The sequence below is a fragment of the Pantoea sp. GCM10028869 genome (assembly GCF_042666835.1).
In the GTDB taxonomy this organism is placed as follows: Bacteria; Pseudomonadota; Gammaproteobacteria; order Enterobacterales; family Enterobacteriaceae; genus Pantoea; species Pantoea leporis.
In genome coordinates, this window is sequence record NZ_JBHTGO010000001.1 from 340,986 (window position 1) to 396,785 (window position 55,800).

Sequence of the window (55,800 nt, forward strand, 5' to 3'; positions counted from 1 at the left end):
GTGTCGTCGCCGCCAGCCGTATTGTGCATCGCAAACGCGTGGCGCGGAAAAACGAGGAGATGGTGGCGTTACGTTCGTAACGCATGACTTCCAGGCAAGGATGCCGCGGAACTTAGTCGTACTGCACGTCGATGCTGATGGCTTCTTCCTGCACGTTCAGGTTTATCGCGCATTTACGCCACACCGGCAGACCGTTGGTCATATTGTTATCCACGAAGTACTGCTGAAAATCTTTCAGCGCCTCCGAGAGATCGCCTATCGCGCGCGCATCGGGTTCAAACCAATCCGGTTCACCGTTTTCATCGATGTAATCGAACTGAAACTGCCCGCCATCATCGTCCGCAAACAGTTCAGCCTGAACGATCAATTCCCGCGCACCTTGCGGGCCACAGCTAAAGATGATCTGGCCGATACGGCGATAAAGGTCTTCGTATTGCATAGGTTTTGGGTTCCTCAAATAAATTTACTGCGTGCAATTCATTGCGACGCTACAAAATCCCGTACTTATCAGTAGCGGCGCGATTCATCGTGCAAACCATGACACCATTATTGACTTTAGTTCGCATGATAAGAGAATGAGGCTCTTCGAACAGAAAGTTGCAAAAAAGGGAGTTTATCATAGCCTGTTCACATCGTTTTCCCTGGGTTAACACCTATAAAAAATCCGCTGCGCTGGTCGCCATTGCTGTCGCCCTCTCACTGGCCAGTTGCTCCTCGCCGCCACCGAAATCGCTGGTCACGCCGTTGCCGACGGTCACCAAACCGCCAATGCCGACTAAACCAGCGCTGAGCAAAGAACCGGTACGCGGCGTGTGGCTCACCACCGTTTCACGCCTCGACTGGCCGCCAATCAATTCCGTGAATGCCAGCCCGGCCAACCGCATCCACCAGCAGCAACAGGCGTTGACCGATAAGCTAGATAAACTGAAAAGCCTCGGCATCAATACGGTATTTTTCCAGGTAAAGCCGGATGGCACCGCGCTGTGGCGCTCCAGCATCTTGCCGTGGTCAGATATGCTCACCGGCAGGATTGGTGAAGATCCCGGCTACGATCCGCTGAAATTTATGCTGGATGAGGCGCACAAACGCGGCATGAAGGTGCACGCGTGGTTCAACCCATATCGCGTCTCGACCAACGTCAAACCTTCCACGGTTAACGCGCTGAATAATACGCTTGCGCTGCAACCGGCCAGCGTATTTGTGCTGCATCGCGACTGGATCCGCACCGCCAGCGACCGCTTCGTGCTCGATCCCGGCATCCCCGCCGCCCGCGACTGGATCACCAGCATCGTTGCGGAAGTGGTGTCGCACTATCCGATCGACGGCGTGCAGTTCGATGACTATTTCTATACCGAAACGCCCGGTTCAACCCTCAACGACAGCGCCACGTTCCGCCAGTATGGTCAGGGTTTTGCATCGAAAGCTGACTGGCGGCGCAACAACACGCTACTATTAATTGAGCAGGTGTCGCGCACCATCAAGCAACTGAACCCGAACGTAGAATTTGGCGTCAGCCCGGCAGGCGTGTGGCGCAATCTGTCGCATGATGCGGCGGGCTCCGACACGCGCGGCGCGGCCGCCTACGACGAAGCCTATGCCGATACGCGTCGCTGGGTGCAAATGGGACTGCTGGATTACATCGCGCCGCAGCTCTACTGGCCGTTTGCGCGCCAGGCCGCCCGTTACGACGTGTTAGCCCACTGGTGGGCGGACGTGGTGAAGCCAACGCATACGCGGCTCTATATCGGTGTGGCGCTGTACAAAATCGGCGAAGCGTCGAAAAGCGAACCTGACTGGACGGTGAATGGCGGCGTGCCGGAGTTGCAAAAGCAACTCGATCTCAACGAGTCGCTACCGCAAATTAACGGCACCATTTTGTTCCGCGAAAATTACCTTAATCAGCCACAAACCCAGGATGCGGTGAATTATTTGCGCAGCCGTTGGGGCGATTAACATTATCGTAAGGTCGCCATTCATGGCGTAATGCCGATCAGTTAAGCGCCGTATCATATAACCGCACCTTCTGTAGCGGCGCGATTTATCGCGCAATGAATTGCGCCGCTACAATGTGTGCATTCGATAATGAGGGGTTTTCATGCCTTAACTAACGAGCATTACGCCAGCAACTCTTCACTCTGCATCAGTGCAAAAAACGACTCCAGCTCGCGCAGCATCATCGAAGCGGCAATCGAAAGCTGGCGCTGCGGCGCAACACACAGCGACAAGGTAAATGGCTTCAGCACCGTATCGATCAGCGGGATAAACTTCAGTTCACCGCGCCGATACTCATCAACGATATCCAGCCAGCACATCAGGCTTATCCCCACATCATCGCGCACCAGTGAACGCAGCATATGAATGTTATTGGTGCGCGCCACTTCGTTGATCTTAATGCCCGAACTGTTGATCAGCGCCTCCAGCGGATCGGCCAGCATTAGCGGCGCGGCGGGCACGATAAATGGCCAGGATTCGCAGTGGCTGAAACGGATCGATTCCAGATTGGCCAGCGGATGTTGACTGCTCACCACAATACCCAGACGTAAATCGGCAAACGACTTCACCAGCAACTCGCGCGAACTTTGCGGATTAAGCATGATGCCGAAATCCGCATCGCCCGAGGTCAGCGCATTGGCGATGTGGATGTTGCTCATGGTGGTCAGCGTGAAGGAGATGCCGGGATAGTCACTGCGAATGCGCTGCAAAATCGATGAAAAAAAGCCGCGATTAATCGCATCAATGGTGGCGATATGCACATGGCCGTGACGTAATCCGCGCAAATCATCCAGCTGCGTGCAGACGCGACCAAAATCCCGCTGCCAATTTTTCGCCGCATTCAGCAGGATCTCACCCGCTGCGGTCATACGTAATCCTGATGGATGGCGCTCAAATAGCGGCATATCCAGCTGTTCCTCCACGCGCAGGATCTGCCGATCGATTGAGGATGCCGAGACGTGCAGCACCTCAGAAGCCTTGCGCAGCGAACCCTGGCGGGCCACCTCAGTGAAATAGAGCAGAAATCGGGAGAAGGCGAACATAAGGGGTGCTCTCTTTTTTGCAACGCATCATGCGAATTAAACAGATGGACGCTTACACATGGGCAAAATAATAATCGCTGCCATGATTAAAACAAGGGTTTGCGCGGCCTTCCAGCTGACGACATCCCTGCTCAGGCAGATAGATGATGAAATCCAATCCTCTCGTCGTCACCGTCATCGCAAAGCAGTTCAACGGTGCAGGCAATGTGTTACTGACGCTGGCGAATCGCAGCGGGCAGCCGCTGCCTGCTTTCACGCCCGGCGCGCACATCGATGTCATTATTCCTGACGGCGGTAAACGCCAGTATTCACTCTGCTCTGCGCCAGCCGAGTATTATGAAATCTGCGTACGTCTGGATGAGTGTTCAACCGGCGGATCGCGCTGGCTTCATCAGCAATTAACCACCGGCGATAAGCTAGAGATATCCGCGCCACGTAACCACTTTCCGCTGCCGCACGCGCCGCGCACGCTACTGTTTGCCGCCGGCATCGGCCTGACGCCGCTGTTGGTGATGGCCGAAGCACTGGCGGCGCGTCAGGCGAATTTCACCCTGCACCTTTACCTGAAACACGCCGACCAACTGGCTTTCAGCCAACGTCTGCGCAATCTCGGCGCGTGCGTGGTCATCCACTACAGCAGCGAAGGCGACAGCCTGCGCCAGCGCGTTCCCGAAGATCTCACCCAGCCAGACAACGCTGCGCTGGTGTTCTGCGGCCCGGCGGGTTTTATGCATCATCTGCAGCAGCTGGCGTTGCAACATGGCTGGGACGAAGCACAGCTGCACAGCGAGCGCTTCCAATCCACATCTTCGCTGATGGCTGGCGCTGCCTTCGAAGTGCAGCTCGCCTCCTCCGGCGCACGCTTTGCCGTGGGCGAGCAACAAACCATCGCTGAAGTACTTGAAGAAGCAGGGATTGAGATTGAACTCTCCTGCGAACAAGGCATGTGCGGCGCCTGCATCACCGGCGTGTTGGCGGGCGAGCCGGATCACCGTGATGATGTGCTGAGCCAGCAAGAGCGTGCGGCCAACGATTGCATCGTGCTGTGCTGTTCACGTGCGCGTTCACCTTTATTGGTACTGGATCTATGAGCGGCTATCCGGGTGCGACCGGCGCACGTTTACCCCGCTGGCTGCTGCCAGAAAACTGGCCTGAAGCCAACAATCAACCGCAGCTGGCGACCTTACATTTCCACGCCGCGGGCCTGCAATTCGAACCCGACCATGCAGCAGCACCCGCTGATTATCTGCCGCTTCACGGCGCGCTGGTGCTGCCCGCGTTTATCGAACCGCACGCGCATCTGGATAAAACCTTCACTATTCAACGCAGCCCGGCGCAACAGCCCGGTTTGCTGGCCGCGATTGCTGCCATGCATCAGGACCGCGTGCACTGGAACACAGCAGATCTGCAGCAGCGCGCTACGCAGGCGCTGCGCTGGGCGGTAGAAGCTGGCGTCGGTTTGCTGCGCACCCACATCGACTGGTTCTCCGTTGATGCACCATTAGCGTGGCAAGTGATTGGCGATCTGCACCATCCACTGTGCAGCATCGAGCGCGTGGCCCTCGCGCCACTCACCTTCTTTGCCGACGCCAGCGATGCGCAGCATATTGCTGCGCAGGTCGCAACCAGTGGTCCCGGCGCGCTATTGGGCGGCTTTATTCACAGCAGCAACTGGGATGCGCAGGCGTTTCAGCATCTGATGGAAGCCGCCGAATTGTGGCAGCTGGATATTGATCTGCATATTGATGAAGAACTTAACGTTGAGGCGCAGGGATTGCGCTGGCTGGCGCACTATTTGCAGCAGCATCCATTTAGCGGCGCGATCACCTGCAGCCACAGCTGTGCGCTGGCGCAGCAGGACGATGCGCAACAGATTCTTGCCTTACTGGCGCAACACAATGTGACGTTGATTGCGCTGCCGCTCACTAACCTGCTATTGCAGGACGCGGTGCCCGGCCGCACGCCGCGTCTGCGCGGTTTAACGCTGGTGAAAGAGGCGCAGGCGCTGGGCATTACGCTGCTGCTCGGCGCGGACAACGTGCAGGACGCGTTCTGTCCGTTTGGCAGTTACGACCCGCTCGATACGCTGTTCAGCGGTTTGCTGAGCCTGCAACTGGGCGCGGCCTTTGATCAGGCCTCCGCGCTGATCTGCCAACGCCACGCGCTGCAGGCCAATGATTTGGTGATTTTTCCGCATGTCGATGTGGCGAGCTGGCCATTGCGTCAACGTCAGCGCTATCGGCTGAAAAGGGGTGTGCGTTATGGATAAACAACAGATGGCGCTTGATGCAGGAGCGGGAAAACCGCTGGCGAAATATGCCGCGTGGCGACGCGCGGGTGACTTCATTTTCCTCTCCGGCATTATTCCGGTGAATCCGCAAACCGCCACCATTGTGCGCGGCTACGACGACATTCCCGCAGCGGCGCAACAGCTGCTTGGCCGCACCGGCGAGTTCTCTACCGACATTAAAGAGGGGCCGATTCTGGCGCAGAGTTGGTACGTGCTGGAGAGCATCCGCGCCACCATCGAAAGCGCCGGCGGCCAGATGAGCGATGTCTTCAAACTGGTGCAGTACTTCCGCAATCTCGACCATTTTCCCCACTACAGCCGGGTACGTAAGCAATTTTTTCCCGATGCGCCGCCGGTTTCTACCGTGGTGCAGGTGAGCGAGATGCTGCCGAGTCCGGACGTCTTAATTGAAGTTGAAGCCACGGCGTGGTTGCCGCAATAACACGAGGAGTTGAAATGTTGCATGGTTATATTCCGGCAAACCGCTTTTTGCCGTACCTGAGCTGGACCGACATCGCCACGCTGGAAAATAAAGCCAACACCGTGATCGTGTTGCCGACCGGCGCGATTGAGCAGCACGGCCCGCATTTGCCGTGCGCGGTGGATAGCGTGATCGCCTCCGGCGTGGTCGGCCATGCGCTGGCGCGTTTACCGGCGGAAATCCCGGCCTACGCCATTCCGCCGATCACCTACGGCAAATCGGATGAGCATCTGCATTTTCCTGGCACGCTGACACTGACCGGCGAAACCCTGCTGCACACCATTCTGGAGATTGGCGAATCACTCTATCGCGCCGGTTTCCGCAAGTTCCTGATGGTTAACGGCCACGGCGGCCAGCCACAGCCGTTACAGATGGCGGCGCGCGAACTGCGTCTGCGCCACGGCGACATGATCATCATCATGCAAGACACCTTTAAAGTGCCGAACTGCGCGGAAAGCTTTATGGACGACAAAGAGCGGCAGATGGCGATGCACGCGGGACATGCCGAAACCGCGCTGATGCTGGCGCTGGCACCCGATACCGTGCAGATGGATAAAGCGGTGGCTAATTATCCGCCGGCATTCCCCTGCCCGACGCTTTCGACCAACAAACCGATGGCGGCGTGGGCCTCCTACGATTTCGGCCCAAGCGGCGTGATTGGCGATCCTCTGCCCTCCACGCCCGAGCAAGGTGCAGCCATTCTCGATTCACTGGCAGAAAGCTGGGCGCAGGTGATTACCGAAGTGCACCAGATGACATGGGTAACCCGCGCCGAACCGGCGTGGGGCACCGGCCATTGGCAAGGCAAAGTATTAGATCACCACGACGCAGCCGCCTTTTTACCACCTCGCTAGGGAATAATGATGAAAAAGACATTGAGCACTGTTGCCGCGCTTGCGCTGGCACTCTCGGCCCCGAGCATGGCGGCGGAGAAATTCACCTTTATGACCAACTGGTATGCGCAGGCCGAACACGGCGGCTTCTATCAGGCGCAGGCGCAGAATCTGTATCGCGATGCCGGCCTTGATGTCACCATCAAGATGGGCGGTCCGCAGGTGCATACCATGCAGCTGATGGCGGCCGGTCAGGCCGACTGCATCATCAGCGATAACATGCAGGCGCTGGAAATCTGGCAGCAAGGCGTGCAGGCGATGCCGGTTGCCACCACCTTCCAGCACTCGGCAATTGCCTTTCTCACCCATCCGGATGTGAAAAACCAGGCCGATTTGCAGGGCAAAACCTTCCTGCTGGCGGCGGAAGCCTACACCTCATATTGGCCGTGGGCGCAGAGCGCGCTGAAGCTGAAAAATGCCCGCGTGCGTCCTTACACCTTCAGCATTCAGCCGTTCCTTGCCGATAAAAATCTGGTGCAGCAAGGCTATATAACCTCCGAACCGTTTGCAGTGCAAAAAGCCAATGCGCAGGCCAATGTTTACCCGATCAGCGATTGGGGTTATCCGCCGTACGGCAACAGCATCGTGTGCATGAAATCGACCATTGAGAAACGGCCGGCTGCGGTGGCGGCGTTTGTGAAGGCGTCGATGCAGGGCTGGAAAAACTATCTGCAGGATCCTGCCGCTGGCAACGTGCTGATCAAGAAAGAGAACCCGCAGATGAGCGATGAACAGATCGCTTTCGGCATTGCGCAGATGAAGAAATACCAGATGCTGACCGGCGGCGATGCGCAAACCGGTGGCATCGGCATCATGACCGAAGCGCGCCTCAAGCAAACCTGGCAGCTGCTGGTCGATACCAAGCTGATCGATGCGGCCAAAGTGCCGTTTGACGGCAGCTACACGCTGAAATTCATCCAAGACGTCAAGGTTCTGCCATGAATAGCGCCAGCCATTTGACGCTGCTGCATCCCGATGCGCAAGCGGTGCCGCGTTCTGCGGCGCCACCGGCGATTGAGGTGCTGTCAGCGGAGAAAATTTATCCCAACGGTACGCGCGCACTGCTGCCGGTCGATCTCACTATTCGTCAGGGCGAATTTGTCTCGCTGCTCGGCCCGTCCGGCTGCGGCAAAAGCACCTTGCTGAAAATGATCGCCGGGCTGATTGAGCCCACCGATGGCAAGTTAATGCTGTTTCGCCGCGATCGGCGCGAAAATCAGCGCGATCTGCCGCTGTCGTTTGTGTTTCAGGAAGCGACGCTGATGCCGTGGAGCAACGTGCACAAAAACGTGCGTCTGCCGCTCGATTTGGCAGGCGTGCCGCGTGCCGAAGCGGACACCCGCGTGCGCGAAATCCTCGAACTGGTCGGCCTCGGCCAGTTTGGTCACGTATTGCCGCGCGAACTTTCCGGCGGCATGCAGATGCGCGTGTCGATAGCGCGCGGCCTGGTCACGCGCCCGAAGGTGCTGCTGATGGATGAGCCGTTTGGCGCGCTGGACGAGATCACCCGCAACAAGCTGGACAGCGATCTACTGGATTTGTGGCAAGAGCAGAAGCTGACGGTGGTGTTTGTCACCCACTCAATTCAGGAAGCGGTATTTCTGTCGCAGCGGGTGATTATGATGGCGGCGCGCCCCGGACGCGTGGTAGATGACATCCGCATTGAAACCACGTTGCCGCGCGACGATGAGTTCCGCGTCAGCCAGGATTTCACGCATTATGCGCAACAGTTGCAACGCGGCCTGCTGGCGGCGAGCAAGGAGAGTCAATGATGAAACCGTTAGCAAGCCATCGGCAATTTCAGCAGTGGCTGTTTCCCGCCATCGTCGCGGTCGCCATGCTGCTGTTGTGGCAGTTTCTGGTCACCACCTTCAAAGTGCCGGTGTTTCTGGTGCCGTCGCCGCTAGTGGTGGCGCAAAGTCTGGTGCAGAACTTCCCGACGCTGTTTATGTCATTGCTCTACACCCTGAAAATCACCGTCATCTCCTTTGCGGTGGCGATTGTGATTGGTTCGATTGTGGCGTTTCTGCTGGTGCAAAATCGTTTTATTGAGACCGCCCTTTTTCCCTATATCGTGTTCTTGCAGGTGACGCCGATTGTCGCTATCGCGCCGCTGATCATCATCTGGGTGAAAGACACCACGCTATCGCTGGTGGTGTGCGCCACCTTAATGGCGGTGTTTCCAATAATCTCCAATACCACGCAAGGTCTGCGCAGCGTGTCGCCAGGATTGCTGAGCTATTTCCGCCTTAATCATGCGTCACGCATGCAGATTCTGCTGCGCCTGCGTATTCCTTCGGCGCTGCCGTACTTCTTTGGCGCGCTGCGCATCTCCAGCGGTTTGTCGCTGATTGGTGCGGTGGTGGCAGAGTTTGTCGCTGGCACCGGCGGCACCGATACCGGGCTGGCGTACCAGATTTTGCAGGCCGGTTATCAGCTCAATATCCCGCTGATGTTTGCCGCGCTGCTGCTGATTTCACTGGCAGGCTTCCTGCTGTTCGCGCTGATGTCGTGGCTAACGCGCCGCGTGCTGGCGGCATGGCATGAGAGTGAATTGAGCCCCAGTTAAGAAACACGCATGCGCCGTAGCGGCGCACTAACCCTTTTCACACAGGAAATAAACATGTCTGATTCCGATCGCCAGTCTGCACTGGCGGCGCTGGTCGCGGCGTTGCCTGAACTCGACTGGATCAAAGAAGCGCCGAAGGTCAAACGTCTGTCGCGCGATTTCCACTGGTTCAGCCCGGTCTTGAAACCGCAGCTGGAAGCGAAGTTTGCCGAACTGGCGGTACGTCCGCGTGATGAGCAGGAGCTGGCACTGATCGTGGCAGCCTGCGCCAAACAGCGCGTGCCGCTCAATCTGCGCGGCGGCGGCACCGGCAATTACGGTCAGTTGATTCCGCTGCACGGTGGCGTGATGGTTGATATGACGCGCCTCAACGCGGTGACCGCCGTCGGCCACGGCACGGTGCGTGCGCAGGCGGGCATTCGCCTTGGCGACCTCGAAGCGCATACGCGTCCACTTGGCTGGGAGCTGCGCTGCATGCCCTCCACCTGGAAACTGGCGACGCTCGGCGGCCTGTTTGGCGGCGGATTTGGCGGCGTAGGTTCGATTAATTACGGTCCGCTGGCCGCGCCAGGCAACGTGTTGTCGGTGCGCCTGATGACCATGGAAGAGACACCGCGCATTATCACCCTGCAAGCGCCGGATGCGCTGCTATTGCATCACGCGTACGGCAGCAATGGCATCGTGCTGGAGATTGAACTGGCGCTGGCACCGCGCCACGACTGGATCGAACGTCTCGACACTTTCAACGACTTCCCTACGGCGATGGCCTTTGCCGATGCGCTGGCCCGTTCGCCAGGCATGGTGAAGCGCCAAATCACCGTGTTCGCCGCGCCGGTGCTTGATTACTTCAGCGATCTGGCCGATGCCGATGTGGCGGGCAAACATGGGGTGATTTCAGTGGTGGGCAGCGAAAGCGACGGGCTGTTACCTGCGCTGCTGAGCCAACATGCGGGCCGCAATGCGCTGCATTTTGCCGCAGGGGAAAACAGCGGCCATTCGCTGATCGAATATTGCTGGAATCACACCACGCTGCAGGCGCTGAAAATCGATAAGACGCTAACTTACCTGCAAACTGCTTACACGACGGATAACTATTTGCAGCAGGCGTTAACGCTGGAAGCGCAATTATCCGATGAGGTGATGTCGCACATTGAATTCTTACGCGATATGAAAGGCAGCATTACCTGTAGCGGTTTACCGCTGGTGCGTTATCAGGACGAAGATCGCCTCAACGCGATTATGGCTACTTACCGCACGAATGGCGTGAATATTAATAATCCACATGTGATTCATATTGAAGATGGCAAACAGGGCATGGTGCGTGCTGATGTGGTGGCGATGAAACGCGCCTGTGATCCCCACAATTTATTAAATCCCGGCAAATTGCGCGGCTGGGAAGTACGCGATACGTTACCGGATGTGCATATCCCTGGCGTGAATTAACCACGTAGATTTTATTATTGTCGAGCCAGCAACCTCGATTGCTGGCTCGATAAAATTAATAGGGATCGGTAGCACTGTGCAATTCAATACTGCGCTCCGCTCCATTGACTCGAACTTTTAAGAACCGACGCGTTCTCCATGTTCCATCGGGATTTTGCACGCTCTTTTCGAACACCGGACCATGCAATAACAACTCTTTGTTGTCGTTGTACCCAAAGCCAACTTGTTTATTACCAATCCAGTGCTGTTCAAAGGCAACAACTTTCTCCGCATCCAGTCTGGTGCTCTCTTCGGCGCTACAGGCCGTGAAGCTTTTACGGAAAATAAAGCAATTTCCAGCCTGGTATCGGTCTTTGCCATTGGTATCGACTAGCGCAATGGAATAGGCGGTAAAGCCCGCAATTTTCACATAGAGTTTGGTTCGGGCACCATTACCCGAAATATGCACTTTGGTCACCGGACTGGAACCCTCGCCGTACCAGCTGCCAATAGAATCTGCACCATTTCTTGCCTGCAGATAGATATTTGCCACGCCTTCCGGCGTACGGCTACTAAAGTCAGTTTGGGTTTCACTTTGTGAGAGGAATTGTGCGGTGCCAATAATGCGCACATGTATTTGCGAGTTGGCATTAGAGAAGGCGAATTCCCCGACATAAAACCACTGTTCAGCCTCCTTCCCCTGATTATCCATGTGATACTGCGAGGAGATATAGTCATAGCTCAATGAACCTTGCGCAACGATTCCCCAATCCGACATCTCCAGTATGCCACGATCGCCTTCACCGATAAGCGTCCACGGCTCAATACCTTCGGTACTGTAATCGAATCCGGCACTTTGGTTATGAATACTTTTTTGAATAATAGTGGCGCGGCAATAACCCAGTTTTAATGGGTTATCGGTGGATTCAATCGCTAATCCCTCAATCACCCACTGGCCATTGGAGAGATCACCGGCGAATTCGGAGTGTTCAATCCAGCCGTTGCGAATAAAGGATTGCGTACAACGCGGTAAATCCAGCACCGGCTTTTTAGTGCCGCCCTGCAAATTAAAATTGGAGAGTTCAATTGCCGTAGAGTGATCCCAGGCGCCTTCTACCCGACCGGACCAACGAGCATAAACAATGCTGTCCTGACAACCACGGGAATAGAACTGGTCGATTTTACAATCCAGCGTATCGATAAGATCAAGCGCACGTCCGCCCAAATAGCGGAATTCCATACTGCTGACGCGCAAGAACTGGCCGCCGATAATGGTGTTGGCATAGAAACCGACATTATTGAACGCCGTGCCGCCATCACCACCGCTGTCCGAACTCTTGCCTTTCACAACCAGCCCAGAAATTTCGGCATAGCGTGCCTGCACTTTAAAGAAATGTTGACCACGAGGTTTGGTATCCCAGTCGAAAAACAACGTCGTTGTTGGAAAATAACCGAAATTGACCGCCGCACCGGTCACCTTAAAACGGTTAATTTCTATATCTGAGATATCAAACGTCGACATACTAAATTCGCCCGCAGTAAAACGTATCCCTGCTGATGGCAGCACGCGCTGCGACCAGTTAAACATACGTTTTACCGCCTCGATGCAGTCGGTTTTCCCGTCAGGCACCGCGCCAAAATCCAGCACGGTGACCGAGTTATAATCCAGTATCACCCTTTTCCAGCGTTTCTTTCCCGCTGTCACAATCACCAACCCACCATCGTCTGGCGATGTGGTATCTGTTGCGTCATAAACAAATACGCCGCCGCCGGCTTTCGTTCCGCGCTTATATTCCAGCACCGTAGCGAGTTCACCGCCGGTGGTGGGTTCGGTGGCTTTGAGCTGTTCGATATCTATGACCTGAATAACCGGTGCCGCCGCCGTGACAGTGTTTTGTGGTGTGGTATTCGTATTGCTGGACGCATTCGCCATGGTGTACCCCTTAATTATTAAGAGAAAGTAACTGCACCATCGAGTATAAGTAACTGAAAATTAATGTGTTGATGCGTACCACGCTAACTGGGGCATTTGACTTATGTGATTTTTGCATGGCCAGACAACAATATGATTAATGGAAAAAAGCGTAGCGGCAGCGAGGCGATTTACAGATTAATCGCAGACAACTTCTTTATTTACATGGCACGAAACAGGAGAGGTTACGCGGAATTACAAGGTTGATAGCTAAGCAGAGAAAGCATTTGTGATCGTTATAAATTAACAGGCCAGCAACTAACAGTTACTGGCCTGCATGCTTAGAACGTGGCGTTCACACCGACATTCCAGGTCACCTGATGGTAATCGCTATTCCCACCGACGGTTGAAACCCCGGCAAACGCATTCACCGTTTCGCCGAGCGGCACGTTGGCACCCAGCGACAGATCCAGCCAGTTTTTATCGCGCGCCTCAACGCTGCGTTCAAACGAAGTACGCGTCGATTTCAATCCGGCACGCACCGTGGAATCGGTATCGCCAAACTGATGGTTGTAGCTCACCTGTGCCCAGGGATTAACCACCCACTGTTTGCTGTCGATGCGCCAACCCACTGAGCCAATCTGTGAATGGGTGGTTTGATCGGAATAGCGCATCGCGGTACTGCTGTCGCTGTTCTCGCTATAGCCGCCGACGCGACCGTAATCCAGCGCGTAACTGGCGACCGGCCCGGTGCTGAGATTATCAGTAATTGGCAGCGTCCAGCCAGTCTGCACGCGCATGCCGAGCAATTTACCGCTGGTGCTACCCTGCTCGGTACGTTTGGCCGGGCCGATGTGGATATCACGCTCGATGCTGTCGAAATCGAGATCGGCATAATGCAGATCGGCGTTAATCCAGCCCTGATCGAACACCGTCAGCTGGCTGTAAAGCTCCACCAGATTGCCGCGTAGTTTGTAGTCGTAGTTCGACGAAGGTTCCTGGCGCTGATTGGTGTTGGAGAACAGCACACCCGTTTGCCAGCTGTCGGTGATCTGATAGCCGATACCCAGCGTTAAGTTGGTGGTGTTGGCATTTCCGTCGCTCCAGCTGTCGCCCTGATAATCGACATGTTGCCCGGCATAGCCGCCAAATACCGTGAACTTTCCGGCGCTGGCGGGCTGTTGACGCTGCTGCTGCAAATGTCCATCCAGCGTGTTTTGCGTATCCCGCGCCATCATCAGTGGCGATTGTGATAACGCCGCCACCTGCGCTGGCGCATCCAGAATCGACTGGATGTAATCGGCAATCATCGCGTGCACCGCTGGGCTCGGGTGTAGACGATCGGCAAACAGATAATCCTGCGCCGTGGAGAAGCCCGGCGTGCTGGATTGACACTCATCCGCTGAGGTGCCAATCGGACAAGCGATGCCAATGGTGTTGGTTAAGCCATATTGGGTCGGATTGGCGATCACTTCATCGAACAGCCCGGCGATATCCACGCGCACAATATTGCCATTCAAGGTCGCCAGCCCAGCTTCTTCCTGCTGGTTATAACCGTCGGACAGCGCCGTGACCTGCTCGCTCAGCTCCTGCCATGCGTTATAAAGCTGTTGCGCTAGTGCGTCACGCACCGCTGGAACCGACGAAACTTCGCCTGCCGCTTGCGTGAAGGCATCCTGCACCGCTTGCTGTCGCGCGGCTTTATCTGGCGTGGTCACGCCATCCAGTGACTGAAACGCCGCCACCATCGCTGGTGTGGCTTCACTTCCCAGCACGCGCAGCACGGTTTGAATCATATAGGGCGTTGAGCCGAGCTGCGGCACGGTGGGCACAATCACCGCGCCTGCGCCGGCATCCAGCAGGGTTTTAATTTGCGCAACCGATTGATTGGCGCTGTTGCTGATGGTTTCACTGGCGGTTAAGGGATTGGTGACGGCAACGGCGATGTCATTGGCACCGACCCAGTGAATATACAAACCGTTGCTATCCGCGCGACCGCCGGTTGAAGCGAGATAACCCGCCAGCTGATCCTGGGTGTTTAAATCAGGATCGAGCTTGGGTACCGATACCGCGCCACCCTGCGCATAATTGCTGCCGCCTAACGTTGAGCGCTGTAAATCCTCCCCCAAATGCGCGGCAAGAATCTCATCATATAAAGGATGTTGTGCACCGTCGAAGGTAAAACGGCCCACATTGCCGCTATCACTCAGGCTATCGCCAAACACGGTCAGACTGTCCCATGCCAGCGCAGGTGCGGGCGTCAATAACGCAGTGAGTGTGGCGATGGCGACGGCAGAAAGCGCAGATTTGTGGTTGTTCATCATCAACTCCGTGATGGGCCAGAGATGCAGCGTCTGACCGGCAAAAGGTAAGGTCCGCGCATCAAGCGAACCCGCAACATCGCATCAGGAATGCGTAAAGAAAATATCAAGGACGTTTAACTATTTAGTCAGGAAGGGGGCGTTATGCCAGTTTGCAGCGGCAAATAAACTCAAGTTTATTAACAGCCCTTTTACATGCATTTAAATTAAACCTTTAAATAAGGCCGCCGATAACTAGTGTTGCGGAGTGCGAGTACGCTCTGAGCGGTACATTTTGAAAACATCAGGTAGGTTAATTACATACCCCGTGCGGCGCTGCGGCGCACAGAGACACTTAAGTGTACGGCGAAGGGGAATCTGCGGGCAGCATAGGTGACGCATGTTGAGCGTGACCAATTTTGCACTGCACGCATTACGTTCAACAGCACAATAATCACCTGAGGCTTCCCATGTTTGGTGTGAAAAAGTCGAGTCTTTCTTTGCCGTTTTATAAAAGTGGCGATGTGGCTAAAGATATCAATGCGATCAAACAGCATGTGGCATGGATTGAATTTACGCCTAACGGCGAGATTCTCACCGCCAATCACCTCTTCCTTGCCACCACCGGCTACCAGTTAAATGAGATTCAGGGGAAGCATCACCGCCTCTTCTGCAGCCCACAACACAGCCAATCCTCGCGCTATCTCGCCTTCTGGCAAACGCTGGCGTCTGGCGAATCGGTGACCGGCATTTTTGAGCGCTTCAATAAGCTAGGTCAGCGTTTCTATCTCAGCGCCACCTACTTCCCGGTGAGCGATGACAAAGGCCAGGTTTACAAAGTGATCAAGGTGGCATCGGATATCACAGAACGTCATCAGGAGCTGGAGCATAAAGAAGCGGTGATCACCGCGCTGGATCTCTCCATGGCGGTGATTGAGTTCACGCCGGACGGACAAATCCTCACTGCCAACAATAACTTCCTCAAGCACATGGGATATGAGCTGGCTGCGGTTGTAGGGCAGCATCATCGCATGTTCTGCTTCGATAACTTCTATAGTGAAAATCCCGACTTCTGGCGCAAAATGGCCAAAGGCCAGCACTTTGTCGGCCGCTTCGAACGCAAAACCGCCGGCGGCGAACGCATCTGGCTTGAGGCCAGCTACAACCCGGTTTATGACGCCGATGGCAAGGTGTACAAGGTGATCAAAATCGCCTCAGATATCACCGCGCGCGTGGAAGCCGCCAAGCGCGTGGCCGACATCGCGCTGACGACCTCAGAAGAAACGTCACAAATTACCGACAACGCCAACGAGGTGCTGGACGAAACCATCCGCAACTCCGGTCTGGTGGCGCTGCAGGTTAATGCAGCAACGGCGATCGGGGGCGAGCTTAACGCCTCGGCGAAAAGCATTAGTGAAGTGGTCGAGACCATCAACCTGATTGCCTCGCAAACCAATATTCTGGCGCTGAATGCGGCAATTGAGTCTGCGCGCGCCGGTGAAGCAGGACGCGGATTCAGCGTGGTGGCGGGCGAAGTGCGACGTTTGGCGGCGTCCACCTCCAGCGCGACGAAGCAGATCACGCAAGTGGTGGAACACAACGCCAGCCTGATTGCGCAAATGGAGCAGCAGCTTAATGAGGTCAAGCAGTTTGTGGTGACCGAGCAGGATAAAATCAGCGTGTTGTCACGCAGCCTGCGAGAAATTAACAGTGGCGTACATGAGTTTGTGAATGTGATTCATCGGTTGGATGTGTAATGTTCGGCCGGTGTGCAACAACGCGCACCGGCCAACCCTCACATCATCTGCGGTTCACGGATCGCCTGACCTTTGGCGAACCGCGCCAGGCTGTACGGCTTCACATCAGTGAACAGCGGTTTGTTATTGACCATCTGCGCACACAGCAAGCCTGCGCCTGGCCCAATACCAAAACCGTGGCCGCTGAAGCCGGAGGCGATAAATAAGCCCGGTATGCTCGCCATCTCATCAATCACCGGCACCAAATCCGGCGTGGTATCAATCCAGCCGCCCCACGCGTAATCCACCTTAATGCCGTTCAACTCCGGATAGAGCTGCACCAGCGCCTGCATCGCTTCCTGCACAATGCCGTTATCCGCTGCCGGATCGAGGGTGCGGATCTTTTCAAACGGCGACTCGCTTTGATTGGACCACGAACCGGCGGCTTCCGGGCCGTTGAAGAATGAGCCGTTGATGCGCACCTTGAGCTTCTTGGCGATTTTGCTGCGATACATCGTATAGAACCTGGTGGCGTAACGGATATTTTGCGGCGCGAGATCAATCTGCCCGCGTCCGGCGAGCGCCACGGTGTAGCTGCCATCCTGACGACGGCGAATACACAACCCGCCGGTGCTGAGACAGCCTTTGATCACTTCAGGCGCCGCCGTGGTTTTGAACGCTGTGCCAAGGATATTGGCGCTCGGCAGTTCAATGCCATATTGCTTGCAGAAGCGTGAACTCCACGCGCCACCGCAGCAGATCACGCGGTTGGCTTTCACCAGGCCGCGCTCGGTCCAGACGCCGGTGACGCGTCCGCCAGATACATCGAGGCCGCGCACCGCGCAGTTTTGCTGGATTGATGCGCCGAGATTTTTCGCGCCAGTCGCCATCGCCGGTGCTGCCAGCGACGGCTCTGCGCGACCATCGCTGGGCGACCACACGCCGCCAATCCACGGCGCATTGTTGCCGATGCGCTCGCGCGTCTCTTGTGCGGTCATCAAATGGCTGACGAGACCCAGTTGCTGCGCCTGCTTGCCCCACGCTTCCCAGCGCGCCAGATCGCTTTCGCTCTGCGTGCCGTAAGTAATGCCCTGCCGCGAGAAGCCGAGATCGAGGCCAATTTCACTGCTCAACTCGTCCCAGCGCTGCAAACTGCGCATCGCCATCGGCAATTCGTACAGGTCGCGGTTTTGCTGGCGAACCCAGCCCCAGTTGCGGCCGGATTGCTCGCCGCCGATCACGCCCTTTTCAAACAGCGCCACGGAAACGCCCTGTTTTGCCAGTTCGTAACTTACTGACGTGCCAATGATGCCGCCGCCAATCACAATCACATCAACGGATTCGGGAAAGCGTTCACTGTCTGCTACTGCATTGATTTTGATGCGCATCGTCTTAAATCCTGTCCGCTTTTTGTTGATGTAACCATATTTAATGTTTTAGGGGAAATGCCGTTTAATTCCGTCTTTATGACACTTGACCCTTTCGTAAATTTTTGTCTTTACACTGGCGTTGTGAACAAAAATGACTCATATAGATAGCATCAGCTATATATTATAGCATTGGCTATATTACTCTGGAGATGATCATGTTCACTCAACGCCTTTTGCCTGCGATTGCCGTTCTGTTGTCACTCAGCGCATTTACCGCGTCAGCGGCTGAAAAATTCAAAGTGGTCACCACCTTTACGGTGATCGCCGATATGGCGAAAAACGTCGCGGGCGATGCGGCGGACGTGACGTCGATTACCAAAACCGGCGCAGAAATCCACGAATACCAACCCACGCCAGGCGATATTCGTCGCGCGCAGGGTGCCAATCTGATTTTGGTAAACGGCTTTAATCTGGAACTGTGGTTCAGCCGGTTTTACCAGCGTCTTAACGATGTACCGCAGGTCACCGTAACGCAAGGCATTGAGCCGATGGGCATTACTGAAGGTCCGTACAACGGTAAACCGAATCCGCATGCGTGGATGTCGCCGGATAACGCGCTGATCTACGTCGATAACATCCGCAACGCGCTGCAGAAATACGATCCCGCCAATGCCGCAATTTATCAGGCCAACGCCGAGCGTTACAAAGCGCAGATTCAGCAAACCATCGCGCCGATGCGTGCCGCTGTCGACAAGCTTCCCGCCGATAAACGCTGGCTGGTGACCAGTGAAGGTGCCTTCTCTTATCTGGCGCGCGATTTCGGTCTGAAAGAGCTCTATTTATGGCCGATTAACGCCGATCAGCAAGGCACCCCGCAGCAGGTGCGTAAGGTGATCGATGCGGTGCGCGATCATCAAATTCCTGCCATCTTTAGTGAAAGCACCATCTCTGCCAAACCCGCTCAGCAAGTGGCGCGTGAAGCCGGCATTCATTACGGTGGCGTGTTGTACGTCGATTCGCTGAGCAACAGCGATGGCCCGGTGCCGACCTATCTGGATCTGCTGCGCGTCACCACCGAAACCGTGGTTAAAGGCATCACAGAAGGAAGTCAGAAATGAACCCAGCCGCAGGATTAATCGTCGAGAATGTGGGTGTTACCTACCGCAACGGCCACACGGCGCTGCATAAAGCCTCTTTTAGCGTGCCCGCTGGCAGCATCACCGCGTTGATTGGCGTCAACGGCTCCGGTAAATCCACACTGTTCAAAGCGATCATGGGATTTGTGCCGCTCTCCTCGGGCGCGGTAACGCTAGCGGGTTTACCGGCCAATAAGGCCCTCAAACACAACATCGTTTCCTATGTCCCGCAGTCCGAGGAAGTGGACTGGAGCTTCCCGGTGCTGGTGGAAGATGTGGTGATGATGGGCCGTTACGGCTATATGGGCATGCTGCGTATTCCGCGTGTCGCCGATAAACTTAGCGTTGATCAAGCGCTGGAGCGCGTGGGCATGAGCGCTTATCGCCACCGGCAGATTGGCGAGCTGTCGGGGGGGCAGAAAAAACGCGTTTTTTTGGCACGCGCGCTGGCACAAAGTGGTCAGATTATCCTGCTGGATGAGCCGTTTACCGGCGTGGACGTTAAAACCGAGGCCGCGATTATTGCCCTGCTAAAAGAGCTGCGCGACGAAGGCCGCACCATGCTGGTTTCCACTCACGATCTCAACGCCATCCCTGATTTCTGCGATCGCTGCGTGCTGGTAAAAAATACCGTGCTGGCGAGCGGCCTGCTGCATGACACCTTCACCGCCGATAATCTGGCGCAGACCTTTGATGGCGCGCTGCATGAGCGTAACGCGGTGTTAATGCAGCTGATGAAAGACAAAAATCCTGACCGGGGAGCGAACCATGTCGTGGATTATTGAACCGTTTGGCTATCAATACATGCTGAATGCGATGTGGATCGCAGCGCTGGTCGGCGCGATTTGCGCCTTTCTCTCCTGCTTCCTGATGCTGAAAGGCTGGTCACTGATCGGTGATGCGCTGTCGCACTCAATTGTGCCCGGCGTGGCGGGCGCGTACATGCTCGGACTGCCCTTTTCCCTCGGCGCGTTTCTCTCCGGCGGGCTGGCGGCGGGCAGCATGCTGTTTCTCAATCAGCGCACACGCTTAAAAGAAGATGCCATTATCGGCCTGATCTTCTCGTCGTTTTTCGGCATCGGCCTGTTTTTGGTTTCACTCAATCCCACGTCGGTGAATATTCAAACTATCGTGCTGGGCAATATTTTGTCGGTCGCGCCCGCCGATATCTGGCAGCTCGGCGCGATTGGCTTTATCACCCTGACCATTCTGCTGCTGAAGTGGAAAGACCTGATGGTGACCTTCTTCGACGAGAGCCACGCGCGCTCGCTCGGTTTGAATACGCTGCGGCTGAAGATCCTGTTCTTTGCCCTGCTCTCGGCGTCCACCGTCGCTGCGCTGCAAACCGTCGGCGCGTTTATGGTGATTTGTCTGGTGGTGACGCCCGGCGCCACCGCCTATCTATTGACCGATCGTTTTCCACGCCTGTTGCTGATCGCCGTGACCATCGGCAGCGTCACCAGTTTCCTCGGCGCATGGAGCAGCTACTTCCTCGATGGCGCGACCGGCGGCGTAATTGTGGTCGCGCAAACGCTGGTCTTTTTAGTAGCCTTTGTTTTCGCGCCAAAACATGGCGTACTGGCTTCGCGACGCCGTGCGCGTCAGACCATGGAGGACGGCGTAAATGGCTGAATTATTGTTGAGTCCGTTCCAGTTCGAATTTATGAACATGGCGCTGATCACCACCTTGGTACTGTCGCTGCCGTGCGCGATGCTGTCGGCGTTTCTGGTGCTGAAAGGTTGGTCATTGCTCGGTGATGCGATGAGCCACGCGGTATTTCCTGGCGTGGTGATCGCCTGGCTGATTGGTTTGCCGTACGCCATCGGCGCGTTTGTCGCTGGCATGGTGTGCGCCGTCGCTACCGGCTACATCAGTGAGAACAGCCGCATCAAACCCGATACGGTAATGGGCATCGTCTTCTCCGGCATGTTTGGCGCCGGTTTGGTGCTGTATCTGAAATTGCAGCCCGAAGTGCATCTCGACCACATCTTGTTCGGCGATATGTTGGGCATCAGCCTGGCGGATATTATCCAGACATCGGCTATCGCGCTGATTGTTAGCCTGTTGATTGGCATCAAATGGCGAGATTTACTGCTGCACGCATTCGATCCCAATCAGGCGCGTGCCTGCGGCATCAACGGCAAACTGATGCATTACGGCTTGTTGTGTTTAATCTCGTTAACCATCGTCGCTGCGCTGAAATCGGTGGGCGTGATTTTGTCGATTTCCATGCTGATCGCGCCTGGCGCTATCGCTTTGCTGCTGGCACGTCGTTTCGTGCAGGTGATGTTGCTGGCGATTGGCATTGCGGTGGTGACAGGTTTCAGCGGCGTGTACGCCTCGTTCTTCCTCGATAGCGCGCCGGGCCCAACCATTGTGGTGATCTACGCGGCGCTGTTCGTGCTGGCGTTTTTATATGTCACGGTGAAGGATCGGCGCACGCAGCACGTGCATGGCTAATGATTTTGGTCGCCAGGCATTAAATCACCTCTAACCCCTCATCCTTGAGGGGTTGAAAACCACTTATATTGACGCACTCCAGCATGCGCGATGGACAGGCTGAATTTTAAAACGACCACCTCACGCCCGCGTTATAGCGCCAGCCTTTGGCGCCGTTGCCGTCGATCTCTTTGCGGTATTCCGCTTCGGCATACAGCGCAACATCCTTATTCAGCGTGGCGCTGCCGCCTAAGCCGACATCCCACATCTGGCCAAACTTGCCACTTTCGAAGATTTGACTGTCTTCAGTATCCGCCGCACCGATTTTAGTTTTCGCGGTGCCGCCCCAGCCTTTGTAGTAGTTGGCGCGAACGTACGGCGTGTAGGCATTCTGGCTGGCGTCCAGCCAGGTGCGATCGAGGCGCGCGCCGAGTCGGCCGATGGTTTGATCGTAATCGTTGTACGACACGCGCGTGCGATCTTGATCGGTGAAGCTGTCCATCTTCATCTGCAGCCAGGTGATTTGCGCCTGCGGTTCGAGGCGCACGCCGTTGGCGAAGGTGAACGGATAGCCCGATTCCACCGACGCCGTCCAGCCTTTGCCTTTCGGTGTTGCCACCTCTTTCTGCCGGGCGATGTCGGTTTCACCGCGATACCAACCCCAACTCAGCGAGCCATCGAGGTAGAATCCGCTGTCGCGCAGCCAGGTGCCGTACAGCGAAATGCTATCGCTGTCGAAACTGGTAGAGCTGTAACCGTCGGCTGCGTGAGGGCGAATGCGCGTATTACCGCGCGTGTAGGCCACGCCGCCGCGCAAGCTGTCTTGCGGGCCGTCTGCGCGCAGTACGTTGCCGCCCAGCTGTACCGCGCTGTAATCCAGATCGAAGTCGTAGCCGTAATCGGCCAAACCGCGATTGCTTTGATATTTCAGGTTGGAGCCGAGATAGCGGATAAACATCTCGCCGCCCACGGCATCGGACGCGGTTTGCTGCTGATGCAGTTCGCCGAGACGTTTATGCAGATCGTCGGTCACCGCCAGCGAGTAATACGCCAAACCCACCGGCGCGGAGATGTAGGACGGCACCTGCGGCGTCACGGCCAGCCGCGCGGCACGCTGATTGCTGCCCGCTTGTGGCTGGCACAGCGAACCGTCTTCACAGACAAAGGTGTTAGCGAGTCGATAATCCCACGCACCGGATGTTGAACTGCCCGGCGCGAAGCTGGCTAAACCATATTGCCACGGCCCGGACGCCACATAGCCGCTCTTGAGCGCAAAACTGGTTGCGCTGGCGCTGCCGGTTACCTGCGCCAGCGACACACCTTCGCTGGCGGCAATCACGCCATCGCGATTGCTATCCAGCTGCGGGCCGCCGATCAGCGTATCGTCGATCAAGGTGGTGCCCGACACATTGCCGTTTACGCGCAGGTTGTCGCTCTGCGTGGCGGAGGAGTTGAGTTTCAGGCTGCCGCCCGCCGATGCCAGTTCGCCATCAATGGTTAAAACATTCGCCGCCGCATTGCCGCCGTTAGTGAGATCCAGCGTACCGGCGTTATTTATCACCAGCGAATCATTGGTCGCGCCTTGCAGCAGCGGATTGACGTTATCACCGGCAAACAGCGTACTGCCGGCGTCGATATTGATGGTGCTGTGCGCCAGCTTGATGTTGTCGGTTAGCGTCCATTGGGTGGCGAAGAAGTTGAGCGTGCTCCAGCCCGCGCCGAGGTTAGTGCCTTTGCTGGCATTATCGCGGCTAAACGAGCCGCCGCGCGCCGTCAGTTCGCTGAGATTGAGCGTGCTGCCTGCGCCGTTTTCGGTGGTGATGTGACGGGTATCGGCCAGGCTGACTCTCTGCACCGTCGCCTGATTCGCCGCACCATTGCCCATCGTCAGGCTGCCGTTCAGCGTGCCGCCGGTCACCACCAATTCATCGCTGCCGCTGCCGGTATTCACATCGCCGACCACCGCACCATCGAGCAGCGCGATGACATCATTGCCTGCGCCTCCGGCTACGACGACCTGATCCGGGAACGGCGCGGAGATGGTGCCCTGGTTGATAAATACCGTGTCGCCACCGCGCAAATCGATCAGCGGAGAGACGCGGCTGAGTGAGGCAATCGAACCCTGATTGATCACCTGGCTGGCGGTGCTGGTGACGATCGCCGAACCGCCGTTGAAATCGCGAATGCCAATTGAGCCCTGCGAAATCACCTTGCCGCTGGTGTTCGCGCGAACGCCGGTACCCTGGCCGGAAACCAGAATGGCGTAATCCTTGCCGATCACCAGATCGTTGCTGGTGGTTGAGCCATCGGCATTTTCGAAGCGATAACCGGTAGCACCACCGCTGACGTTGATCAACGCGCGACCATTGGGATCAAACGAGGTCGCCGAACGCACGCCGTTGCCGCCGCTCACATCAAGCATCACGTTATCCAGCGAGATATTGCTGGTTTCCGCGCGGTTGTTGATTACGCTGCCGCTGCCATAAGCGCCGAGAATGATGTCGTTGGCTTCAAAGCCCTGCGCGCCATTATCCAGCAACAAGCCATCGGCTTTGCCCATCGCATAAATATTGCTCGCGCCCTGCCCGTCGCCGTAGATTTTCAGCCAGCCGCCGTTGCCAACGCGTAACGCTGCGGTGCCGTCATCAACGCGCAGGGAACTGTCCACCGGTACGTATTGGCCGTAGCCGCTGCTGACATCCACACCGATGCCCGACGCGATACGCATGCTGCCACGGTTAATGAAGTTACCGCCGTCATGCACGCGCGCGCCGGTGCTGTTTGGTCCGGTGAGATCGACGACGCCTTGATACTGATTAAACAACCGTGCGCCACCGCTCACATCAAAAGCGGTGCTATTGCTGCCGTTACCGATGATTTGCGAGGCGGCGTAGATTTCCGACTCATCGCCGCCGACCACCGCCGCGGTGCCGTTTTCGCCATTCAGGGCAATGCCGCTGGTGATCACGCCCTCGGCGCTGCCGCTGACGCGCATCACGGTGGCATTTTTGCCGGTCACGGTGTAATTGTCGGTGCGGGAAACCATCGCGTCGTATCCGCTCACCTCCATGCCAGTGCTGTTTTCCCCGCTGAGCGTTACATTGCCTGGCGTTTCGGCATACAGCCACGCGCCGTTGACAATCTCGTATAGCCTTGAGTTTTCAGTGCTGACATCAACGCTGCCGCCGTGGCTGATCAAACGCGTGCCGGGATCCGCCGCGCGAAATCCGTATTGGTTCCTGTCGTGATACACCACGCTATTGCCATCACCTAAATCAAGCAGTCCACCGGCAAACACCGCGCCCGCCAGCGCGTTTGAGCCAAACAAATTGATGGTGCCGTTTTGATAGAAGCGCGCCAGCTCGTGATAAGAGATCAATCCTCGGCTGGGAGAAAAACTCTCGGAATCCACGTTATACACATTGAGCAAGCCGATATTGATAACTTCCGTCGGCGTTACGCCATCGGTGTATTCGGGATTGCCATACGCATACAGACCGGTGCTGCTGCGCGTCACGGTGACATCGCCACGGTTGAAGGCAAAGGCACCATTTTGCGCATAAATACCGTTGGTGCTCTGACCGCCTAAGGTAATGTCGCCGGTATTGATCAACTGGGCGTGATTGCTGACAACCAGCGCCTGCTGATTGTCAGCAACGCCGCTGAGCGCCGCATGGTTGACCAGCAGCGTGTCCGGATTGAACTGGGTTTGCGGATTGATCGGGTCGCCTGTCAGGGTGAATTTATTGCCATCCGCCACCGCGCCGGTCGCGCCATTGCTGAGCAGCCTGATGCGGGTCGCCGCATCAATGGTGGCATGCGCGCCGTCACTGATCTCAATAGCACGCGCGTAATTGCCGGCAACGTTGAAGGTCGCGCCATTGGTGTTGACGTCGGTGAACTCACCGCTGCCGTACACGCCCGTGGCGAACGAGTTGGTCATGGAAAGCGTGCGGCCGGTGCCGTCAAAATCTGCCCCATCTGCAACGCGGAAAATATTGCCGTACGGCACGGTGGTGCTGTAGCTGCCGTTGGCGGGCAAGTTGATTCTGGCGTTGGGGCCAAGGGTGTAAAAACTGATATGCCGTGCGGTATACACGTTGGGATCAGGCACGGATACCGGCACCGCATTAGCGCTGACATCAACCACCGCAAGCCCTTCGGCACGAATACCAATATTCGAGTTTCCGCCGAGTCTGATCGGCCCGGTCAGTTTCGCGTAAGCCGTGCCGCCCGAATCGCCCTTCACCCATACCGCCGTGTTAAAGGAATTAACAAACCGATCGCCATCGCCAGGCACGTTGATCGCGCCGCTGGAAAATGCCACGGAGTCATTGCCATCGCGCGCGATGACTTTTAGGCCAGTGCTGTTGTAGCCGTTGACATTGATGGTGCCGATATTGCCAACCTTGCCAAGGCTGCCAGAATCCAGCACCAACATGCCCACGTTCTCGGCGGGTTGAACTTGCGCCTTGCCGTTAACGTCGATGACGCCATTGTTCAGCGTGACCGCGTGAGGCGCGAGTTCCACCTTCATCCCTGCCGCGTTTTGCACTTTGGATCCAATCACGATGTGGCCATTATTCACGGCTTTTGAATCAAGAAATTGATAGATGCCGCTGGCGCCGCCATCCAGATTGACGGCGACATCTTCGGAGGGATCATTTTTGCGATTTTGCGGCGTGCGCCCGATGTAGATGATGCCGTCTTTGGCGTTAACGAAACCGCCTTTGCCGTCGCTGCTCAGCAATACGCCCGCTGCCGTGCCGCCGCTGCTGACATCGCTGACGCCAACGTTGATGTTGCCGTGGTTAACCACTTTGCTGTTGTAGGCATTGATGCCGGTACTGAAGCCCGCGCCGGGTTGCAGGTTGATCACGCCACGATTGATAAAGCGACTTTCATAACTGACGTCGACCGCGCTGCCGCCCGCGCCAACCGTGCTGCTATCGACGCCTTTGCCATTGGCGTTATTAAGAAAACCGGCGTTAATAACGCCGTTGTTGAAGCCGCGCGCGCCGCTAAGCAACTCGAGGCCAGAACCGGTGCTGGCGAGTTTGCCATCGACTATCGCCTTCGCCCCGTTGCTGGCACGCATCACCGCGCTGTTGCTGTTCACCACTTCCAGCGTTTTGCCGCGATTGATTTTCACTGTTGCCTTCGGACCATCGGCGCTGAGCACCACCTGATCGAATATCGGTAGCGCCACTTCATCATCGAAGTTGTTGGTGCTCATGCGATACACCACGCGCCCTTCGCGCAGCGCGTAGGCTTTATTGAATTCTGTGTTGTAACTTTCGGTGCTGAGGTTGGCGTTGGAGAGCTGATCGATCAGCCAGTCGTTGTAATTGCGAAGTTCATTGAGATTGGTGACGTTGAACGTGCTAGTGCCGCCATCCAGCGTGTTGACGGTAAACACACCCGCGTATTCCACCACGTTGCCGACATCGTAAGCCAGGCGATCTCCACCGTACGGCGTGGTGCCGGCGGTGAAGGCGATACGGTTATTGGAATTCCAGTTCAAATTGCCTTTTTTGCTGGCGGTAAATAACTGGCTTTGCTTCGCCGCCATCGACCAGCTATTACTGGAGGAAGTCGTCGCCGCGTTATGCTTGCCAATATCGATATTCAGCGTGCCATTACTGACGGAAGCGACACGCGCGTTGATATATTGTTTGTCGTTTACATCAAAATAATCTGGCACGACGGTATCCAGACCTACAGCAGGTAAATCAACCAGTTCTGCAGTATTAAATACCTGATAGGTGGTGTAGGTATTTTCTTCGTAATTGGGGATGCCAATAGCGTAATTCTGCGCACCGATTTGCAGCCGCGCCGCGCCAATCACGTTGTCATTGATAATTCGCCCAATATTGCGCAACTCACCAATCGTTACGCTGCCCGTACCGTTTTCACCCGGCGCGAACTGCGGCAATCCGCTCAGCGTTTGCGTGCTGCCATTACATAAACAGTAAGCACCAACTTTATTGTCATTAATTTCAGGCGTATAAGGCTTTAATATCGCAGCCGTTGTCGGCAACACAGGGAACATCACGCCTTGCGCAACCACAAGGCTTAGTAACACCGGATTTAATTTAAACACAATGTTTTCCTCAACAGAGAAAAGACAATACGCGCACGGATTATTACCGTTGCGCTTTAGGTTTGTTTAAGTAATCGAATTATTTTGTTTCAGCTTTTTAATGTTTGAAATCGGGTGAAATGAGTATCTACGCTTTAGCTGGCAAGCGTCCAGTTTGAGTTAAGGATTTGTGAGGTGGGAGAAAGGATTTAGGAATTAAGCCAGGGTGATTTTATAATTATCCGGATCTAATAGTCGTAAAGATGATGATATTGAAACATCAAGTAAGCTATATGGGATTTAATAAAACTCTCATGAATTCATTGTGATTTATTCGAATCTTTTATTCAGCCAAAGGCCAGGCCGCTAATCCCTTTAATTCCTGCAGTACAAACATACTCTGCATCTCCAACTGCGCGATAAATCGCGCCGCTACAAAATGTGCGGAATTTATACTCCAGCGATCGCTTACTTTTGCATTCCCACTCAAGGTGAAATACTCAACATGGATTTCGACGCAAACACCCATCGCTGCACCATCTTGATTGATCAGCAACTGCCCGCCGGATTGGCAATTAACGCTGCCAGCATTATCGGCATTAGTTTTGGCAAATTACCAGGAAATTTGGTGGGGCCGAATCAGCAAAGCCAGGATGGCGTTGATTATCCCGGCGTCATCTACGCGCCGCTGGCGCAATCCTGCAAAACGTACGAAGAGTATGGCGATCGTATTGCTGACGCGCACAGCGATCAGATTGAGTTGGTGGCGATCGGTTTGATCGGTCCAAAGAAAAAAATTACCCTTTTAACCGGCAATTTGAAGCCGTATCGCTAAACATCCTCTTCGGCGGCGAACCACGCAGGCGGCTGGCCGACATAGCGACTGAATGCCACGCTGAAGGCGCTGGCGGATTGATAGCCGACGCGCTCTGCCACTTTGGCTACCGCCATGCTTTTACCGCGCAGCAGATTTTTCGCCAGCGCCATGCGCCACGTCAGCAGGTAGACCATCGGCGCCACGCCAACCACTTCGCGGAAACGCACAAAGAAAGAGGAGCGTGACAGCGCGGCGGCTTTCGCCAGTTCGGCCATCGTCCAGCTGTGCGCAGGATTGGCATGAATGGCGCGGATTGCCGCCGCCAGCCGTTCGTCAGCTAACCGCTCATCACGCCCGGACACGCATTGCAGATCGGCATTGATCGCAGCGCTTCGATTAACAGCAGCTCTAGCAAGCGTTCCAGTACCACATGACGCGCCGGACGCTGTGCGCGGCACTCATCCATCACCAACTGCACAAGCGTGGTCAGGCGCGATTCGCCGCGCATGGAAAACACGCAGCTTGAGCCGCATCAGCCGCTGTTAGATGGCGTGTTCAGCGCGATGCAGCAGCCACAACCGACCACCAAGGCGCTGGATGTGGCGGAAGCGGTGTGGCGTGCGGCGACCGATCCGCATGCTCCGATGCGCATTCCAGCTGGCGAAGATGCGGTGGCGCTGGCGAACGAAGTGGGTTAACTGTGAATTTCGGCGACTACCATGGTGAAAACCAGCGGCAGTTCGCCGAGGTTCGCATAACTGTGCGGTGCGGCGGTTTTCGCCACCGCTGAACTGCCGCGCGGCACCTGCAACTGCTGTTCATCAACCGTCAACGTAAGTTCACCTTGCTCGACATGCAGCAGCTCGTAAGTGCGCTGCGGATGGCCCGGCGAGGCGAACTGTTCGCCGGGGAACATCTCCCAACGCCATAGCTCGATCATATCCGGGCCTTGCGTGCCCGCCAGCAAACGCGCCGTACCGCCCTTGTCCCCTTGCCAAAGTATTGGAATGTCCTCTTCAGCAACCAGATGCGCCAGCGGATCGGCGGTGACATTCACAATATCGGCCACCGATATTCCTAGCGCTGCCGCCACTTTGCACAAAATGGCGATGCTGGGATTCGCGCTGCCCTTTTCAATCTCAACTAACATTCCTTTACTGACGCCCGCGCGGCGCGAGAGCTCATCCAGCGACAGTTTTTGCTGTTGGCGGAAACTTTTGACGCTGGCTGAAACGGCGGCGCTGACATAGTCGATATCAGAACCTGCTTCGGTCAATTTATTGACTTTTGTCTTCATCGGTCACTATCATGGAATAAATTAGTCATTACAGGATTATGTTATGTTCGCCTTAAGCCCGTCAATCGATCCTTCCGTTTCTGCTTTAGCGCCAGACTTTACCGCGCTCAGCATTTTAGTTCAGGCTGCGCCAGTGTTGCGTCCGCAAGTTGGTAAAGAAGCCCTCGTACAAGCTTGTCGCGATATGCTGCAGGATGATTTTCCGTGGGCTGAAGCACATCTGACGCAATGGACGGAAATGTTCAAACATTTTGGTGCCAAACCGAAACGTACGCCCTGTTCGGCAGATGCCTTGCGCAAGCGCGTGCAGCGCGACGGATCAATGGCAGCCATCGATCCAATCGTGGATCTCTACAATGCGGTGAGCATTCGTTTCGCCATTCCGGTTGGTGGTGAGAATGTGGCCGCTTACGTGGGGAACCCGCGGCTGACGTGCGCCGATGGCAGCGAACCCTTCGATGTCTATAAAGAAGGCGTCTTGAGCCATGAATCTCCCGAACCTGGCGAAGTGGTGTGGCGGGATGACGCAGGCGTAACCTGTCGTCGCTGGAACTGGCGACAAGGTGTGCGCACGCGTCTCAGTATTGAGCAAACGCAGATGTGGTTTGTGCTGGAGCGATTACCGGCGATGCCACTCGAAGCATTGCAACATGCGGGCGATATGCTGGAGCAAGGTATTCAGCAGATGATGCCCGGCGCTATTATCGAACGCAGTTTACTTGGCAATATCAATCACTAATCGCTATGTTGTCACTCTCGCCTGCCACCTTTTAGGAATCGGAATGCACATCAGCCTGCTGGCACAACAGCCACAGTTTTTGGATGCGGTGACGCAAATGCTGCATCAAGAATGGTCAGATTTCCCCAACTGGCGCGATGCGGCAGTGATTGAGCAGCGATTACAGGCGCGCAATGCCGCCGAGGCCAAAACGCTGACGCTGGTGGCCACCACAAGCGATGGCGAATTGATGGCGACCGCCAGCATTATCCATTACGAACTGCACGATATCGCCGAGCGCGAGTTTTGGCTCGGCGAAGTCATTACTGCCGCAACACACCGTGGAAAAGGGTTGGCGAGTGGCCTGGTGACGCGCTTAATTACCGAAGCGCGTCAGCGTGGGATCACCGCGTTGTGGCTGTATACGCCGGATCAACAAGCGCTCTATCGCCGCTTCGGCTGGCAGGATGTGGAGCAGCGCGAGATTGCTGATCAAGATGTTACGGTGATGAAGCTGGTGCTCTAAGTGGATTTTGCCAACGCCTGCAGCGCCGCCAATCCGTCGCGTGCCATCCATGTGCGCAGCGGCGCAAACAGCGGTTGCGGCAGATTCTCTGGTGCGAACCATTGCCAGCCGTGGCACTTTTCAGGCTCCATCAGTTGTGGTTCACCGATTACGTCCTGCGCCACCATCAGTAGCGTAATGTAGTGCTTGTTGACCTCGGGAAACACATCGCTAACGAATGCGCCGTTTTGCAGTTTACCAAGCTGTAAGCCAGTTTCTTCCAGCACTTCGCGACGCGCGCAGGCTTCCGGCGATTCGCCAAACTCCAGATGCCCGCCCGGCGCAGACCAGTCGCCCGCGCCGTGGCTGCCTTTGCGTTGCCCTAATAACAGTTTTCCATCGCGGAAAACTAAAACGCCGATTCCCACTTGTGGCGACATGGTTGCTCCTTGGTTTGCAGGCTGTCATAAATGACGAACCTGCGTGAAAAAATTGTCCCACGTTTTATCACATTGATTGCCGCACGATTATCGCTTAATGCCGATCAGTTAAGCGCCGTATCGAATCACCGCACCTTCCGTAGCGGCGCGATTTATCGCGCAATGAATTGCGCCGCTACAATGTGTGCTCTCGGTAATGAGGGGTTTTCATGTCTTAACTGACGAGCATTACGCGATTATCGCTGCGTTTTAAACCGCAGCGCCATCACCATCAGCAACATAATGCCTACGCTCATGATTATCCACGCGCTATCGAGCGAGGCGGCGCGGTCACGCACGATGCCAGCGATCAGCGGCATCAACGCCGCCAGCAAATAACCGCCGCCCTGCACGAAGGATAGCAATGCGCCCGCTTCTTCCGGCGTGTGCGCGTGATCGAGCGTGACGATCAGTGAGAGCGGGAACAGCGCGCCAATGCCTAATCCGAGCAGCAATGTAGGCAACCACGCCTGCGCCCCACCAAGCCACAGCAGACTGATCAAGCCCAGCAGAATCAAAGTTAACACCACCAGCAACGGACGGCGACGATCGCGGAAGCGATGAATCAACGCCGACAGCACAAAACCCGCGGCAACTTCCGTCAGCGTGAGCGCGCCCAGCACATAGCCACTTTGTTCAGGTTGCCAGCCGTGCTGCATGTAAAATGGCGGCAGCCACGCCAGCACCAAGGTGTACGCGCCGGTGCCAATGCCAAAGAAGATCATCAACAGCCAGGCTCGCGGTGAGCGAGCAGTGCGTGGAGCCTGGCTGCTTTGCATTGGCGTTACGCCGCGTGAAAACGTCAACCACAGCAACAGCGCGATGACTGCGGGGACAACAGGAATTGCCAGCGTTAACGCTAAACCTTGCGATTTCGCCAATGGTGCGGCGCTGGCGGCGGCAATCGCTGCGCCCGCCATAATTCCGGTGGTGAACAGCGCCATCAGCGTGCCTGCTTTCGCACCAAAGTGACGTTTGATCTGCGCTGGCATTAAGGCCTGAATCAATCCGATACCGCACCCCGCCACCAGCGCGCTGGTAATCAACGCTGTGGCAGATTGCTCGAACCCACGCGCGACGCTCGCCAGCGCCAGCAACAGCAATCCGGCAGCGATACCGCGTACTTCGCCGAGCCGGCGCAACAGCAGCGGCCCGGCCAGCGCCGCCAATCCCATCATGATGACCGGCAACGTGGTCAGCAGGCTAAGCTGCGTGGCGCTGAGCTGCGCGTCGCGCTGCAGGAGTGGAAAGAGCGGTCCCATCGCCGCCATAATCGGCCGCAAATTCAGTGCGATAACAAAAACCAGTAAGGCAAACATCCCAACCGCAGGTAAAGTACGATTCACTTTGCATCTCCATGCTCATTAAAAGTATCTTAACGTTAAGATAATTTTCGCAGCAGCAACAGCCCATGCGCACAAAGCAACAAATGGGGATGAGATGGCGAATATTAATCACCGCACAATCCGTAGCGGCGCAATTTATTGCGCGATGAATCGCGCCGCTACGGATTGTGCAAACAGGCAACAACAACATCTGGAGAAATCAATTTGACCGATCACGTCGATTTTGTAGTTGAACAGTGGGCCAGCGCGATGCCGGAGCTGGATGCATCGTCGATGGCGGTATTTGGTCGCATGCTGCGTATCATGAAACATCTGGCGAAAACGCGCGCTGAAGCGCTGGCACCGTTTGGATTTCGCGATGGCGAATTTGATGTGCTGGCGACGCTGCGGCGCGCGGGTGCGCCCTATCGCTTATCGCCGACCCAGCTGTATAAATCATTGCTGGTGACATCGGGCGCGATGACCAATCGCCTCAATCGGCTGGAAGAAGTGGGGTCGATTGTGCGCGTTGCCGATCCCGACGATAAGCGCAGCATGCTGGTGGCGCTGACTGAAGAAGGATTAGCGAAGATCGAGCAAGCCCTGCTGGTACACACGCAAACGCAAAATAGCCTGCTGGAAACGCTGGATGCAGCGCAGCAAGCGCAGCTGAAAACCTTGCTGAGTCAATTGTTGGTGGCAACAGAAGCGGAAAGGTAAAAACGCTGTCGCTGATGTGTCAAATAATGAATTAATTCAGCGCATTTTCCATTAAAGTAACCGTCCCGCCAGGCCTTTTTACGGATTAAAAATGAGCAATAAATACGCCCCATCGCAGATTTTTCTTCACTGGTTGACCTTTCTGTTGGTCGTCACTGCGTATTGCACCATGGAATTTCGTGGACTGGCGACGCGCGGTTCGTGGCAAGGCTTTGCCATGATTATTGGTCACTTCAGCGCAGGAAGTTGTGTGCTGGTGATTATGCTGTCACGCATCCTGCTGCGTTTCCGCCATCGCAGCCCGGCGATTTTGCCCAAGCCGCCGCACTGGCAAACCGGTCTGGCGCATCTGATGCATCTGGCGATCTACGTGTTTTTCATTGTCTTGCCCACGCTGGGCATTTTGTCGCGCTTCTATATGGGCCGCACCTGGTGGATTTTTGGCATTCCGATGCCGGTGAGTGGCGATCCGGATCCGGATTTCGCCGACATGATTGCGGACTGGCATGAAACCCTCGCGCCTTACGGTTACTGGCTGATCGGCATTCATGCCGTGGCCGCGCTGGCGCACCATTATCTGTTCAAAGACAATACGTTAATGCGCATGATGCCTGCGCGCCGCTCGCGCGCTAAAACGTCAGACTGAAGCTGTCATCCAGCAGCGCCAGAATCTCGCTATCCGGCAAGCCGTTCTCCAGCGTGATGCTCAGCCAATGCTCTTTGTTCATGTGGTAAGCCGGATAAACGCCGGGCAACTGGCGCAGCGACCCAATCAGTTCAGGTCGCGCTTTGATGTTCATCACATCAATTTCCGGCCCATCCGGTAAACCGAGTTTGTGACTCTCCAGCGGGAACACCAGCGCAAACCATTTGCGGTGCCGCGGATGACGCAGCACTGCATATTCACTGTGCTTTTTCCACGGGTAATCGGGTTCTACCTGATAGTGCTGAATGATGTAGTCGAACAGCTGCTGGCGTTGCATGCATCCTCCGTGGTGAACGCGGGATAAGGGCCGCCGAAGATGGCGGCCCTGAGACTTTATAAAGCTGAAGCAAAAGTTGCCAGTGTTCGATTAAAACGCGCAGATTCTTCGATAAATGGCGCATGGCCAGAATCAGCAAACATCCGTATCTGAATGCGCGAATTGATACGCTTTACTCTGGCGAGAGATGCAGCAGGATTCACCAATGCATCATGCTCACCGTAGATGAACAGCAGCGGCACACGCACATTTTTTACTCCTTTTTCTAATGCAATGGTCATGGTGGGCACCGCTCGTTGCATGGGCCACGCAGCCAGCGCGGCGTTGGCCAGCAGGCGTTCAAAGGTGGTGCGGTCCGGTTGCTGGTAAAAACACAGCTGCAGAAAGGCCCGCTCGCCATCCAGATGTGTTTTCAAATCACTTGCCGTCATTGCGCCATATACGTCGTGCGCCGGAATCAACGTGGGATTGAGCTCTACCACGCCGCCGACGTAGATAGCGCCACTGATATTACCGTCACCATAGGCCGCCAGATAGTTGGTGATCACCGCCCCGCCCAATGACCATCCGACTAATAACGGCTTATTGGCATGGCTTTGATTAATTACTGCGCGGAGATCGTCGGCCCAGCGTTTCCCATCGCGGTAAGCTGATTCTTGTTCAGGCTTGTCGGATAAACCGTGCCCACGCATATCGAAAGTAATCAGCCGATAGCGTTGCTGTAACTGCGCATCACTGATCTGTTTTTCCCAGTTTAAGTGGCTGCCAAGCAAACCGTGAATAAACACTATAGGTAAACCATTAGGATTACCTGATTCCTGTACTGCAAGCCTTACGCCATCTGGCGCGGTAATGGTGTACTGCTTCTCAGCGGCAAACAGCGTGGCAGAAAAGAGCATGAGAACGCCGCTAAAAAGTGTGCGTTTAAAAAGTAACAGCATAAAAAATCTCCTTAAATGAATGATTCCCGGCTATCCTGAACCTTGACACTGATGTCAGAGTCAAGCCGCTTTATGGGGAGTCACTTATGCAGTTATCAATTGGAGAGCTGGCAAGAGAGACAGGCGTGAGCGTGCGCGCCATTCGTCATTACGATCGCCATCATCTGCTAACTTCAACACGTGCCTGCAATGGATACCGTTTTTTCCCGCCACAGGCGATAACCCAGGTGCGCCAGATTCAACGGCTCATCAATACCGGTTTCAGCATTGCCGAAATCTGCTCTTTTCCGGATTGCATGCGCATGATCGAAGGGGCAGCATTCTGCCCGGAAACTCAGGCTGTGCAATATAAGCGACTGGCGGATATTGAACGCCAAATTAGTGAACTCGAATCTCGTCGGGCATTGCTGATGGCCACGCTGGCTGAAGGCATCACCCGATGATGCGGTTTTATCAACAGGGCGGTCAGTAATGTGCTTTGCGGATAAATTTTTGCGCTAAATCAGCGCTCTTAGACCAGGGAAGTGAATGATGTTCCATCTGATTTTCAGCATACCCAGCTGGTATGTGATCGCCCGATTTTTGTTCCCGTTAGCCATGCCCTTGCTGTTAAAAATCATCCTTTCTCTGCTGGTGTTGCTGGTTTCGCAATATCTGCTGGTGAGCCGTTTTACCTCTGGCAGCATGTTCTCGCCGGAAATGCCGCGCGCCATCGTCATCCTGTTCAACTGGGGTTTCAGCGCCGTTTTATTCCTCGCGCTGACGCAGTTTGTGATTGATGGGGTGGCGCTGGTTTCACTGTTGTTCCGCCATCCGTTCGAAATCGTACCCGCGGTGCGTTATGTGGCGGCGGCGTTTGCCTTGATTCTTGCCACGGTTGGCGTTTATCAGGCTATCCGCGTTCCGCCCATCAAAGATGTGACCATTGAGATCGACAACCTTCCGCGCGAATTCGAAGGCTATCAACTGTTGCAGTTAACGGACATGCACATCACCAAACTTTTTAATGAGAAATGGACGCGCGCGCTGGTGCAAAAAGCCATGACGCTGGACGTTGACTTGATTCTGGTCACCGGCGATGTGATTGACGGCACGCTGCAGAACCGTCGTGCGGACGTCGAACCGCTGCGCGGATTACACGCCCGCGATGGCGTTTTCGCCATCACCGGCAATCACGAATATTTCTTTGAGCAGGAGCGCTGGACCGCACATCTGGCGTCGCTAGGTCTGGAGCCGTTACTCAATCGCCATACGGTGATTAAGCGCGATAACGCCGAGCTGGTGATCGCCGGCATGCCGGATACGTCAGCAGCACGACGTGGCGCAGTTGGCCCCAATTTGGAACTGGCGCTGGCCGGTGCGCCGGAAGACGCTCCGGTGATCTTGCTCGACCACCAGCCGCGCAACGCCCGGCAAAACGCACTGAAAAACATCGATTTGCAGCTGTCCGGCCACACGCACGGCGGGCTAATTATTGGCTTCGATCGCCTGTTTGCCAAACCCAACGCGGGTTTCGTGTCGGGTTTGTATCAGGTCGACGGCATGCAACTCTACGTCAACAACGGCACCGCGCTGTGGCCTGGCATGGCGGTGCGTTTGGGCCGCCCCTCAGAGTTGACCCGCATTACGCTGCAGCGCAAACCGTAACGCACTTAAGATTGTGGGAGTGCCCGCGAGGCATCCCACAATCTCATCATCTGTGCGATTCCGCGCTCAACTTCGTGGAGAGGAACGTCATCGCGCGCTAGCGTTGAGATCCCCAGCATAAAACTGTTGAAGCTGACCGCCAGCGAAAGCGTCTCCTCCTCATCCCGCAACTCACCGCTGCCGATCCCTCTTTCAACGCAATGCTTTATCCCTTCACGGGTGCGCATGCGCGATGCTTCAAGCGGTTTAAGCACGTGGCGATTTTCCTCAGAACAGGAAGACATCACGCTTAGCGCAACCATGCATCCACGCGGATGCGCAGGATCGTACTGCATTCTGGCGGAGTTGAGCAGCGCGGTTTCCAGCGCCTGGCGAGCGGGCACGCGGGTATCCCACAAAGCTTCCGTGACCTGAGCATGGGTTTGCAAATAACAGTTCACGGCTTCAGCAAAGAGTGCCTCTTTCGATCCAAACGCGGCGTAGAAGCTTGGCGCGGTGATGCCTTTGCCTATTGAGGCTTTGAGCTGCGCCAGCGAGGTTGATTCATAGCCGTTTTCCCAGAAAAGGTGCATCGCTTTGATCACCGCTTCATCCCGGTCAAATTGTCTTGGTCTGCCTGTTCTCATCATCACATCCTCCGCCATTTATACTAATCGATACAGAATTCATTGACAACGCACAGCTCGCCTCCGCAATATAAATACCGATCGATACATATATCCATGGCGCTTCGCGGCGCTGTTGCAAATCAAGAGCAGGCTAAATAATGAATTCAACGTTTAAGCACGAAGAAGCCCAACGGCTGCCAATCCTGGCGCTTTTGGCGCTCGCAATGGCAGGTTTTATCTGCATCCTGACTGAAACCATACCCGCGGGATTGCTACCACAAATCAGTCAGGGGCTTAATATTTCCCCCTCGCTGGCCGGTCAATGGGTTACCGCCTATGCAGCCGGTTCGCTACTGGCCGCGATTCCGCTCACATTGCTGACCCGAAGCTGGTCGCGCCGGGTTGTGCTGCTGAGCACCGTGTGTGGATTTCTGCTATTTAACACTCTTACCGCCGTCTCTTCTGACGTTGTCATCATCTTAATAGCGCGATTTTTTGCTGGTGCGTCAGCCGGTTTGGCGTGGAGTCTGATTGCGGGCTATGCGCGAAGAATGGTGGTTCCATCGCTGCAGGGACGCGCATTGGCGCTCGCCATGGTGGGCACGCCCATCGCTCTTTCACTCGGTGTTCCGGCAGGCACATGGATGGGTTCGTTGCTGGGATGGCGTCTGACATTTGCCGCCATGTCGGGTCTCTCTCTCATTCTTATCGGCTGGATTTTGCTGGCCGTGCCGAACTATCCCGGCCAATCTGCTACGCAAAAAATGCCGCTCGGCGCAGTGTTACGCCTCCCCGGCGTAGGTGCCGTGCTGGGTGTGGTGCTGACCTGGATGCTGGCGCATAACATTCTCTATACCTACATTGCACCGTTCATTGCTTCAGCCGGTCTGGCAGATCGCGTGGATGTGGTGCTGCTGATCTTTGGTATGGCGGCATTGGGGGGAATATTCATCACCGGTAAGATCATTGATACGCATCTGCGCAAAGCGGTGCTGCTGTCACTCTCCATCTTTGCTGCGGTGTCGGTGATTTTTGGTCTGAGTACGCCAACACCCGCCGTGATCTATGCGGGCATAGCCGTTTGGGGACTCACCTTCGGCGGTGCCGCGACGCTGCTGCAAACGGCTCTGGCAGATGCCGCCGGTGAATATGCCGATGTCGCGCTCTCCATGAATGTCGTCACCTGGAACAGCGCTATCGCCCTCGGCGGTTTGACCGGCGGAATGTTGCTGGAACATGTCGGCTCCCAATCTTTTCCGTGGGCGATTCTGCTATTGCTGTTGGTCGCGTTGGGAATTGCGCTGCGTGCTAAGCAGGGTTTCCCGGCTGCGAACAGCCGGGAAACCGGCATTACACCGGTGGCTTAGCGTAAACATACATTGCACATGCTGTAGCGGCGCGATTTATCGCGCAAATAATTGCGCCGCTACGATTCGTGAACTCGGTAATTTACGCTTTCGCAAACGCCAACAAATCAGGATTAATCTGCTCAGGATGCGTCGCGAACATACCGTGCGACAAGCCTGGGTAGGTTTTCAGCGTGCCCTGTTTTAGCAGCTTAATCGCCTTATGCGCCGAATCATTAATCGGCACCACCTGATCGTCTTCCCCGTGCAGCACCAATACCGGCACCGTGATCGCTTTTAAATCTTCGGTAAAATCGGTTTCCGAGAACGCAGCGATACAGTCGTACTGCGCCTTAGCGCCGCCCGCCATGCCCTGACGCCACCAGTTATCGATCAAACCCTGGCTCACTTTCGCACCCGGACGGTTAAAGCCGTAGAACGGCCCCGCTGGCACATCGATAAAGAACTGCGCGCGGTTAGCGGCCAGCGCCGAGCGGAAACCGTCAAACACCTCTTTTGGCAAACCTTCAGGATTGGCGGCGGTTTGCAACATGATTGGTGGCACGGCGCCCATCAACACTGCTTTCGCCACGCGACCTTTTTCGGCATGCGCCACATAACGCGCCACTTCGCCGCCACCGGTAGAGTGACCGATATGGATGGCGTTGCGCAGGTCCAGCGCTTTGGCCAGTTCTGCCACGTCAGCGGCGTATGTGGTCATATCATTGCCGCTATCGGTTTGGTCGGAACGTCCGTGGCCGCGACGGTCGTGGGCGATAACGCGATAACCTTGTGCCAGGAAGAACAACATTTGGTTATCCCAGTCATCGGCGCTTAACGGCCAGCCGTGATGAAACACTACCGGTTGGGCGTTTTTTGGGCCCCAGTCTTTGTAAAAGATTTTGGTGCCGTCTTGGGTGGTGATGATGCCGTTGCTCATGAGTAAGTCCTCTGTATGTGATTGTCTGCGTTCGATGGGCTTATTGTTATGGAAAGCGGCAGCGGCTAATATTGTCAAATATGACACATTAAGGGCCGTAACTGACAAATGAAAAAAACTGACGAAAGCAGCGTTGTCGCGGAGATTGGCTTGGTGATCTATCCCGATTGCCAACTCGCGGCGATATATGGCTTAACTGATATGTTCAGGATTGCTGCGGAATGGGCCGAGAATATATCGGGTGAAGAGCGCAAGCGGACGATTCGTGTCTCACATTGGCAGATCGATGCGCACAGCGATCATATGGTTTGCGTCTGGGATAGCCATCCCGATACAGCACATCGCCTGAGCCACGTGATTGCGCCGCCAAGTCTGGTGGTGCCAGCGAAAATGGTGCCCATGAAGGTGCCCGCCGACTGGATGAGTGAGCTTTATAACGCAGGCGTAACGCTCTGTTCGGTGTGCGCCGGTGCCTTTGTGCTGGCCGAAACCGGACTGATCGATCACCGTCGCGCCACCACGCACTGGGCCTTTGCGCAGACGCTGTCGGAGCGTTTTCCTGCGGTAGACGTCGCGGTGGAAAATATGGTGATTGACGATGGTGACATTATTACCGCCGGTGGGATTTTGGCGTGGACCGATTTGGGTTTAACGCTGATCGAAAAAGTGCTCGGCACCGGCACCATGCTGGCGACCTCACGCTTTTTACTGATCGACCCGCCGCGACGCGAGCAAAGCACCTATTCGGCATTTATCCCCAATTTCGATCACGGTGATAGCCAGATTCTGCGCGCGCAGCATCATCTTCATGCCCATGTCGCCGAGCAGCACAGCATTGAGAGCATGTCGGCGCTGGCAAGCATGACGCCACGTACTTTTCTGCGCCATTTCCAGAAAGCGACCGGCCTGCGGCCAACGGATTATTTGCAGCAGGCACGCATTATGAAAGCGCGCGACGCGCTGGAGCTGAGTAATCGTTCGGTCGATCAGATTGCCTGGGAGATTGGCTACAGCGACCCTTCCGCTTTCCGCAAAATTTTCCGCAAGCTCACTGGCGTCACGCCCGGCCAGTATCGGCAGCGGTTTGGTACCCGGCAACATAATTAACGCCCATCACAGCAGGAAAATTGCCGTTTTCCTGCCATGATTACGTTCGTCCCGTTCCGATTACTTGCTAAGGATTTCTATGCCACTGCGTTCGCTTCAGGCTCTGTGTCTGGTTAACTTTTTTATGGCTGACGTACGAGATGGTCTTGGGCCTTTTCTCGGCATATTTCTGACAGAACGCCACTGGAATGCAGGAGATATTGGCTGGGTGATGACCGCCGGTGGCCTTGCAGGGCTGGTTGCCACCCTGCCGGCGGGTTTAGCCACAGACGCTACTCGCCATAAACGATCGTTGTTGCTCATCGGTTCACTCCTGATCACCCTATCCACCTTGCTGCTGTGGTATTTCCATCAGGGATGGATCGTGGTTTTATCGCAGATTGTGACTGGCCTTTCCGCCGCGCTCATCGCGCCGATGTTGACGGGTATTACCCTTGGCCTGGCCGGTCCGCAAGGATTCAGCCATCAAATGGGGAGAAATGAAGCCTTCAACCACGGCGGAAATATGACAGCCGCCATTATTGCGGGTGCTTCAGTGTGGTTGTGGGGAACGGGTGCGGTGTTTGTACTCATGACGACGATGGCGCTGTGCGCAGGTGCAGCCGTGCTGGCTATTCGTCATAACGACATCGATAACCTTGCCGCGCGCGGGCTTTCTGGCAGCGAATCGGCCAGCAACGTCCCGCGTCTTTATCAGATTGCCCGTAATCCTGCCGTCATTATCACGGGAGTCACGCTGTTACTCTTCCATCTTGGCAATGCCGCGCTATTACCTATGCTGAGCCTGCGGGTGGCGGCAGCGCACAACGCAGCCATCAGCCCTGGACTTTATGCTGCCGCCACGGTGGTTATTTCACAATGTGTGATGATTCCCATGGCGCTGTATGCTGCACGTCACGCACCGCGTTTTGGCTACCCCGTGCTGATCACGGCGGCGCTGCTGGTGCTGCCATTACGTGCGTTGATTGCCTCCGCTTTTGACGGCGCTTATTTCATGATTCCGGTACAGATTCTGGATGGCGTAGCGGCGGGTCTGCTGGGCGTGGCGGTGCCGGGTTATATCGTGAAGGTGCTTGAGGGCAGCGGACATACCAATGCGGGTCAGGGTTTTATCATGCTCATGCAGGGCGTCGGCGCGGCAATGAGTCCCGCGCTGGCGGGAAACATTGCCGCAGCCTATTCCTATCGCAGTGCGTTTGCCGTGCTAGGCGCAATTGCCCTGGCGGCGCTGATCACCTGGTGGATAGGCAGCCGTTATTCAGAGAAAAACGGCGTGCCACGCTCAGCGCGTTCTTAACTGTGGCTCGATTAACTCAGCTGGAAACGCCCAACGGTGTTCGCCAGCTGCGAGGCCTGATCTTCCAGCGAACTGGCGGCGGCAGACATCTCCTGCACCAGAGCGGCGTTCTGCTGCGTGGTGCTGTCCATCTCGTTCACCGCGATGGTCACCTGGCTGATGCCGCGCGCCTGCTCATCGGAAGCAATCACGATTTCACCGATAATGGTGCGCACCGAATTCACCGCCTGCGTCATCTCCTGCATGGTCTTGCCCGCATCCTGCACCAGCTGCACGCCGCTGCCGACGCGCTGCGTGGATTCTTCAATCAGCGCGCCGATATCTTTCACCGCATTGGCGCTGCGTTGGGCCAGATTACGGACTTCCGACGCCACCACGGCAAAGCCGCGTCCTTGTTCTCCGGCACGCGCCGCTTCTACTGCGGCGTTCAGCGCCAGAATATTGGTCTGGAAGGCGATGCTATTGATGATGGCGGTGATGTCACCAATTTTCTTCGCGCTGTCGTCAATTTGCGCCATGGTTTGCACCACTTCGCCCACCAGCGTTTCACCACGGCTGGCAATGTGCGTGGCGTTGTCAGTGAGCGTTGTCGCCTGATGCGCGTTGGTAGCGTTGTGTTTCACCGTGGCAGTGATCTGCTCCATGCTGGCGGCGGTTTGCTCTAGGGCGGCAGCTTGCTGCTCGGTACGCGAGGCGAGATTAAGGTTGCCGCTGGCGATTTCACCCGCGCCCTGACGCACCGACGAACTGGCATCCTGAATCTGTCCCACGATATCGCGCAGCTGGTTTTGCATGGTATGCAGCGCATAGAACAAGCTGCTGTTATCGCGCCCTTTCAACGTGATGACGTTATCGAGTTTGCCATCGGCGACGGCCAGCGCGATGGTCGCGGCTTCCAGCGGTTCGCCACCAATCGGCTTCAGCACTTTGCGGCTGAACAGCATGCCAAGCAGCGTACACACCACCAGAATGCTGATGATCATCAGGATCACTGCGTTAATCAGTTGACGATGCGCCGCCGCCATCACCTGGCTGACCGGCGCAACCACGCCGAGATACCATTTCTGATCGCTGTTACCAATCACCACCGGCTGCCAGGTTACCAGCGCATCTTCACCCAGCAACGCATCATGATGTTCCATCACGCTGCTGCTGAAGTTATGGGTATCACCTTTCCACGGCTTGCTGGTCTGGCTTTTATCCGGATAGGAAACCACATTACCCGCGCTGGAGAGCAACATCGCATAGCCGCTGCCTTCCCACGGTTTGATTTTGTTGACCTTTTCCTGCAGCGACGCCAGCGAAATATCGGACGTCACCACGCCCCACAGTTTGCCCTGACTCACAATCGGCGCCGCTACCGAAGTCAGCAGCGTCGGCACGCCGTTGTAGGCGTAGCTGTAAGGTTCAATCAGCATATCTTTCTGACTTTTTTGCGGCAGCAGATAGTAATCGCCCTGACCTGGCGTGAAGATCGAGGTCAGCGGATGCAGGTTAAAATTGCCGGTTTGATCGCGATCGACGAAGAAGGCGTAGCGACCTTTCGGTGCCGCATTGGCTTGGGTGGCGAACTCCGCGTCACGTCCGTCGAAGGCATTCTCTTCGAAGATCACTGAGATCGACAGGTAATCGGGATTATCGCGCAGCGCCGATTCCATCAGCTTATCAGCAACTTTACGGTCCTGAATGCCCGCCGCTGGCAATGCGATCAAGCTGTGGCCGAGGTTATGCGCCACATCGCGCGCGTAGCTAAGTTCATGCTGAATTTGCAGCGCCTGGCTTTGTGCAATCTGCTGTAGATAGCTTTCGGCCAGTGACTTTTGTTCGTTACTGGATTGCCAGCTCAGCACGCCGATGGTTACGGCAAAGCCGAGTGTGATGGTTAAGGCGCCCGTCAGCAGCATCTGCGTGCGGGTGCTCATTGTTTTCTTGGGTGATGCGTGTTTGGCCATTATGGCGCTCCTGGAGTTGACACTTTTCGGTATTCAGAACCACTCCCTGTGCGCGTACATCCCTTTGAACACTCTATCGGCGCGCGGCGGTAGAACTTGATGGCAAGGTACCAAACTCCGGTGGATTGCCATTGATGGTCACCGACATTAGCTCAGCGCCAGATGCCTGCAAGCTCAGCTGGTCAATGAGCCGATTACAGACTATTATTCAGCTCACCATATGAGCCGAATAGCCGTTCTATTCAGCTCACGCGATGCAGGAGTGACTTTATGATGTGGATTTGGCAGCAGCCCGATTGGCCGCAGTTTCGCTGGCAGGAAGAGAAATTACTGCCGCGCCTGCGCCAGCTGCAGCAGCAGCGCGGCGTCTTGCTGGGCCGCGCTAGCGTGCAAGATAACAGCGATCAACAAACGCTGGATACGTTGCTCAGCAATATCCTCTCTTCCTCAGCGATTGAAGATGAGCGCGTCAACGCGCAGTCGGTACGATCGTCCCTTGCCCGCCGTTTAGGCGTTTCGCTCGATCAGCCTTACCCGGTTTCCGAACGTTCCGAAGGTTTGGCAACCATGATGATGGATGCCATCACGCAACGCGATCAGGAACTCACGTTGGTGCGTTTATGTCAGTGGCATCGCTGGTTGTTCCCCGCAAGCGAATGGACCATCAAGCGACTGAATGTCGGCACGCTGCGCGGTGATGAACCGATGCAGGTCGTTTCGGGGCGTATCGATCGGCCAACGGTACATTTCGAAGCGCCGCCGCGCGCCGGGCTGGAGGCACAGCTTGAAGAATTTATCGCGTGGTTTAATCACAGCCGCGCGGATCCGCTGCTCGACCCGCTGTTGCGCGCCGCGCTGTGCCATCTGTGGTTCGTTACGCTGCACCCGTTTGATGACGGTAATGGACGCATCACCCGCGCCCTGACCGATTTGGCGCTGGCGCAGGCGGATAGCCAGAGCATCCGCTTGTATGCCATGTCCGCATCGATTCTGGCGCAACGTGCCGATTATTACCGCATCCTGCAGCAGACGCAGTGCGGTGCGCTGGACGTCACAGATTGGCTGCTGTGGTTTTGTGATGTGCTGAATGACAGCCTTGAGCGCGCACTGGAAACCGTCACGCGCACGCAAAACAAAGCGCGCTTCTGGTTAATGCACAATGCTGCTGAGCTGAGTGCGGAGCAAACCCGCGTGCTGAATCGCTTACTGGATGGCGGTGAACAGGGATTTAACGCAGGCATCAGCGCCGGCCAGTATCAGAAGGTGGCGAAAGTGAGTAAAGCCACGGCGACGCGACATCTGACAGAACTGCTGGCGAAAGGTTGTCTGGAGAAATTACCCGGCGGCGGGCGCAGCACGCGCTACCAGATTAAACATTGATGAGTAACCAGGTGCGCATCAATGCGCACCTGACAAAACGGCTTACGCCGCTTTAACCGCGCGGACTTTCTTTTCCGGCGCTACCGCTTCCGCTTCGCTCTCGGTTTCCGCAGCGGCTTCAGGCGCTTGCGCAACCTCTTCTGCCTTTACAATATCCGGCAGCTTGCTGGTGCGCAGGATATGCTGCACCGCGTCTTTCTGTTCAGCCAACAGCAGACCCAATGCTTCGGCCTGCGCTTCACCCAACTCTGGCTGATGTTGCTGTAGCCAATCGGTAAAGGCGTCTGCCATATCGAGCATTTTGTCCCAGGCATCCGCGTCTTTTTTATTGGCAAACGTCATCTTTTCTTCACCCTTTCTGACTACAACATATTTGGTTTCGACTGCCATGATGCACCTCGATTAACTGTATTTATATACAGTATATTCTGATCAAACTTTTCCAGGCAATGACTTTCTGCTGTTAAGCCAGTAATTCTTCCAGGAACAGCGCCAACGCTTTGCGCGGATCGTCCTCTTCCGAGACGATCATCTCAATGCCCCACTGCCCTAATACCTCTTTTGCCACCGGGTTGTTGCGGTTGGTGAACAGGTACGATTTAGGACGCGCGGTGGCCAATCCGGTTCGGCCCCACATTTTTGTCAGGCGGTAGAATAACAGACGAATATTGAAATCGCTGATGCTGTAGCCCACAAACAATACCGAGTTGCCCATGACGTCGTGCGTGAGTTTGATATCCAGCGGCGAATCAAAATAGAGGCGTTCAAAGTAGCTGCTTTCATCCAGCACAATTGACGTATCGTCGTCGAAATCACCATGCAGTTTGATGATGTGGCGCTTATCTTCAGTCAACGACACCAAATCTGCCGCGTTCGCGACTTTACTGTAAGGCACGTTGTGCGCCTCATGCGCCATTTCAAGCCAGCGATCGTAATTGGTGGTGTAGATGCGTGAGAAATTGCCTTGGGTGATCATGGTATGGATTTCAGAACTGCGCACATCAATATCCGGGCGATGCCATTCGCGATCCATCCAGCTGCGCAGCGGTCCCAGCGAGCCTTTACGCTGCTTGTAATACTCCGCCAGCGACAGATGCGTGCCGTAGGTATTGAAGATTTTCGGGTCGTAGCCCAGCTCTTTAGCCAGGTGCGCAATCAGCTCATGCCATTCCGGCAGGCCAAGATTGCGTGAAATGCCTGCACCGGCGAACAGGATCAGTTTACCGGCGTCATAGGCGCGTTTTAGCTCGGGTTTCATGCCAATCCCCGCGATGTTTTCAAAAAGGTTGCGAAGCGATCCAGCGCCAGGCGACGCATCGAAATCTCATTTTTCAGCTCGCCCATTTCGGCGAAGGTTTGCGTGTGCCCTTCCGGGATAAACACGCAGTCCCATTGAAATTCGCGTGGACCAGCAGGCTCAGTGGCGATGGTGCCGCGCAGTTCGCCTTCGAACTGATACATTTTTTGCCCATCGCAATAGCCAAGCACGGTTTTTGCCGTGACGCAGGCGCTATCTAAACCGTTCACCAGTTTGGTGAAGCGCTCGGCATTCAGGCGGCTCCAGAAGATGCGCGTTAATCCGGCCGGTAAGCCGTTCAGGCCATCCAGATAGAGCCCGGTGTGTTCGACAAACAGCGGACGACCAATAATAGAGAACGCTTTGGTGAGCTTGTCGCGCACCAGTTCAACCTCATTTTCAGTCTGAATCTCTTCAATACGGCGTGCGATGGGCAGCACTTCGACACCGACCGGCTCAAGGATGGTACGCACCTCGGCCAGCTTTAGTTCATTGGCAGACAGGAATCGTATTTTCATTGCAATCAGTATGTTGAAGGTGAGTTTAAGCTCTGTAAAAGCCTTTCCGTTGGTCGTTGATTCTAGCGCGCCTATCGGGCACTGGGTAGGAACAATCTCTGATAGGAGAAAACAAAATTATGACTTTATCGATGCAAGAATCTAGAATAATTATGCGATTCAATTTAATAAATATGACAGTAAAAATGAGAACCTCAGATGATTTCTTATTTTAGCTCCAGATATTCCATGCTAAAAGATTTACCCTTCATTTTACAGGGTGATAACCCAGAAAAAAAATTGCGCTTAACTCTGCTCATTGCTGGATTTTCCAGCATCCTGGCGGGTTTTTATATGGTAGCGACGAATTTCATTAAGGGAGAAAATGGTGTTTCCGCCTTATATTGCCTGAGCACCGCGATGGGATTTTATATTGTCATTGCGGCATTCCGTGACAAGCTGAACAAACATCTCTACATCATCGTGCATGCTTTGTTACTGATCATAATGCTGTTGTTTCTGCTGGATAATGACCACAGAGTAGAAAAACACTCAGAGTACAATTATCTGGTGGCGTTAACCGTCGGCTCAGCATTGGTATTACGCCAGCAAACACCTTACTTAAGTAAAATATTCCCGTTAATCTGCCTGGTGGTTTATCTGTTTTTTATCTCGACCGGATTAACCTGGCAACATAGCGCGTTTCAGCTCAATATTCCGCATGAATCCGGCTTTTATATCGTCAACTGTGCAGTGCCGATGATCGCGCTGTTGTTAACGGCATTCACGCTGCGCGGCAACTACTCCGAAACCGATTTGATCAAACGTGAACTTTCACAAGCCATCGAAAAGAATCAGCTGGAGCTCTATTACCAGCCACAAGTCGACAGCAATAAAAAGCTGATTGGATTTGAAGCCCTGCTGCGCTGGAAGCATCCTGTTAAAGGCTTTATTTCACCCGAAGTGTTTATTCCAGTGGCCGAAAAAAGTGGCTTGATTATCGACATTGGCAAGTGGGTGATGGAACACACCTTACAGCAAATCGCCGAATGGGATCGCGGTCAGCACCTTAGTGATTTGGTGTTTTCTGTTAACATCAGTCCGCTGCAGTTAATACACCGCGATTTCACCCAGGATACCTTGTTATCGCTGTCGCATTATAAAATCCGCCCCGAACGCCTCAAGTTTGAAATTACTGAAACCACCTTTGTCTACGACCAGAAGCGTATTGGCGACGTAATCAGCCATTTTAGCCAATTAGGTGTTAAATGGGCGATTGATGACTTTGGCGTCGGCTATTCATCGCTTAAATCGATCAGCGATTTTGCCATTGATGATATTAAGATTGATAAATCATTAATCATGCAGATTTTTAAAAATGAGTCATCGGCGATTGTGGTGCAGAAAACCATCGAGTTATCGCGTGAAATGGGTCTTAATGTGCTGGCTGAAGGCATCGAGAGTGAGGAGTATTTCACCTACCTGCGCGATAAAGGCTGTCATCTGTTTCAGGGCTACCATTTCGCCCGCCCGCTGCCGCCCGCAGATGCGCAGGTATGGATCAAGAAAGCCAAAATATAACCTCCTGTTTTGCAGGGTCGCCATTTATGGCGACCGGCACACGGCATATTAACTAAAACAGCAGTTTCGCAAGTGAAAGACCCGCTCCTAAGGTTACAAATTGGGTAGTCACCATCCATTTGGTTTGTGTAATCATTGCTTTATATAAATCGACCTTTATCGCCGCAACATCCTCCCTGGTAGCGTAATTAGACTTGATCACCGCTACATCCGCTTTCACGGCAGCCACATCCTCTTTAGTCGCATAATTTGACTTGATTACCGCCACATCCGCTTTGACCGCTTCGACATCCTGTTTCGTGGCATAGTTTGACTTAATCACCGCTACGTCAGAAACCAATACGGTAACATTGCCTTCCAGACTTTTAACACGCTCTTGCATTCCTTTACCTCCGCTGGGTGGTTGTTCGCCTTGTTTGCATTTACGTTGACGGCACGCATAATTGATAACACTTTTATTTAACGGTTCAGCTAACATTATTTCACCCAATCGTTTCCATTTTTGATTGGGTAATGCAGGTTGACGGTAGGCCATATAATCAAACTTCCTTTTGCAAGGGTAAACGTTAAACACCGCACTCGCCCAAAACCCTGAACATCTTAATACCGGTTTTTTTTCACAAACATTAGTGGTTTGAATAAGAAAATAAAAATAACTGTCAAAAAAACAAAGAAGATAATCAATTAACTGAGCAAGTAACAATCTACCGACAATTTAATGTGAGCCGACCTTAAACCCAATGAAATAAAAAAAGCTCACAACTTTCACATCGTGAGCTTTCTCGCAAAATTAAGCAGAACAGAAATTACTGGTAAACAATCCCCGGCGGATTCACCTGCGAGGTTTCCACCGCCTCTTCCTGTTCGCCCCAGCGTGCCAATACTTGTTTGTACTCGCCGCTGGCAATCGCGCCATTGATCGCCTGCTGCAGTGCCACATCCAATCCATTACCTTTTTTAGTGGTCACCGCCACCCAAGCCCGGAACGGGCCGTGACCGACGATTTTGGTCTGCCCGCGCGAAGCGACTTTCCATGCTGCCAATGATTGAGGGCCAAACGTTGCATCCGCACGTCCCGAAAGCAGCGCCAGCGTGGCCGCCGCATCATCGTTGAGATAGATCGGCTGCACCGGCGCTAAGCCTTGCGCGCGGTTCTTCTCATCCCAGCTGAGTAAAATCCGCTCCTGATTGGTGCCCGAACCCACAATGATGCGCTTACCCGCCACATCTTCGCGGCCCTTAATCGCGGTTATCGCGCTGTTGGTTTTCACCGCAAAGGCGTGGTTATCCGCGCGATAAGTGGCGAAATCGAACTTCTTTTTGCGCTCTTCGGTGACGGCAATATTGAACATCGCCACGTCATACCGTCCAGCGGTAATACCCAGCGGCCAATCTTCCCACGCGGCTGGCACCAGCTTCAGCTTTAAACCCAAACTGTCCGCCAGCAGACGCGCAATATCCGGATCGCTGCCGATCAGCGTTTTATTATCCGACGCCCATAAACCGATCGGCGGCGAGTTCATCGCTGTGGTGGCGACGGTCAAATAACCCGGATTCACAAAGTGAAAACCCGCCGGAATCTTCGCGATAGCCTGGGGATTCGCGGCTATATTGATGGGCGTTTCGTTGTTTTTGGCATCCAGCGTTTCTGCTGCGATGGCTGGCGCGCCTGACATCACTGTCAGCAACGCCGCAATAATCACTCTTTCCATTAAAGTACCCGCGCCAGAAAACGTTTGGTGCGCTCGTGGCGCGGCTGATTCAGTACCTGATTACTGCTGCCCTGCTCAACAATGCGTCCATCGACCATAAACACCACGTTGTCCGCCACTTCACGCGCAAAACCGACTTCGTGCGTGACAATCACCAGCGTGGTGCCGGAACGCGCCAGTTTTTTGATCACATCCAGCACTTCACCCACCAGCTCGGGATCGAGCGCTGACGTCGGTTCATCAAATAGCATCACGCGCGGATTGAGCATCAAGGCACGCGCAATCGCGATGCGCTGCTGCTGGCCGCCCGACAAATGGCGCGGCCAGGCATCGGCTTTGTGGCGCAAACCGACCACATTCAGCAGCTCACCGGCACGATCAATCGCTTCACGGCGAGACAGTTGACGATGCGCAATCGGCGCTTCAATCAGATTCTCCAGCACCGTCAGATGCGGGAACAGATTGAAGTTCTGGAACACGTAGCCAACGTTGATGCGCTGACGCAGAATTGCCTGCTCTTTCAGCTCATACAGCTTGTCGCCGCGACGCTGATAACCGATGTAATCGCCATCGATCTGGATATAGCCTTCATCAACGCGCTCCAGATGGTTAATGGTGCGCAGCAGCGTCGATTTGCCCGAGCCAGACGGCCCGAGAATCACCGTCACCGATCCTGGTTCCAGCTCCAGTGAAACATCATCCAGCGCTTTCAGTTTGCCGAACGACTTGCTCACGCCGGTAATGCTAATGGCGCCAGCGGTATGCAGATTGCGGTAATCAATGGCTTCGGACATGGGAAAGCTCCTCGGTTGCAGGTTTGGCGCTGCGGTTACGCCATTGACGCCAGCGCGACGGCTGCGGTTCACGGGTGACACTGCGCGCCAGCCAGCGCTCAACGCTGTGCTGCAACAGTGACAGAACGGTGGTGATGATCAGATACCAAGCCGCGCCGACCATCAGCAGCGGAATCACCTGCTGTGTGCGGTTGTAGATCATCTGAATGGTGTAAAACAGTTCCGGCATAGCCAGCACGTAAACCATTGAGGTGCCTTTGGCGAGGCTGATGATTTCATTAAAAGTGGTAGGAATAATCGCGCGCAGCGCCTGTGGCAGAATGATGCGGAAGGTACGGCGCGTGGAGGATAATCCCAGCGCCGAAGCCGCTTCAAACTGGCCGTGATCGACACCCAAAAAGCCGCCGCGAATGATCTCAGCACTATAAGCGCTCTGCACCAGCGTCAAACCAATCACCGCCGCCGGGAACTGGCCGAGCACGTTGATGGTCTGGAAATGGCCCCACGACAGCGCGGTAAACGGAATGCCCAGCGACAGCGTGTCGTACAGATAGGAGAAGTTGTAGAGGATGATCAGCACCACGATCAGCGGCAGCGAGCGGAACAGCCAGATATAGCCAAACGCCAGCGTACTCAGCAGCCAGGATGACGAGAGGCGCGCCAGCGCCAGCAAACCGCCAAAAATCAGGCTGAGTATGGTGCCAAACAGCGTCAGCAGCAGCGTTTGCCCCAAACCGCTGAGGATCACCGGATCAAAAAACCATTTGGCGAACACGCCCCATTCCTAGCGCGGATTGAACGCAACCGAATCAATCACGCTGGCCAGAATAAACAGCGCGACAATCGCGCCGACGGTACGTGCCGGATATCGCGCCGGCACCACGGTTAAACGTTGTGGTTCATTACGCATTACAACTCCTTAGCTGGCCTGCGCCACGCTATGTACATCAATCACTTTCAGGAAGCGCAAGCGTCCATCGTGTGGCGGCTGGCTGTAGACTTCCATATCCTCCAGCAGCTCAAACTGCGGCTGATAACCGTGGCCGATATACAACTTCACCGCTTCTGGCTGGCGGAAACCGGTGGTGAGAAACACGCGCTGATAGCCCGCACGCAGCGCACGGCGCTCCAGTTCCTGCAGGATCAGCAGCGCCAATCCCTGACGACGCAGATCGCTGCGCGTCCAGATGCGTTTAAACTCAGCGGTCACCTCGTCGTAGGGTTTATACGCGCCCATCGCGATGATCTCGCCGTCACGCTCCAGCACGATAAACAGCCCGCGCGGCGGTAAATACCATTCGGTCAGCTCCACCTCTTTTTGGCTGGTGAAGAACGCGCCGTAGCGCGCGGTATATTCACCAAACAGTCCGGTCAAAATCGGTTGCAGCTCAGGCGCTTCCGGTGATACTTCGCGGAACAGTTGCTCGCTCATGCGGCCTCCTTAATCGCCCAATCCGGCCGGATTGATCTCTGAACTGTCGATACGCTCCACGCCTTCACCCCAGCGCTTCAGCACCTTGTCGTAATCGCCGTTCTTGATCACGCCATTCAGCGCGGTGTTGATCGGCTGCACTAAACCGCCATCTTTCTTCACCGTCACCGCGATGTGCGCCGCCTTCGGCCAGCCGCCATCGACGCTGCCAACCAAACGCGTCTGCTTGGTCAGCGCCGCTTTCCAGGCGCCAATTACGTTCGGACCAAAGTAGGCATCGGCGCGACCTGACTGCAGCGCCAGCGTTTGGGCCGCATCGTCTTTGGTATACACCGGCGTAAACGGCTTCAACCCTTTGGCCTGATTCTCTTTATCCCAGGCCAGCAGGATCGATTCCTGATTGGTGCCAGAGCCGACGATAATACGCAGTCCGGCAATATCTTCGGCTTTGGTCAGCGACGTAATTGGACTGCTGGATTTGACGTAAAAACCGAGTGAATCTTTGCGATAGGTGGCGAAATCGAAGCGTTCTTTGCGCTCTTTAGTGACGGTCACGTTACTGATCGCCGCATCGTATTTGCCCGATGCCACGCCCAGCGGCCAGTCTTCCCATGACGTTGGCACCACGTTGAGTTTCAGACCCAGGCTGTCGGCGACTAAGCGGGCGATATCCACTTCGCTGCCGAGCAGGGTTTTGTTGTCATCACTGAATACAGTTAATGGCGGCGAATTCAGCGCGGCGACCGCTACGGTGAACGAACCCGGCACGGCAAAGCGATGTCCAGCCGGGATCTGCGCCACTGCGGCGTCATTTTTCGCGGTATTGATCGGCGTTTTGTTGGCTTCAACACTGATGTTTTGACCGTTAACCGCCACATCTTCGGCGAATACGGCGCTGCTCATGCCCAGCAACAACAGCGCAATAAGGGATTTTTTCTGCATAGCGTTTATTCTCGAGTTTTATTTTTGTGTGTATTGGTTAACCGGATCTTTCAGACCAAAGCTGGCGCGCAGCGTGGTTCCGGGGTATTCGCTGCGGGTCAAACCTCGCGCTTGCAGAATCGGTACCACGCGATCGACAAAGCGTTCGAAGGTATCTGGCGTGCCGCCCTGAATGATAAAGCCATCGGTCGCTTCGCTCTCAAACCACAGCTGCAAACCGTCGGCCACCTGCTCTGGCGTGCCGTGGAACAGCGGACGCGGCGTCGCGGCTTCCAGCGCCGCCTGGCGCAGCGTGTGGCCATGCTCGCGCGCCTTGCGTTTGATTTCGTCGGTGGTGCTGCGGAAGCTGTTTTGCCCGATATCGCCGAGTTCCGGGAACGGCTCATCCAGCGAATATTGTGAGAAGTCGTGATGATCGAAGAAGCGACCGAGATAGTTGAGCGCATCTTTGATGGAAACCAGCGCGGCGGTGGTTTGATACTGCTGCTCCACATCTTCCGCACTGTCGCCAACAATCACGCCAACGCCCTGGAAAATGTGCAGATCGCCCGGTTCGCGGCCGTTCGCCACCAGCTGTTTTTTCACATCGCGGTAGAACGCCTGCGCCTCTTCGCGCGTCGGCTGATGGGTAAAGATGGCGTCGGCGTGTTTAGCGGCCAGCTTGCGGCCATCTTCCGATGCGCCCGCCTGGAACACCACCGGACGTCCTTGCGGCGTGCGTTCGATATTCAGCGGCCCTTGCACCTGGAAGAAATCACCGTGGTGATTCAGCGTGTGCAGCTTCTCAGGATCAAAGAACTGGCCGCTCTCTTTATTACGCACGAAAGCGTCGCCTTCCCACGAATCCCACAGCCCTTTCACCACTTGCAGATACTCATCAGCGATGCGGTAGCGCAGCGCGTGTTCCGGATGCTGCTGGCGCGAGAAGTTCTTCGCCGAACCTTCCAGCGGCGAGGTCACCACGTTCCAGCCCGCGCGACCGCCGCTCAGATGATCGAGGCTGGCAAACTGCCGCGCCACGGTGAACGGCTCACTGTATGAGGTGGAAACCGTGCCGACCAAACCAAGATGTTCGGTGACGCCCGCCAGCGCCGACAGCAAGGTCAGCGGCTCGAAGCGATTGAGGAAGTGGGGAATCGATTTTTCGTTAATAAACAGGCCATCGGCAACAAACAGGAAATCCAGCTTGCCCGCTTCCGCCTTGCGCGCAATGTGTTTGGCGTAATCAAAATTGATGCTGGCATCGGCCAGCGCCGCCGGATGACGCCACGCGGACATATTGCCGGACGCGCCATGCAGAATGGTGCCCAATCGCAGTTGTCTTGCAGTCATAATGTTCTCTCTTTTGCCAGGGCGCAGCCTGACGGCGACATGCCTGTCGCCGTGCAGAACCGGAATTAAACGGGTGAATCGCGTTAGTTCAGAATGGCGTCACGACATCGCGCGTTGAGGTGCTGCAGCGCTTGCTGAGCCAGTTGCGTAAAGTAGTGTGCAGCGGGGGCAATCAGCGCTTCATCAGGATTGAAGCCGCCATGATGCAGACCAAATTCGCTCGCGCTGCCAATGCTGACAAACGCGCCGGGGATCTGCTGTAAGTAGTAAGCGAAATCTTCGCCGCCGAGATGTAACTCAGCGGTCTGCACGCGGTAGCCCACCTGCTGCGCCACGTTGCTGGCAAACTGCGCCCAGCGCGCATCGTTCTCCAGCACCGGCGGACCCGGATGCCAGCTAAAGGTGGCGCTGGCTCCGTTGGCGGCGGCGATATTCTCCACCAGCGTGCGGGCGCGCTGCTCCAGCTCCGCGCGCACCTGTTTGTC

General features: G+C 55.4%; 55 protein-coding genes and 1 pseudogene (2 of these 56 running past the window's edge). 29 read left to right on the forward strand and 27 right to left on the reverse strand.

Translation table 11 applies throughout. The features are described 5' to 3' along the window. Window positions 1-80, forward strand: partial view of a GABA permease gene (gene gabP / locus ACFQW4_RS01660; RefSeq protein WP_101761447.1) — the 3' end only. The gene continues 1,315 nt to the left of window position 1, outside the view; the window shows 80 of its 1,395 coding nt (coding positions 1,316-1,395); the start codon falls outside the window, past its left edge; its stop codon occupies window positions 78-80. Between the two features lie 32 nt (window positions 81-112). On the opposite strand, the gene ACFQW4_RS01665 is transcribed toward gabP, so the two are convergent. Next, on the reverse strand, window positions 113-439 hold the full coding sequence (locus tag ACFQW4_RS01665) for a hypothetical protein (RefSeq protein ID WP_101761446.1): 327 nt from the start codon (window positions 437-439) through the stop codon (window positions 113-115). A gap of 176 nt (window positions 440-615) precedes the next feature. On the opposite strand from ACFQW4_RS01665, the gene ACFQW4_RS01670 reads away from it, so the two are divergent. Next, complete coding sequence (locus tag ACFQW4_RS01670; protein WP_370581441.1) at window positions 616-1,953, forward strand: glycoside hydrolase family 10 protein; 1,338 nt, start codon at window positions 616-618, stop codon at window positions 1,951-1,953. Window positions 1,954-2,114: 161 nt separating this feature from the next. Here ACFQW4_RS01670 and ACFQW4_RS01675 read toward each other — a convergent pair whose 3' ends face one another. Next, a complete protein-coding gene (locus ACFQW4_RS01675; RefSeq protein WP_101761445.1) occupies window positions 2,115-3,035 on the reverse strand; it encodes a LysR family transcriptional regulator in 921 nt (306 codons plus the stop codon). 146 nt (window positions 3,036-3,181) lie between these two features. On the opposite strand from ACFQW4_RS01675, the gene ACFQW4_RS01680 reads away from it, so the two are divergent. From ACFQW4_RS01680 to ACFQW4_RS01715, 8 genes are read left to right on the forward strand one after another with little or no spacing between them, the layout of a single operon-like run. Next, entirely contained in the window at window positions 3,182-4,126 is a 945-nt protein-coding gene (locus ACFQW4_RS01680; protein ID WP_377723983.1) for a PDR/VanB family oxidoreductase, read from the forward strand. Next, the gene (locus ACFQW4_RS01685; protein WP_377723383.1) at window positions 4,123-5,304 is read left to right on the forward strand and encodes an amidohydrolase family protein; all 1,182 of its coding nucleotides are present in this window, start codon (window positions 4,123-4,125) and stop codon (window positions 5,302-5,304) included. The genes ACFQW4_RS01680 and ACFQW4_RS01685 overlap by 4 nt, the downstream gene beginning before the upstream one ends. Before the next feature lie 7 nt (window positions 5,305-5,311). Then, window positions 5,312-5,767 carry a RidA family protein gene (locus ACFQW4_RS01690; RefSeq protein ID WP_192235591.1) on the forward strand — a complete coding sequence of 152 codons (456 nt, stop codon included), beginning with the start codon at window positions 5,312-5,314 and terminating at the stop codon, window positions 5,765-5,767. 14 nt (window positions 5,768-5,781) lie between these two features. Beyond that, window positions 5,782-6,660 (forward strand): creatininase family protein, encoded by an 879-nt coding sequence (locus ACFQW4_RS01695; RefSeq protein WP_336768171.1) that lies wholly within the window; start codon window positions 5,782-5,784, stop codon window positions 6,658-6,660. 9 nt (window positions 6,661-6,669) lie between these two features. Continuing rightward, window positions 6,670-7,641 carry an ABC transporter substrate-binding protein gene (locus ACFQW4_RS01700; protein ID WP_137386931.1) on the forward strand — a complete coding sequence of 324 codons (972 nt, stop codon included), beginning with the start codon at window positions 6,670-6,672 and terminating at the stop codon, window positions 7,639-7,641. Beyond that, window positions 7,638-8,471, forward strand: coding sequence for an ABC transporter ATP-binding protein (locus ACFQW4_RS01705; protein ID WP_192412919.1), 834 nt, complete (start codon window positions 7,638-7,640; stop codon window positions 8,469-8,471). The genes ACFQW4_RS01700 and ACFQW4_RS01705 overlap by 4 nt, the downstream gene beginning before the upstream one ends. Further along, window positions 8,468-9,268 (forward strand): ABC transporter permease, encoded by an 801-nt coding sequence (locus ACFQW4_RS01710; RefSeq protein ID WP_101761439.1) that lies wholly within the window; start codon window positions 8,468-8,470, stop codon window positions 9,266-9,268. Before ACFQW4_RS01705 ends, ACFQW4_RS01710 begins: the two co-directional genes overlap by 4 nt. Before the next feature lie 54 nt (window positions 9,269-9,322). After that, window positions 9,323-10,711 carry an FAD-binding oxidoreductase gene (locus ACFQW4_RS01715; protein ID WP_377723387.1) on the forward strand — a complete coding sequence of 463 codons (1,389 nt, stop codon included), beginning with the start codon at window positions 9,323-9,325 and terminating at the stop codon, window positions 10,709-10,711. 55 nt (window positions 10,712-10,766) lie between these two features. Here the strand turns inward: ACFQW4_RS01715 and ACFQW4_RS01720 are convergent, their stop codons facing one another. Together ACFQW4_RS01720 and ACFQW4_RS01725 are read right to left on the reverse strand one after the other, a co-directional pair. Next, window positions 10,767-12,623, reverse strand: a complete 1,857-nt coding sequence (locus tag ACFQW4_RS01720; protein ID WP_377723388.1) for a hypothetical protein — start codon at window positions 12,621-12,623, stop codon at window positions 10,767-10,769. 320 nt (window positions 12,624-12,943) lie between these two features. Beyond that, entirely contained in the window at window positions 12,944-14,923 is a 1,980-nt protein-coding gene (locus ACFQW4_RS01725; RefSeq protein WP_377723985.1) for an autotransporter outer membrane beta-barrel domain-containing protein, read from the reverse strand. A 449-nt stretch (window positions 14,924-15,372) separates the two neighbouring features. Here ACFQW4_RS01725 and ACFQW4_RS01730 point away from each other — a divergent pair, with 449 nt between their 5' ends. After that, entirely contained in the window at window positions 15,373-16,659 is a 1,287-nt protein-coding gene (locus ACFQW4_RS01730) for a PAS domain-containing methyl-accepting chemotaxis protein (RefSeq protein ID WP_101761435.1), read from the forward strand. A gap of 38 nt (window positions 16,660-16,697) precedes the next feature. On the opposite strand, the gene ACFQW4_RS01735 is transcribed toward ACFQW4_RS01730, so the two are convergent. Next, the gene (locus ACFQW4_RS01735) at window positions 16,698-18,026 is read right to left on the reverse strand and encodes an NAD(P)/FAD-dependent oxidoreductase (protein WP_377723390.1); all 1,329 of its coding nucleotides are present in this window, start codon (window positions 18,024-18,026) and stop codon (window positions 16,698-16,700) included. 197 nt (window positions 18,027-18,223) lie between these two features. Here ACFQW4_RS01735 and ACFQW4_RS01740 point away from each other — a divergent pair, with 197 nt between their 5' ends. Genes ACFQW4_RS01740 through ACFQW4_RS01755 form a run of 4 tightly spaced genes read left to right on the forward strand, consistent with a single transcriptional unit; the run spans window position 18,224 to window position 21,605 of the window. After that, a complete protein-coding gene (locus tag ACFQW4_RS01740) occupies window positions 18,224-19,126 on the forward strand; it encodes a metal ABC transporter substrate-binding protein (protein ID WP_110866956.1) in 903 nt (300 codons plus the stop codon). After that, complete coding sequence (locus ACFQW4_RS01745; RefSeq protein ID WP_377723392.1) at window positions 19,123-19,929, forward strand: manganese/iron ABC transporter ATP-binding protein; 807 nt, start codon at window positions 19,123-19,125, stop codon at window positions 19,927-19,929. The genes ACFQW4_RS01740 and ACFQW4_RS01745 overlap by 4 nt, the downstream gene beginning before the upstream one ends. Then, complete coding sequence (sitC, locus tag ACFQW4_RS01750) at window positions 19,913-20,776, forward strand: iron/manganese ABC transporter permease subunit SitC (protein ID WP_101761431.1); 864 nt, start codon at window positions 19,913-19,915, stop codon at window positions 20,774-20,776. Before ACFQW4_RS01745 ends, sitC begins: the two co-directional genes overlap by 17 nt. Further along, entirely contained in the window at window positions 20,769-21,605 is an 837-nt protein-coding gene (locus ACFQW4_RS01755; protein WP_110866958.1) for a metal ABC transporter permease, read from the forward strand. Before sitC ends, ACFQW4_RS01755 begins: the two co-directional genes overlap by 8 nt. Before the next feature lie 106 nt (window positions 21,606-21,711). On the opposite strand, the gene ACFQW4_RS01760 is transcribed toward ACFQW4_RS01755, so the two are convergent. Then, window positions 21,712-27,687, reverse strand: coding sequence for an autotransporter outer membrane beta-barrel domain-containing protein (locus ACFQW4_RS01760; RefSeq protein WP_377723395.1), 5,976 nt, complete (start codon window positions 27,685-27,687; stop codon window positions 21,712-21,714). A 484-nt stretch (window positions 27,688-28,171) separates the two neighbouring features. Here ACFQW4_RS01760 and ACFQW4_RS01765 point away from each other — a divergent pair, with 484 nt between their 5' ends. Further along, window positions 28,172-28,501 carry a DUF2000 domain-containing protein gene (locus tag ACFQW4_RS01765; protein ID WP_377723398.1) on the forward strand — a complete coding sequence of 110 codons (330 nt, stop codon included), beginning with the start codon at window positions 28,172-28,174 and terminating at the stop codon, window positions 28,499-28,501. Here the strand turns inward: ACFQW4_RS01765 and ACFQW4_RS01770 are convergent. Further along, window positions 28,498-28,845 carry a helix-turn-helix domain-containing protein gene (locus ACFQW4_RS01770; RefSeq protein ID WP_377723401.1) on the reverse strand — a complete coding sequence of 116 codons (348 nt, stop codon included), beginning with the start codon at window positions 28,843-28,845 and terminating at the stop codon, window positions 28,498-28,500. The two genes, ACFQW4_RS01765 and ACFQW4_RS01770, sit on opposite strands and share 4 nt — an antisense overlap. Continuing rightward, complete coding sequence (locus ACFQW4_RS01775; RefSeq protein WP_225608252.1) at window positions 28,821-28,991, reverse strand: cupin domain-containing protein; 171 nt, start codon at window positions 28,989-28,991, stop codon at window positions 28,821-28,823. Before ACFQW4_RS01775 ends, ACFQW4_RS01770 begins: the two co-directional genes overlap by 25 nt. Here ACFQW4_RS01775 and ACFQW4_RS01780 point away from each other — a divergent pair. Further along, on the forward strand, window positions 28,990-29,181 hold the full coding sequence (locus ACFQW4_RS01780) for a hypothetical protein (protein WP_377723403.1): 192 nt from the start codon (window positions 28,990-28,992) through the stop codon (window positions 29,179-29,181). The genes ACFQW4_RS01775 and ACFQW4_RS01780 overlap by 2 nt on opposite strands. Here the strand turns inward: ACFQW4_RS01780 and ACFQW4_RS01785 are convergent. Next, the gene (locus ACFQW4_RS01785) at window positions 29,178-29,780 is read right to left on the reverse strand and encodes a helix-turn-helix domain-containing protein (RefSeq protein ID WP_377723405.1); all 603 of its coding nucleotides are present in this window, start codon (window positions 29,778-29,780) and stop codon (window positions 29,178-29,180) included. The genes ACFQW4_RS01780 and ACFQW4_RS01785 overlap by 4 nt on opposite strands. Before the next feature lie 43 nt (window positions 29,781-29,823). On the opposite strand from ACFQW4_RS01785, the gene ACFQW4_RS01790 reads away from it, so the two are divergent. Both ACFQW4_RS01790 and ACFQW4_RS01795 read left to right on the forward strand, forming a co-directional pair. Then, window positions 29,824-30,519, forward strand: coding sequence for a B3/4 domain-containing protein (locus ACFQW4_RS01790; RefSeq protein WP_377723407.1), 696 nt, complete (start codon window positions 29,824-29,826; stop codon window positions 30,517-30,519). 43 nt (window positions 30,520-30,562) lie between these two features. Further along, entirely contained in the window at window positions 30,563-31,024 is a 462-nt protein-coding gene (locus ACFQW4_RS01795; protein WP_377723409.1) for a GNAT family N-acetyltransferase, read from the forward strand. Here ACFQW4_RS01795 and ACFQW4_RS01800 read toward each other — a convergent pair. Continuing rightward, window positions 31,021-31,443 (reverse strand): NUDIX hydrolase, encoded by a 423-nt coding sequence (locus ACFQW4_RS01800; RefSeq protein ID WP_377723411.1) that lies wholly within the window; start codon window positions 31,441-31,443, stop codon window positions 31,021-31,023. The genes ACFQW4_RS01795 and ACFQW4_RS01800 overlap by 4 nt on opposite strands. Window positions 31,444-31,473: 30 nt before the next feature. Between ACFQW4_RS01800 and ACFQW4_RS01805 the strand changes: the two genes are divergently transcribed. Next, a complete protein-coding gene (locus tag ACFQW4_RS01805) occupies window positions 31,474-31,665 on the forward strand; it encodes a hypothetical protein (RefSeq protein ID WP_377723414.1) in 192 nt (63 codons plus the stop codon). Window positions 31,666-31,679: 14 nt separating this feature from the next. Here ACFQW4_RS01805 and ACFQW4_RS01810 read toward each other — a convergent pair whose 3' ends face one another. Then, entirely contained in the window at window positions 31,680-32,828 is a 1,149-nt protein-coding gene (locus ACFQW4_RS01810) for an MFS transporter (RefSeq protein WP_271460354.1), read from the reverse strand. 204 nt (window positions 32,829-33,032) lie between these two features. Here ACFQW4_RS01810 and ACFQW4_RS01815 point away from each other — a divergent pair, with 204 nt between their 5' ends. Both ACFQW4_RS01815 and cybB read left to right on the forward strand, forming a co-directional pair. Beyond that, window positions 33,033-33,527: a MarR family winged helix-turn-helix transcriptional regulator gene (locus tag ACFQW4_RS01815; protein ID WP_101761421.1), complete on the forward strand. Its 495-nt coding sequence runs from the start codon at window positions 33,033-33,035 to the stop codon at window positions 33,525-33,527. A gap of 91 nt (window positions 33,528-33,618) precedes the next feature. Then, the gene (gene cybB / locus ACFQW4_RS01820) at window positions 33,619-34,173 is read left to right on the forward strand and encodes a cytochrome b561 (RefSeq protein WP_110866967.1); all 555 of its coding nucleotides are present in this window, start codon (window positions 33,619-33,621) and stop codon (window positions 34,171-34,173) included. Here cybB and ACFQW4_RS01825 read toward each other — a convergent pair. After that, window positions 34,157-34,510, reverse strand: coding sequence for an MmcQ/YjbR family DNA-binding protein (locus ACFQW4_RS01825; protein WP_377723417.1), 354 nt, complete (start codon window positions 34,508-34,510; stop codon window positions 34,157-34,159). The two genes, cybB and ACFQW4_RS01825, sit on opposite strands and share 17 nt — an antisense overlap. 56 nt (window positions 34,511-34,566) lie before the next feature. Next, window positions 34,567-35,451, reverse strand: a complete 885-nt coding sequence (locus ACFQW4_RS01830) for an alpha/beta fold hydrolase (protein WP_377723419.1) — start codon at window positions 35,449-35,451, stop codon at window positions 34,567-34,569. An 86-nt stretch (window positions 35,452-35,537) separates the two neighbouring features. Between ACFQW4_RS01830 and ACFQW4_RS01835 the strand changes: the two genes are divergently transcribed. After that, window positions 35,538-35,894, forward strand: a complete 357-nt coding sequence (locus ACFQW4_RS01835; RefSeq protein ID WP_110866970.1) for a MerR family transcriptional regulator — start codon at window positions 35,538-35,540, stop codon at window positions 35,892-35,894. An 88-nt stretch (window positions 35,895-35,982) separates the two neighbouring features. Beyond that, a complete protein-coding gene (locus ACFQW4_RS01840; RefSeq protein ID WP_377723987.1) occupies window positions 35,983-37,098 on the forward strand; it encodes a metallophosphoesterase in 1,116 nt (371 codons plus the stop codon). A 5-nt stretch (window positions 37,099-37,103) separates the two neighbouring features. Here the strand turns inward: ACFQW4_RS01840 and ACFQW4_RS01845 are convergent, their stop codons facing one another. After that, on the reverse strand, window positions 37,104-37,727 hold the full coding sequence (locus ACFQW4_RS01845; protein ID WP_101761774.1) for a TetR/AcrR family transcriptional regulator: 624 nt from the start codon (window positions 37,725-37,727) through the stop codon (window positions 37,104-37,106). 137 nt (window positions 37,728-37,864) lie between these two features. Here ACFQW4_RS01845 and ACFQW4_RS01850 point away from each other — a divergent pair, with 137 nt between their 5' ends. Beyond that, window positions 37,865-39,073 (forward strand): MFS transporter, encoded by a 1,209-nt coding sequence (locus tag ACFQW4_RS01850; RefSeq protein WP_377723421.1) that lies wholly within the window; start codon window positions 37,865-37,867, stop codon window positions 39,071-39,073. Window positions 39,074-39,155: 82 nt separating this feature from the next. Here the strand turns inward: ACFQW4_RS01850 and ACFQW4_RS01855 are convergent, their stop codons facing one another. Beyond that, the gene (locus ACFQW4_RS01855) at window positions 39,156-39,992 is read right to left on the reverse strand and encodes an alpha/beta fold hydrolase (protein ID WP_217548095.1); all 837 of its coding nucleotides are present in this window, start codon (window positions 39,990-39,992) and stop codon (window positions 39,156-39,158) included. 108 nt (window positions 39,993-40,100) lie between these two features. Here ACFQW4_RS01855 and ACFQW4_RS01860 point away from each other — a divergent pair, with 108 nt between their 5' ends. Together ACFQW4_RS01860 and ACFQW4_RS01865 are read left to right on the forward strand one after the other, a co-directional pair. Further along, window positions 40,101-41,099 carry a GlxA family transcriptional regulator gene (locus tag ACFQW4_RS01860; RefSeq protein WP_377723424.1) on the forward strand — a complete coding sequence of 333 codons (999 nt, stop codon included), beginning with the start codon at window positions 40,101-40,103 and terminating at the stop codon, window positions 41,097-41,099. A gap of 79 nt (window positions 41,100-41,178) precedes the next feature. Next, complete coding sequence (locus ACFQW4_RS01865; RefSeq protein WP_101761412.1) at window positions 41,179-42,396, forward strand: MFS transporter; 1,218 nt, start codon at window positions 41,179-41,181, stop codon at window positions 42,394-42,396. 11 nt (window positions 42,397-42,407) lie between these two features. On the opposite strand, the gene ACFQW4_RS01870 is transcribed toward ACFQW4_RS01865, so the two are convergent. After that, window positions 42,408-44,348, reverse strand: a complete 1,941-nt coding sequence (locus ACFQW4_RS01870) for a methyl-accepting chemotaxis protein (protein ID WP_217548093.1) — start codon at window positions 44,346-44,348, stop codon at window positions 42,408-42,410. A gap of 270 nt (window positions 44,349-44,618) precedes the next feature. Between ACFQW4_RS01870 and ACFQW4_RS01875 the strand changes: the two genes are divergently transcribed. Then, window positions 44,619-45,728 carry a Fic family protein gene (locus tag ACFQW4_RS01875; RefSeq protein WP_354466578.1) on the forward strand — a complete coding sequence of 370 codons (1,110 nt, stop codon included), beginning with the start codon at window positions 44,619-44,621 and terminating at the stop codon, window positions 45,726-45,728. A 42-nt stretch (window positions 45,729-45,770) separates the two neighbouring features. On the opposite strand, the gene ACFQW4_RS01880 is transcribed toward ACFQW4_RS01875, so the two are convergent. From ACFQW4_RS01880 to ACFQW4_RS01890, 3 genes are all read right to left on the reverse strand, one after another. After that, the gene (locus ACFQW4_RS01880; RefSeq protein ID WP_101761409.1) at window positions 45,771-46,118 is read right to left on the reverse strand and encodes a YebG family protein; all 348 of its coding nucleotides are present in this window, start codon (window positions 46,116-46,118) and stop codon (window positions 45,771-45,773) included. Window positions 46,119-46,191: 73 nt separating this feature from the next. Continuing rightward, entirely contained in the window at window positions 46,192-46,986 is a 795-nt protein-coding gene (locus ACFQW4_RS01885; RefSeq protein WP_008108794.1) for an SIR2 family protein, read from the reverse strand. Then, a complete protein-coding gene (locus tag ACFQW4_RS01890) occupies window positions 46,983-47,543 on the reverse strand; it encodes a non-canonical purine NTP pyrophosphatase (protein WP_101761408.1) in 561 nt (186 codons plus the stop codon). Before ACFQW4_RS01890 ends, ACFQW4_RS01885 begins: the two co-directional genes overlap by 4 nt. A gap of 399 nt (window positions 47,544-47,942) precedes the next feature. On the opposite strand from ACFQW4_RS01890, the gene ACFQW4_RS01895 reads away from it, so the two are divergent. Continuing rightward, the gene (locus tag ACFQW4_RS01895) at window positions 47,943-49,103 is read left to right on the forward strand and encodes a bifunctional diguanylate cyclase/phosphodiesterase (protein ID WP_225614485.1); all 1,161 of its coding nucleotides are present in this window, start codon (window positions 47,943-47,945) and stop codon (window positions 49,101-49,103) included. Window positions 49,104-49,155: 52 nt separating this feature from the next. Here the strand turns inward: ACFQW4_RS01895 and ACFQW4_RS01900 are convergent, their stop codons facing one another. The 8 genes and pseudogenes from ACFQW4_RS01900 to ACFQW4_RS01935 form a co-directional block, all read right to left on the reverse strand. Continuing rightward, entirely contained in the window at window positions 49,156-49,638 is a 483-nt protein-coding gene (locus tag ACFQW4_RS01900) for a hypothetical protein (protein WP_377723427.1), read from the reverse strand. Window positions 49,639-49,909: 271 nt separating this feature from the next. Then, entirely contained in the window at window positions 49,910-50,815 is a 906-nt protein-coding gene (locus tag ACFQW4_RS01905) for an ABC transporter substrate-binding protein (protein WP_192235003.1), read from the reverse strand. Then, window positions 50,815-51,609: an amino acid ABC transporter ATP-binding protein gene (locus ACFQW4_RS01910; protein WP_377723429.1), complete on the reverse strand. Its 795-nt coding sequence runs from the start codon at window positions 51,607-51,609 to the stop codon at window positions 50,815-50,817. The genes ACFQW4_RS01905 and ACFQW4_RS01910 overlap by 1 nt, the downstream gene beginning before the upstream one ends. Continuing rightward, window positions 51,593-52,519: pseudogene (locus ACFQW4_RS01915) on the reverse strand (amino acid ABC transporter permease). The gene ACFQW4_RS01910 and the pseudogene ACFQW4_RS01915 overlap by 17 nt, the downstream one beginning before the upstream one ends. A 9-nt stretch (window positions 52,520-52,528) precedes the next feature. Further along, window positions 52,529-53,041, reverse strand: coding sequence for a GNAT family N-acetyltransferase (locus tag ACFQW4_RS01920; RefSeq protein WP_101761402.1), 513 nt, complete (start codon window positions 53,039-53,041; stop codon window positions 52,529-52,531). 9 nt (window positions 53,042-53,050) lie between these two features. Continuing rightward, window positions 53,051-53,983, reverse strand: a complete 933-nt coding sequence (locus tag ACFQW4_RS01925) for an ABC transporter substrate-binding protein (protein ID WP_192235005.1) — start codon at window positions 53,981-53,983, stop codon at window positions 53,051-53,053. Window positions 53,984-54,001: 18 nt separating this feature from the next. Then, window positions 54,002-55,315, reverse strand: a complete 1,314-nt coding sequence (locus ACFQW4_RS01930; RefSeq protein ID WP_137386969.1) for an LLM class flavin-dependent oxidoreductase — start codon at window positions 55,313-55,315, stop codon at window positions 54,002-54,004. Window positions 55,316-55,398: 83 nt separating this feature from the next. Continuing rightward, window positions 55,399-55,800: the 3' portion of an amidohydrolase gene (locus ACFQW4_RS01935; RefSeq protein WP_377723432.1), read on the reverse strand. Its footprint extends 756 nt past the window's final position; only the last 402 of its 1,158 coding nucleotides appear in the window; its start codon lies beyond the right edge, outside the window — the gene reads right to left on this strand; the stop codon is at window positions 55,399-55,401.

What these genes read in the sequence shown, in the direction of transcription:
- ACFQW4_RS01665 (WP_101761446.1), bottom strand. Translation starts at nt 439, where the DNA reads ATGCAATACGAAGACCTTTATCGCCGTATCGGCCAGATCATCTTTAGC.
- ACFQW4_RS01675 (WP_101761445.1), bottom strand. Translation starts at nt 3,035, where the DNA reads ATGTTCGCCTTCTCCCGATTTCTGCTCTATTTCACTGAGGTGGCCCGC.
- ACFQW4_RS01680 (WP_377723983.1), top strand. Translation starts at nt 3,182, where the DNA reads ATGAAATCCAATCCTCTCGTCGTCACCGTCATCGCAAAGCAGTTCAAC.
- ACFQW4_RS01685 (WP_377723383.1), top strand. Translation starts at nt 4,123, where the DNA reads ATGAGCGGCTATCCGGGTGCGACCGGCGCACGTTTACCCCGCTGGCTG.
- ACFQW4_RS01690 (WP_192235591.1), top strand. Translation starts at nt 5,312, where the DNA reads ATGGCGCTTGATGCAGGAGCGGGAAAACCGCTGGCGAAATATGCCGCG.
- ACFQW4_RS01695 (WP_336768171.1), top strand. Translation starts at nt 5,782, where the DNA reads ATGTTGCATGGTTATATTCCGGCAAACCGCTTTTTGCCGTACCTGAGC.
- ACFQW4_RS01700 (WP_137386931.1), top strand. Translation starts at nt 6,670, where the DNA reads ATGAAAAAGACATTGAGCACTGTTGCCGCGCTTGCGCTGGCACTCTCG.
- ACFQW4_RS01705 (WP_192412919.1), top strand. Translation starts at nt 7,638, where the DNA reads ATGAATAGCGCCAGCCATTTGACGCTGCTGCATCCCGATGCGCAAGCG.
- ACFQW4_RS01710 (WP_101761439.1), top strand. Translation starts at nt 8,468, where the DNA reads ATGATGAAACCGTTAGCAAGCCATCGGCAATTTCAGCAGTGGCTGTTT.
- ACFQW4_RS01715 (WP_377723387.1), top strand. Translation starts at nt 9,323, where the DNA reads ATGTCTGATTCCGATCGCCAGTCTGCACTGGCGGCGCTGGTCGCGGCG.
- ACFQW4_RS01720 (WP_377723388.1), bottom strand. Translation starts at nt 12,623, where the DNA reads ATGGCGAATGCGTCCAGCAATACGAATACCACACCACAAAACACTGTC.
- ACFQW4_RS01725 (WP_377723985.1), bottom strand. Translation starts at nt 14,923, where the DNA reads ATGAACAACCACAAATCTGCGCTTTCTGCCGTCGCCATCGCCACACTC.
- ACFQW4_RS01730 (WP_101761435.1), top strand. Translation starts at nt 15,373, where the DNA reads ATGTTTGGTGTGAAAAAGTCGAGTCTTTCTTTGCCGTTTTATAAAAGT.
- ACFQW4_RS01735 (WP_377723390.1), bottom strand. Translation starts at nt 18,026, where the DNA reads ATGCGCATCAAAATCAATGCAGTAGCAGACAGTGAACGCTTTCCCGAA.
- ACFQW4_RS01740 (WP_110866956.1), top strand. Translation starts at nt 18,224, where the DNA reads ATGTTCACTCAACGCCTTTTGCCTGCGATTGCCGTTCTGTTGTCACTC.
- ACFQW4_RS01745 (WP_377723392.1), top strand. Translation starts at nt 19,123, where the DNA reads ATGAACCCAGCCGCAGGATTAATCGTCGAGAATGTGGGTGTTACCTAC.
- sitC (WP_101761431.1), top strand. Translation starts at nt 19,913, where the DNA reads ATGTCGTGGATTATTGAACCGTTTGGCTATCAATACATGCTGAATGCG.
- ACFQW4_RS01755 (WP_110866958.1), top strand. Translation starts at nt 20,769, where the DNA reads ATGGCTGAATTATTGTTGAGTCCGTTCCAGTTCGAATTTATGAACATG.
- ACFQW4_RS01765 (WP_377723398.1), top strand. Translation starts at nt 28,172, where the DNA reads ATGGATTTCGACGCAAACACCCATCGCTGCACCATCTTGATTGATCAG.
- ACFQW4_RS01780 (WP_377723403.1), top strand. Translation starts at nt 28,990, where the DNA reads ATGGAAAACACGCAGCTTGAGCCGCATCAGCCGCTGTTAGATGGCGTG.
- ACFQW4_RS01775 (WP_225608252.1), bottom strand. Translation starts at nt 28,991, where the DNA reads ATGCGCGGCGAATCGCGCCTGACCACGCTTGTGCAGTTGGTGATGGAT.
- ACFQW4_RS01785 (WP_377723405.1), bottom strand. Translation starts at nt 29,780, where the DNA reads ATGAAGACAAAAGTCAATAAATTGACCGAAGCAGGTTCTGATATCGAC.
- ACFQW4_RS01790 (WP_377723407.1), top strand. Translation starts at nt 29,824, where the DNA reads ATGTTCGCCTTAAGCCCGTCAATCGATCCTTCCGTTTCTGCTTTAGCG.
- ACFQW4_RS01795 (WP_377723409.1), top strand. Translation starts at nt 30,563, where the DNA reads ATGCACATCAGCCTGCTGGCACAACAGCCACAGTTTTTGGATGCGGTG.
- ACFQW4_RS01800 (WP_377723411.1), bottom strand. Translation starts at nt 31,443, where the DNA reads ATGTCGCCACAAGTGGGAATCGGCGTTTTAGTTTTCCGCGATGGAAAA.
- ACFQW4_RS01805 (WP_377723414.1), top strand. Translation starts at nt 31,474, where the DNA reads ATGACGAACCTGCGTGAAAAAATTGTCCCACGTTTTATCACATTGATT.
- cybB (WP_110866967.1), top strand. Translation starts at nt 33,619, where the DNA reads ATGAGCAATAAATACGCCCCATCGCAGATTTTTCTTCACTGGTTGACC.
- ACFQW4_RS01825 (WP_377723417.1), bottom strand. Translation starts at nt 34,510, where the DNA reads ATGCAACGCCAGCAGCTGTTCGACTACATCATTCAGCACTATCAGGTA.
- ACFQW4_RS01830 (WP_377723419.1), bottom strand. Translation starts at nt 35,451, where the DNA reads ATGCTGTTACTTTTTAAACGCACACTTTTTAGCGGCGTTCTCATGCTC.
- ACFQW4_RS01835 (WP_110866970.1), top strand. Translation starts at nt 35,538, where the DNA reads ATGCAGTTATCAATTGGAGAGCTGGCAAGAGAGACAGGCGTGAGCGTG.
- ACFQW4_RS01840 (WP_377723987.1), top strand. Translation starts at nt 35,983, where the DNA reads ATGTTCCATCTGATTTTCAGCATACCCAGCTGGTATGTGATCGCCCGA.
- ACFQW4_RS01845 (WP_101761774.1), bottom strand. Translation starts at nt 37,727, where the DNA reads ATGATGAGAACAGGCAGACCAAGACAATTTGACCGGGATGAAGCGGTG.
- ACFQW4_RS01850 (WP_377723421.1), top strand. Translation starts at nt 37,865, where the DNA reads ATGAATTCAACGTTTAAGCACGAAGAAGCCCAACGGCTGCCAATCCTG.
- ACFQW4_RS01855 (WP_217548095.1), bottom strand. Translation starts at nt 39,992, where the DNA reads ATGAGCAACGGCATCATCACCACCCAAGACGGCACCAAAATCTTTTAC.
- ACFQW4_RS01860 (WP_377723424.1), top strand. Translation starts at nt 40,101, where the DNA reads ATGAAAAAAACTGACGAAAGCAGCGTTGTCGCGGAGATTGGCTTGGTG.
- ACFQW4_RS01865 (WP_101761412.1), top strand. Translation starts at nt 41,179, where the DNA reads ATGCCACTGCGTTCGCTTCAGGCTCTGTGTCTGGTTAACTTTTTTATG.
- ACFQW4_RS01870 (WP_217548093.1), bottom strand. Translation starts at nt 44,348, where the DNA reads ATGGCCAAACACGCATCACCCAAGAAAACAATGAGCACCCGCACGCAG.
- ACFQW4_RS01875 (WP_354466578.1), top strand. Translation starts at nt 44,619, where the DNA reads ATGATGTGGATTTGGCAGCAGCCCGATTGGCCGCAGTTTCGCTGGCAG.
- ACFQW4_RS01880 (WP_101761409.1), bottom strand. Translation starts at nt 46,118, where the DNA reads ATGGCAGTCGAAACCAAATATGTTGTAGTCAGAAAGGGTGAAGAAAAG.
- ACFQW4_RS01885 (WP_008108794.1), bottom strand. Translation starts at nt 46,986, where the DNA reads ATGAAACCCGAGCTAAAACGCGCCTATGACGCCGGTAAACTGATCCTG.
- ACFQW4_RS01890 (WP_101761408.1), bottom strand. Translation starts at nt 47,543, where the DNA reads ATGAAAATACGATTCCTGTCTGCCAATGAACTAAAGCTGGCCGAGGTG.
- ACFQW4_RS01895 (WP_225614485.1), top strand. Translation starts at nt 47,943, where the DNA reads ATGGGATTTTATATTGTCATTGCGGCATTCCGTGACAAGCTGAACAAA.
- ACFQW4_RS01900 (WP_377723427.1), bottom strand. Translation starts at nt 49,638, where the DNA reads ATGGCCTACCGTCAACCTGCATTACCCAATCAAAAATGGAAACGATTG.
- ACFQW4_RS01905 (WP_192235003.1), bottom strand. Translation starts at nt 50,815, where the DNA reads ATGGAAAGAGTGATTATTGCGGCGTTGCTGACAGTGATGTCAGGCGCG.
- ACFQW4_RS01910 (WP_377723429.1), bottom strand. Translation starts at nt 51,609, where the DNA reads ATGTCCGAAGCCATTGATTACCGCAATCTGCATACCGCTGGCGCCATT.
- ACFQW4_RS01920 (WP_101761402.1), bottom strand. Translation starts at nt 53,041, where the DNA reads ATGAGCGAGCAACTGTTCCGCGAAGTATCACCGGAAGCGCCTGAGCTG.
- ACFQW4_RS01925 (WP_192235005.1), bottom strand. Translation starts at nt 53,983, where the DNA reads ATGCAGAAAAAATCCCTTATTGCGCTGTTGTTGCTGGGCATGAGCAGC.
- ACFQW4_RS01930 (WP_137386969.1), bottom strand. Translation starts at nt 55,315, where the DNA reads ATGACTGCAAGACAACTGCGATTGGGCACCATTCTGCATGGCGCGTCC.